At 63.0% G+C, this 56777-nt stretch carries 52 protein-coding genes (2 of these 52 only partly in view); 21 read left to right on the top strand and 31 right to left on the bottom strand.

Annotated elements, in window-relative coordinates:
• The 3 genes from serS to BLU39_RS26085 form a co-directional block, all read right to left on the bottom strand.
• Positions 1 to 61 carry the 5' end (the start) of a serine--tRNA ligase gene (gene serS, locus BLU39_RS26095; protein ID WP_092718823.1) on the bottom strand. The gene continues 1229 nt to the left of window position 1, outside the view, so the window shows 61 of its 1290 coding nt (coding positions 1–61); it begins with the start codon at positions 59 to 61; the stop codon falls past the left edge of the window.
• Between the two features lie 146 nt (positions 62 to 207).
• Positions 208 to 411 (bottom strand): hypothetical protein, encoded by a 204-nt coding sequence (locus BLU39_RS26090; protein ID WP_092718822.1) that lies wholly within the window; start codon positions 409 to 411, stop codon positions 208 to 210.
• 149 nt (positions 412 to 560) lie between these two features.
• Entirely contained in the window at positions 561 to 1982 is a 1422-nt protein-coding gene (locus tag BLU39_RS26085) for an aminotransferase-like domain-containing protein (protein WP_092718820.1), read from the bottom strand.
• Between the two features lie 180 nt (positions 1983 to 2162).
• Here BLU39_RS26085 and BLU39_RS28745 point away from each other — a divergent pair, with 180 nt between their 5' ends.
• Together BLU39_RS28745 and BLU39_RS26075 are read left to right on the top strand one after the other, a co-directional pair.
• On the top strand, positions 2163 to 2453 hold the full coding sequence (locus BLU39_RS28745) for a DUF2917 domain-containing protein (protein WP_175539420.1): 291 nt from the start codon (positions 2163 to 2165) through the stop codon (positions 2451 to 2453).
• Positions 2450 to 3202 carry an NAD-dependent epimerase/dehydratase family protein gene (locus BLU39_RS26075; RefSeq protein WP_092718814.1) on the top strand — a complete coding sequence of 251 codons (753 nt, stop codon included), beginning with the start codon at positions 2450 to 2452 and terminating at the stop codon, positions 3200 to 3202. The genes BLU39_RS28745 and BLU39_RS26075 overlap by 4 nt, the downstream gene beginning before the upstream one ends.
• Positions 3203 to 3204: 2 nt before the next feature.
• On the opposite strand, the gene BLU39_RS26070 is transcribed toward BLU39_RS26075, so the two are convergent.
• The 3 genes from BLU39_RS26070 to BLU39_RS26060 all read right to left on the bottom strand — a co-directional run bounded on the left by BLU39_RS26070 (position 3205) and on the right by BLU39_RS26060 (position 7616).
• Positions 3205 to 4524, bottom strand: a complete 1320-nt coding sequence (locus BLU39_RS26070; protein ID WP_092718810.1) for a replication-associated recombination protein A — start codon at positions 4522 to 4524, stop codon at positions 3205 to 3207.
• A 70-nt stretch (positions 4525 to 4594) separates the two neighbouring features.
• Entirely contained in the window at positions 4595 to 5224 is a 630-nt protein-coding gene (gene lolA / locus BLU39_RS26065; RefSeq protein ID WP_100429313.1) for an outer membrane lipoprotein chaperone LolA, read from the bottom strand.
• A 31-nt stretch (positions 5225 to 5255) separates the two neighbouring features.
• Positions 5256 to 7616: a DNA translocase FtsK gene (locus tag BLU39_RS26060; protein ID WP_092718803.1), complete on the bottom strand. Its 2361-nt coding sequence runs from the start codon at positions 7614 to 7616 to the stop codon at positions 5256 to 5258.
• A 215-nt stretch (positions 7617 to 7831) separates the two neighbouring features.
• Here BLU39_RS26060 and trxB point away from each other — a divergent pair, with 215 nt between their 5' ends.
• The 3 genes from trxB to BLU39_RS26045 all read left to right on the top strand — a co-directional run bounded on the left by trxB (position 7832) and on the right by BLU39_RS26045 (position 10232).
• On the top strand, positions 7832 to 8785 hold the full coding sequence (gene trxB, locus BLU39_RS26055; RefSeq protein WP_034758671.1) for a thioredoxin-disulfide reductase: 954 nt from the start codon (positions 7832 to 7834) through the stop codon (positions 8783 to 8785).
• A gap of 7 nt (positions 8786 to 8792) precedes the next feature.
• Positions 8793 to 9467 (top strand): Smr/MutS family protein, encoded by a 675-nt coding sequence (locus BLU39_RS26050; protein ID WP_092718801.1) that lies wholly within the window; start codon positions 8793 to 8795, stop codon positions 9465 to 9467.
• Between the two features lie 135 nt (positions 9468 to 9602).
• Entirely contained in the window at positions 9603 to 10232 is a 630-nt protein-coding gene (locus BLU39_RS26045) for a trimeric intracellular cation channel family protein (protein WP_034786156.1), read from the top strand.
• 143 nt (positions 10233 to 10375) lie between these two features.
• On the opposite strand, the gene BLU39_RS26040 is transcribed toward BLU39_RS26045, so the two are convergent.
• Entirely contained in the window at positions 10376 to 10714 is a 339-nt protein-coding gene (locus BLU39_RS26040; protein WP_034758685.1) for a P-II family nitrogen regulator, read from the bottom strand.
• Positions 10715 to 10773: 59 nt separating this feature from the next.
• Complete coding sequence (locus tag BLU39_RS26035) at positions 10774 to 12390, bottom strand: NAD+ synthase (protein WP_092718799.1); 1617 nt, start codon at positions 12388 to 12390, stop codon at positions 10774 to 10776.
• A 91-nt stretch (positions 12391 to 12481) separates the two neighbouring features.
• Here BLU39_RS26035 and BLU39_RS26030 point away from each other — a divergent pair, with 91 nt between their 5' ends.
• Positions 12482 to 13639, top strand: coding sequence for a GNAT family N-acetyltransferase (locus BLU39_RS26030; protein WP_092718796.1), 1158 nt, complete (start codon positions 12482 to 12484; stop codon positions 13637 to 13639).
• A gap of 62 nt (positions 13640 to 13701) precedes the next feature.
• Here the strand turns inward: BLU39_RS26030 and BLU39_RS26025 are convergent, their stop codons facing one another.
• Entirely contained in the window at positions 13702 to 14283 is a 582-nt protein-coding gene (locus tag BLU39_RS26025; protein WP_217635114.1) for an HdeD family acid-resistance protein, read from the bottom strand.
• A gap of 194 nt (positions 14284 to 14477) precedes the next feature.
• Positions 14478 to 15026 (bottom strand): inorganic diphosphatase, encoded by a 549-nt coding sequence (gene ppa / locus BLU39_RS26020; protein WP_071324543.1) that lies wholly within the window; start codon positions 15024 to 15026, stop codon positions 14478 to 14480.
• A gap of 612 nt (positions 15027 to 15638) precedes the next feature.
• Between ppa and BLU39_RS26015 the strand changes: the two genes are divergently transcribed.
• Complete coding sequence (locus tag BLU39_RS26015; protein ID WP_254789069.1) at positions 15639 to 18065, top strand: membrane-bound PQQ-dependent dehydrogenase, glucose/quinate/shikimate family; 2427 nt, start codon at positions 15639 to 15641, stop codon at positions 18063 to 18065.
• Between the two features lie 93 nt (positions 18066 to 18158).
• Here the strand turns inward: BLU39_RS26015 and BLU39_RS26010 are convergent, their stop codons facing one another.
• From BLU39_RS26010 to hemC, 4 genes are read right to left on the bottom strand one after another with little or no spacing between them, the layout of a single operon-like run.
• Entirely contained in the window at positions 18159 to 19355 is a 1197-nt protein-coding gene (locus BLU39_RS26010; RefSeq protein ID WP_092718789.1) for a heme biosynthesis protein HemY, read from the bottom strand.
• A gap of 4 nt (positions 19356 to 19359) precedes the next feature.
• Positions 19360 to 20508 carry a uroporphyrinogen-III C-methyltransferase gene (locus BLU39_RS26005; RefSeq protein ID WP_092718787.1) on the bottom strand — a complete coding sequence of 383 codons (1149 nt, stop codon included), beginning with the start codon at positions 20506 to 20508 and terminating at the stop codon, positions 19360 to 19362.
• Positions 20505 to 21287 (bottom strand): uroporphyrinogen-III synthase, encoded by a 783-nt coding sequence (locus tag BLU39_RS26000; protein WP_092718862.1) that lies wholly within the window; start codon positions 21285 to 21287, stop codon positions 20505 to 20507. Before BLU39_RS26000 ends, BLU39_RS26005 begins: the two co-directional genes overlap by 4 nt.
• A complete protein-coding gene (gene hemC / locus BLU39_RS25995; RefSeq protein WP_092718784.1) occupies positions 21280 to 22284 on the bottom strand; it encodes a hydroxymethylbilane synthase in 1005 nt (334 codons plus the stop codon). The genes BLU39_RS26000 and hemC overlap by 8 nt, the downstream gene beginning before the upstream one ends.
• A 243-nt stretch (positions 22285 to 22527) precedes the next feature.
• Here hemC and ppc point away from each other — a divergent pair, with 243 nt between their 5' ends.
• The 5 genes from ppc (at position 22528) to BLU39_RS28425 (ending at position 29881) form a co-directional block, all read left to right on the top strand.
• Positions 22528 to 25377, top strand: a complete 2850-nt coding sequence (gene ppc / locus BLU39_RS25990; RefSeq protein WP_092718782.1) for a phosphoenolpyruvate carboxylase — start codon at positions 22528 to 22530, stop codon at positions 25375 to 25377.
• Between the two features lie 175 nt (positions 25378 to 25552).
• Positions 25553 to 27349 carry a PAS domain-containing sensor histidine kinase gene (locus BLU39_RS25985; protein WP_175539419.1) on the top strand — a complete coding sequence of 599 codons (1797 nt, stop codon included), beginning with the start codon at positions 25553 to 25555 and terminating at the stop codon, positions 27347 to 27349.
• Positions 27350 to 27402: 53 nt separating this feature from the next.
• Positions 27403 to 28542 (top strand): hypothetical protein, encoded by a 1140-nt coding sequence (locus tag BLU39_RS25980; protein ID WP_092718777.1) that lies wholly within the window; start codon positions 27403 to 27405, stop codon positions 28540 to 28542.
• A gap of 244 nt (positions 28543 to 28786) precedes the next feature.
• A complete protein-coding gene (locus tag BLU39_RS25975) occupies positions 28787 to 29386 on the top strand; it encodes a hypothetical protein (RefSeq protein WP_092718774.1) in 600 nt (199 codons plus the stop codon).
• Between the two features lie 189 nt (positions 29387 to 29575).
• Positions 29576 to 29881, top strand: coding sequence for a hypothetical protein (locus BLU39_RS28425; RefSeq protein WP_139178492.1), 306 nt, complete (start codon positions 29576 to 29578; stop codon positions 29879 to 29881).
• A 293-nt stretch (positions 29882 to 30174) separates the two neighbouring features.
• On the opposite strand, the gene rpoD is transcribed toward BLU39_RS28425, so the two are convergent.
• Positions 30175 to 32724, bottom strand: coding sequence for an RNA polymerase sigma factor RpoD (gene rpoD, locus BLU39_RS25970; protein WP_092718772.1), 2550 nt, complete (start codon positions 32722 to 32724; stop codon positions 30175 to 30177).
• Between the two features lie 581 nt (positions 32725 to 33305).
• On the opposite strand from rpoD, the gene BLU39_RS25965 reads away from it, so the two are divergent.
• The 3 genes from BLU39_RS25965 to BLU39_RS25955 are packed head-to-tail and all read left to right on the top strand — an operon-like array spanning position 33306 to position 34918.
• Positions 33306 to 33815 carry a ProQ/FINO family protein gene (locus BLU39_RS25965; protein WP_034758713.1) on the top strand — a complete coding sequence of 170 codons (510 nt, stop codon included), beginning with the start codon at positions 33306 to 33308 and terminating at the stop codon, positions 33813 to 33815.
• 9 nt (positions 33816 to 33824) lie between these two features.
• On the top strand, positions 33825 to 34472 hold the full coding sequence (locus BLU39_RS25960; protein ID WP_092718769.1) for a 3'-5' exonuclease: 648 nt from the start codon (positions 33825 to 33827) through the stop codon (positions 34470 to 34472).
• Between the two features lie 20 nt (positions 34473 to 34492).
• Positions 34493 to 34918, top strand: coding sequence for an SMI1/KNR4 family protein (locus tag BLU39_RS25955; RefSeq protein WP_092718767.1), 426 nt, complete (start codon positions 34493 to 34495; stop codon positions 34916 to 34918).
• Between the two features lie 21 nt (positions 34919 to 34939).
• On the opposite strand, the gene BLU39_RS25950 is transcribed toward BLU39_RS25955, so the two are convergent.
• Together BLU39_RS25950 and BLU39_RS25945 are read right to left on the bottom strand one after the other, a co-directional pair.
• Entirely contained in the window at positions 34940 to 35287 is a 348-nt protein-coding gene (locus tag BLU39_RS25950; RefSeq protein WP_175539418.1) for a DUF4870 domain-containing protein, read from the bottom strand.
• Positions 35288 to 35376: 89 nt separating this feature from the next.
• Positions 35377 to 36798 (bottom strand): aminotransferase-like domain-containing protein, encoded by a 1422-nt coding sequence (locus tag BLU39_RS25945; protein ID WP_092718765.1) that lies wholly within the window; start codon positions 36796 to 36798, stop codon positions 35377 to 35379.
• Positions 36799 to 36953: 155 nt separating this feature from the next.
• On the opposite strand from BLU39_RS25945, the gene BLU39_RS25940 reads away from it, so the two are divergent.
• The gene (locus tag BLU39_RS25940) at positions 36954 to 37676 is read left to right on the top strand and encodes a c-type cytochrome (protein WP_092718762.1); all 723 of its coding nucleotides are present in this window, start codon (positions 36954 to 36956) and stop codon (positions 37674 to 37676) included.
• A complete protein-coding gene (locus tag BLU39_RS25935; RefSeq protein WP_092718758.1) occupies positions 37673 to 38947 on the top strand; it encodes a c-type cytochrome in 1275 nt (424 codons plus the stop codon). Before BLU39_RS25940 ends, BLU39_RS25935 begins: the two co-directional genes overlap by 4 nt.
• 52 nt (positions 38948 to 38999) lie before the next feature.
• Here the strand turns inward: BLU39_RS25935 and BLU39_RS25930 are convergent, their stop codons facing one another.
• The gene (locus BLU39_RS25930) at positions 39000 to 39635 is read right to left on the bottom strand and encodes a class I SAM-dependent rRNA methyltransferase (protein ID WP_034758744.1); all 636 of its coding nucleotides are present in this window, start codon (positions 39633 to 39635) and stop codon (positions 39000 to 39002) included.
• Positions 39636 to 39823: 188 nt separating this feature from the next.
• Here BLU39_RS25930 and BLU39_RS25925 point away from each other — a divergent pair, with 188 nt between their 5' ends.
• Positions 39824 to 40603 carry a head GIN domain-containing protein gene (locus tag BLU39_RS25925; protein WP_092718756.1) on the top strand — a complete coding sequence of 260 codons (780 nt, stop codon included), beginning with the start codon at positions 39824 to 39826 and terminating at the stop codon, positions 40601 to 40603.
• Between the two features lie 61 nt (positions 40604 to 40664).
• Here the strand turns inward: BLU39_RS25925 and BLU39_RS25920 are convergent, their stop codons facing one another.
• On the bottom strand, positions 40665 to 41207 hold the full coding sequence (locus BLU39_RS25920) for a YaeQ family protein (RefSeq protein ID WP_092718754.1): 543 nt from the start codon (positions 41205 to 41207) through the stop codon (positions 40665 to 40667).
• A 39-nt stretch (positions 41208 to 41246) separates the two neighbouring features.
• Positions 41247 to 42128 carry a formyltetrahydrofolate deformylase gene (gene purU / locus BLU39_RS25915; RefSeq protein WP_034786194.1) on the bottom strand — a complete coding sequence of 294 codons (882 nt, stop codon included), beginning with the start codon at positions 42126 to 42128 and terminating at the stop codon, positions 41247 to 41249.
• A 345-nt stretch (positions 42129 to 42473) separates the two neighbouring features.
• Here purU and BLU39_RS25910 point away from each other — a divergent pair, with 345 nt between their 5' ends.
• The 3 genes from BLU39_RS25910 (at position 42474) to BLU39_RS25900 (ending at position 44102) form a co-directional block, all read left to right on the top strand.
• Positions 42474 to 42986: a phasin family protein gene (locus tag BLU39_RS25910; protein WP_092718752.1), complete on the top strand. Its 513-nt coding sequence runs from the start codon at positions 42474 to 42476 to the stop codon at positions 42984 to 42986.
• 47 nt (positions 42987 to 43033) lie between these two features.
• Positions 43034 to 43411 carry a KGG domain-containing protein gene (locus tag BLU39_RS25905; RefSeq protein ID WP_092718749.1) on the top strand — a complete coding sequence of 126 codons (378 nt, stop codon included), beginning with the start codon at positions 43034 to 43036 and terminating at the stop codon, positions 43409 to 43411.
• A 178-nt stretch (positions 43412 to 43589) separates the two neighbouring features.
• Positions 43590 to 44102, top strand: a complete 513-nt coding sequence (locus tag BLU39_RS25900) for a YgjP-like metallopeptidase domain-containing protein (RefSeq protein ID WP_034758768.1) — start codon at positions 43590 to 43592, stop codon at positions 44100 to 44102.
• A 100-nt stretch (positions 44103 to 44202) separates the two neighbouring features.
• Here the strand turns inward: BLU39_RS25900 and BLU39_RS29080 are convergent, their stop codons facing one another.
• From BLU39_RS29080 to BLU39_RS25845, 11 genes are all read right to left on the bottom strand, one after another.
• On the bottom strand, positions 44203 to 44799 hold the full coding sequence (locus BLU39_RS29080; protein WP_232731349.1) for a PEP-CTERM sorting domain-containing protein: 597 nt from the start codon (positions 44797 to 44799) through the stop codon (positions 44203 to 44205).
• Between the two features lie 333 nt (positions 44800 to 45132).
• Positions 45133 to 45678: an LOG family protein gene (locus BLU39_RS25890; RefSeq protein WP_175539421.1), complete on the bottom strand. Its 546-nt coding sequence runs from the start codon at positions 45676 to 45678 to the stop codon at positions 45133 to 45135.
• A gap of 10 nt (positions 45679 to 45688) precedes the next feature.
• Complete coding sequence (locus BLU39_RS25885; RefSeq protein WP_092718740.1) at positions 45689 to 46462, bottom strand: tetratricopeptide repeat protein; 774 nt, start codon at positions 46460 to 46462, stop codon at positions 45689 to 45691.
• Positions 46463 to 46503: 41 nt separating this feature from the next.
• Complete coding sequence (locus tag BLU39_RS25880; RefSeq protein ID WP_071324565.1) at positions 46504 to 47175, bottom strand: TetR/AcrR family transcriptional regulator; 672 nt, start codon at positions 47173 to 47175, stop codon at positions 46504 to 46506.
• 137 nt (positions 47176 to 47312) lie between these two features.
• Positions 47313 to 47882: a phasin family protein gene (locus BLU39_RS25875; RefSeq protein ID WP_092718738.1), complete on the bottom strand. Its 570-nt coding sequence runs from the start codon at positions 47880 to 47882 to the stop codon at positions 47313 to 47315.
• A 153-nt stretch (positions 47883 to 48035) separates the two neighbouring features.
• Positions 48036 to 51674, bottom strand: a complete 3639-nt coding sequence (locus tag BLU39_RS25870) for an EAL domain-containing protein (protein WP_092718735.1) — start codon at positions 51672 to 51674, stop codon at positions 48036 to 48038.
• Between the two features lie 301 nt (positions 51675 to 51975).
• Positions 51976 to 52932, bottom strand: coding sequence for an esterase/lipase family protein (locus tag BLU39_RS25865; RefSeq protein WP_092718732.1), 957 nt, complete (start codon positions 52930 to 52932; stop codon positions 51976 to 51978).
• A complete protein-coding gene (locus tag BLU39_RS25860) occupies positions 52929 to 54563 on the bottom strand; it encodes a GMC family oxidoreductase (RefSeq protein ID WP_092718729.1) in 1635 nt (544 codons plus the stop codon). Before BLU39_RS25860 ends, BLU39_RS25865 begins: the two co-directional genes overlap by 4 nt.
• A 7-nt stretch (positions 54564 to 54570) precedes the next feature.
• Entirely contained in the window at positions 54571 to 55098 is a 528-nt protein-coding gene (locus BLU39_RS25855) for a hypothetical protein (RefSeq protein WP_092718726.1), read from the bottom strand.
• Positions 55099 to 55170: 72 nt separating this feature from the next.
• Positions 55171 to 56367 carry an MFS transporter gene (locus BLU39_RS25850; RefSeq protein ID WP_254789068.1) on the bottom strand — a complete coding sequence of 399 codons (1197 nt, stop codon included), beginning with the start codon at positions 56365 to 56367 and terminating at the stop codon, positions 55171 to 55173.
• Between the two features lie 90 nt (positions 56368 to 56457).
• Positions 56458 to 56777, bottom strand: partial view of a LysR substrate-binding domain-containing protein gene (locus BLU39_RS25845; protein WP_092718723.1) — the final stretch only. 583 nt of this gene lie beyond the right edge of the window; only the last 320 of its 903 coding nucleotides appear in the window; the start codon falls outside the window, past its right edge — the gene reads right to left on this strand; it ends in the stop codon at positions 56458 to 56460.

Here is a 56777-nt window from a genome sequence, read left to right as displayed (position 1 = left end):
GCGTCGCCAGGCGTTCTGCGACGGTGGCGATGTCTTTACGGAGAAGTTGGATATCTATCATGGGTGGATGGCGGTGCCGATGTATCGAAAGCACTCATTGTACCAAGACCCGTTCAGTTCTTTATGAGTTTTGCACATGGCGGCCATCGTCATGGCGGCATGGCTGGGCACCCGCGCCCGCTTTGCGGCGACTGCTTAGTTTAGTGCTTAGATAAAGGCGGCTTTTTCGGCAGCGCTCAGGCGGCGGGCGCTGACGGTCACGACAGGCATCGTGCTGTCTGCGGCCTGGGCGACCACGGTGGAGGTGGCGCTCACTTCCAGGGTATTTGCGCCGGCGGTGGCGAAGCTGGCGCCGATGGCGATGATGGCGGCGGCGACAAAGGTGATTTCCATGTTTTTCAGTGCGTGCATGATGTGACTCCTGGTTGGTTTGCGTCGTTGACTGCTGCTGGTATGGTGCTACTTTAGCCAACGGCCACAAACAACGCCACCGGCTTGCGACCAGCGGCGAAAAACAGGGAGCAAACGGTGAAAAACGGGGATTGAAGCGCACAGAATAGTTACAAGGCGTCCTTGACGATACGCCCTAGCCGGCTGATAGCCTGTTCGATGCGCGGCGTCCACGCATTGCCGCAATTGAGGCGCAGATAATTGCCGAACTTGCCCGAGGCCGAGAACAGCTGGCCCGGCATGTACGCCACGCCGTCCGCGATGGCCTGGCCGTGCAGGGCCAGCGCATCGATTTGCGGCGGCATCTGCACCCACAGCACGAAACCGCCCTGCGGTTCGGACAGCATGCAGTCCGCCGGAAAGCTGGCCGCCACGGCGTCGGACATGCGGGCGATGCGCTGCACCAGGGTGCGTCGCATCTTGCGCAGTTGCTGGTCGTAGCTGCTGCCTTCCAGAAAATCGGCCAGCACGGCCTGGAAGAAATGGCTGGTGGCGCCGCTCGACACGGTTTTCAGCAGAGCCACTTCCTGCGCGAAGCGCCCGGCCAGCACGTAACCGACGCGCGAAGCAGGCGTGATGGCCTTGGAAAACGAGGAGCACAGCAACACGTTGCCGCTCGTATCGTAGGCTTTCACGGGCCAGGGCCGCTGCGGGGCAAAGCACAGGTCGCCATATACATCGTCTTCCACCAGCGGAATATTGAATTCCGACAGCAGCCCCGCCAGCCGCTTCTTGTTTTCTTCCGGCATCACGCAACCGAGCGGGTTATTTGCGTTCGGCACGAACAGACACGCCTGCACGAGGCCGGCGCGCAGGGCCAGCTCGAGCGCGTCGAGCGACGGCCCCGTCTTCGGGTCGGTGGGGATTTCCAGCGCCTTCATGCCCAGGCTTTCTATCATCTGCAACAGCACGAAATACGTGGCCGACTCGATGGCGATCGTGTCGCCGGGCTTGGCGACGGCGCGCAGGCACAGGCTGATCGCTTCCGTGCAGGAATTCGTCACGACGATTTCATGCGGGTCCAGCTTGCCCCAGTCCAGCGCGCGGCGCGTCACCTGACGCAGGAAATTGCTTTCACTGACGTCGTAACAGCTGACCTTGGAGAGCAGGACTGGCTCGCGCCGCGCCACGGCGCTGATGGTGCGCTGCATGCGCTTGATGGGCAGTATCTCGTCGGGCGGCCAGGCCGTGCCCAGCTGCACGATATCGGGCGCCTCGTTTTCCTTCAGCACGCGCATCAACAGGTTGTTGATGCCGACAAAGGCCGGCTCCTTCAAATGCTGGGCGTCCGCGCTGCATGGCCGGCGCGGCGCGCGATGGCGCACGAAATAGCCGGACTGGGGCCGTGCATCGACTTGCCCCCGGTCTTCCATCAGGCGCAAGGCTTGCATCACGGTGCTGACGGAAATGCGCTTTTGCTGCGCCAGGTGGCGGATCGACGGCAGGCGGTCGCCGGGCGCGAACACGCGCGAGTCGATCAGGGCGCCGAGCTCGTTGGCCAGGTGCTCGTACAGATTCAAATGCGCGCTCATGTTCATCCCTTCAGTATGCGGCTGCCGCGCGTGGCCGGCACAGATACAGTTGCCGAGTTTTTTGACAAGCACAGTGTACGACAAGGGAAACTGTATGCATCACAATTTCGTTTTCCTGCATCTGTCATGGTTCGCGGCAAGGGCCTAAGCTGTTCCTGTCAGCACAACAGGAGCGATGCCATGCATACCGACCACGAATTACGCAGCGAACGGCCTCTGCGCCTGGAAAAAGCGCACGCCAGGGTCATCGAATGCCTGTCCGGCACGGCGTGGATCACGGCCTACGCCCAGTTCGACGATTGCGTGCTGCGCAGCGGCGAACGCTATACGATACCGAACGACGGCCTGGTGCTCGTCGAAGCCGTGGGTAGCGGACACATCCGTGTGCATGGGACGGCCGCACCGCGCCCCGCCCTGCTGCGCTGGCTGAACCTGGCACTGCCTCACACACCGATCACAAGGAATACATGAACCAAGCAACACCACATCAAACTCCACTGCGCGTCCTCGTCACGGGCGCCGCCGGCATCATCGGCACCGCTTTCTGGAAGCGCCGGCACGGGGAATTCTCCCTGCGCCTGGCCGACCTGCACACAGGCAAGCTGGCCGAAGCGCCCTGCCCGGCCATTCAGCTCGACGTGGCCGACCATGCGGCCTGCCTGGCCGCCTGCGCCGGCGTCGACGTGGTGCTGCACCTGGCCGGCGTGCCGCACGCCAGCGCCGATTTCGATGCGCAATTGCTGCAGCCAAACATCGTCGGCACGCACAACATCTTCCGCGCGGCACAGGCGCAAGGCGTGAAAAGAGTGGTGTTTGCCAGCAGCGCGCAAGCCATCGAAGGCTACCCGCTCGACGTGCAAGTGCAGGAAAGCATGCCGGCCCGGCCCGCCAACATGTATGGCGCAAGCAAGGCCTTTGGCGAAGGCGTGGCCTCGGCCTTTGCGCACCAGCATGGCATGACGGCGATTGCCGTACGCATCGCCAACGTGGCGCAGTTTGAAAAAGGCCAGCAGCACAGCGCGCGCGACATCGCCGCCTTCATCAGCGAGCGCGACGTGGTGCAACTGCTGGCCCGCTGCGTGACGGCGGACGTGCCGGCCGGCTACCACGTCGTGCATGGGGTGTCGGACAACCGCTACAAGCGGCTGTCGATTGCCGCGACGCGCCAGCTGGTGGGCTACGCGCCGCAGGATGACGGTTTTACCTTGCTGGGTTTGTAAGCTCAGCCCTTGCCTGCTGGTTTTCCTGCTTTGCGGTCCAGCTCGCGCAGCCAGGCCAATTTATCGGCAATCTTGCTTTCCAGGCCGCGCGGCACGGGCTGGTACCAGCCCGGTTCGGCCATGCCGTCCGGGAAGTAGGTTTCACCGGCCGCGTAGGCGTCCGGCTCGTCGTGCGCATAGCGGTAGGCGTGGCCGTAGCCCAGTTCCTTCATCAGTTTCGTCGGTGCATTGCGCAAGTGCACGGGCACTTCCTTCGACTTGTCTTTCTTCACAAACGCCATCGCCGTATTGAAGGCGTTGTAGCCGGCATTGCTTTTCGCGGCGATGGCCAGGTAAATCACGGCCTGTCCCAGCGCCAGCTCGCCTTCCGGGGAACCCAAGCGTTCATACGTTTCGGCCGCATCATTGACCATGGTCAAGGCGCGCGGGTCGGCCAGGCCGATGTCTTCCCAGGCCATGCGCACGATGCGCCGCGACAGATAGCGGGGGTCGGCGCCGCCATCGATCATGCGGCAAAACCAGTACAGGGCTGCGTCCGGGTTCGAGCCGCGCACGGACTTGTGCAGGGCGGAAATCTGGTCATAGAAATTGTCGCCGCCCTTGTCGAAGCGGCGCGAATTTAATGTGAGCGCATTGTCGACGAAGGCCGCGTCGATGGTCGTCGTGCCCGTCGAGCTGGCGGCCGTCTCGGCCTGTTCCAGCAAATTCAAAAAGCGCCGCGCATCGCCATCCGCATAGCCGATCAGGGTGTCGGCGGCCGCCTCGTCAAACGTCAGGTGCGTCAGCGCCGTGCTTTGCGCCTTGGCCAGCAACTGCTTCATCTCGTCTTCGTTGAGCGATTTCAACACGTACACTTGCGCGCGCGACAGCAGCGCCGAGTTCACTTCAAAGCTGGGGTTTTCCGTCGTTGCGCCGATGAAGGTCACCAGGCCCGACTCGACGAAGGGCAGCAAGGCGTCCTGCTGCGACTTGTTAAACCTGTGGATTTCGTCGACGAACAGCAAGGTGTGCTTGCCGAACTGGTCGAGGCTGTTGCGCGCCTGGTCCATGGCCGCGCGGATATCTTTTACGCCGGCAAACACGGCCGACAAAGCGATGAATTCGCTGTCAAAGGCATTCGCCATCAGCCGCGCCAGTGTCGTCTTGCCCACGCCGGGCGGCCCCCACAAGATCATCGAATGGGCCTTGCCCGCCTCGAACGCGAGGCGCAGCGGCTTGCCCACGCCCAGCAGATGCGTCTGGCCGATGACTTCATTCAGGGTGGCTGGCCGCAAGGCTTCGGCCAAGGGCTGGCGCGGTGCGGTGGAAAAGAGATCCGCCATAATATTTACCGGGTAAGAATGCAAAGGCCCCGCATCGCTGCGAGGCCGGTCAAAAACAAAACGTCAACAATCAATTATTGATGACATCGGCGCCCTTGGGCATGACAAATTGAAAGTGATTGGCAGACAAGGCAGGATTCTTCTGGAAGTTCTTGAACGCCAGCACCGACGTCTGTCCGAACGAATCGCGCAATTCCATCGCTTCCGGCACGCCGTTGCGCAGGCCGATGGTGATTTCATCGAACGTCGTGTCCTTGGCTTTCGGCGTCGCTTTCAGCCATTCCAGGCCATCGCGCGTGCCCGCCTCGGCCAAGGTGAAATTCTTTTCCAGGTCGTTGCTGCCGAACAAAATCGCCGCTGGCGAGGAACCGAGCGCGTCGCCCAGTTTCTTGACCGTCACCTGGCTCAGGTCCTTGTCATAGATATACAGCTTGTCGCCATCGGCCTGCAGCAGCTGCTCGTATGGCTTCAAGTACGTCCAGATGAACTTGCCCGGACGGGCGAACTCGAACGTGCCGCTGGCCGGCGTGGACACTTTCGCCTTGCCGGCCGCGTCCGCCTTCTTGACCTGGCGCTGCACGAACTCGCCCTTGGCCGACTTGGTGCCGGCCGCAAAGCTCTTGAACTGCTCCAGCGCGCTGGCCGAGGCGCTGGCCGCGAACAGCAGGCTGCAGGCAACGCTGGCCGCGCCGATCATCATTTTTGCTGCGAAAGTTTGACTCTTCATTCCATTACCCTTGTTCGCTACTGGCCGCCGGCACGAGGATGTCCCGGTTGCCATTGGATTGCATGGTTGATACCACCCCGCTCTGCTCCATCTGCTCGAGCAGACGGGCGGCGCGGTTGTAGCCGATGCGCAAATGACGCTGCACCAGCGAAATCGAGGCGCGGCGGTTTTTCAGCACCACCGCCACCGCCTGGTCGTACAGGGCATCGGCCTCGCCGCCACCCTCGCCCGGCGCGCCGCCTTCAGCGCCATCGCCCTCCAGGGTGCCGCCTTCGAGGATGCCCTCGATGTAATTCGGTTCGCCCTGCAGCTTGAGATGGCTGACAACGCGGTGGACTTCTTCATCGGACACGAACGCGCCGTGCACGCGCATCGGCAAGCCCGTGCCAGGCGGCATGTACAGCATGTCGCCCATGCCCAGCAGGGTTTCCGCGCCCATCTGGTCGAGAATGGTGCGCGAGTCGATCTTCGACGATACCTGGAACGCGATACGCGTGGGAATGTTCGCCTTGATCAAGCCCGTGATCACGTCTACAGATGGGCGCTGCGTGGCCAGAATCAAGTGCAAGCCGGCGGCACGCGCCTTTTGGGCGATACGCGCGATCAATTCCTCGACTTTTTTGCCCACCACCATCATCAAATCGGCCAGCTCATCGATGATGATGACGATGGTCGGCAGTTTTTCCAGCGGCTCGGGCGAATCCGGCGTCAGGCTGAACGGATTCGGGATGTGTTCTTCGCGCTTTTTCGCGTCGGCGATCTTCGCGTTGTAGCCGGCCAGGTTACGCACGCCCATCTTGCTCATCAGCTTGTAGCGGCGTTCCATCTCGTTCACGGCCCAGTTCAGCGCGTGACCGGCCTGGCGCATGTCGGTGACGACGGGCGCCAGCAAGTGCGGAATGCCCTCGTAGACGGACATTTCCAGCATCTTCGGATCGATCAGGATCAGGCGTACGTCGAGCGGGTCGGATTTGTACAGCAGCGACAGAATCGTCGCATTGATGCCGACCGACTTACCGGAACCGGTCGTGCCGGCCACCAGCAAGTGGGGCATCTTGGCCAGGTCGGCGACGACGGGCTTGCCCGCGATATCCTTGCCCAGCGCGATCGTCAGGCTGGACACGCCATCGTTGTAGACCTTGGAGCCGAGGATTTCCGTCAGGCGCACGATCTGGCGCTTGGTGTTCGGCAGCTCCAAGGCCATGTAATTTTTGCCTGGAATGGTTTCCACCACACGAATCGACGTCAGGGACAGCGAACGGGCCAGGTCGCGCGCCAGGCCCACGATCTGGCTGCCCTTGACCCCCGTGGCCGGCTCGATTTCATAGCGCGTAACGACGGGGCCCGGGTAAGCGGCCACTACCTTGGCATCCACGCCAAAGTCGGACAATTTCTTTTCGATCAGGCGGCTCGTGAATTCCAGGGTTTCCACGGACACCGTTTCCACCACGGGCGGCGCTTCATCGAGCAGCGACAGCGGCGGCAGCTTGCCATCGCCCAGGTTCTCGAACAGATGGGCCTGGCGCTCCTTTTCCACGCGCTCCGATTTCACCACCGTCACCACCTGCGGCTCGATCTTCACGGGCGGCGCGGCCACGTGTTTCTCGACATGCTTGGCCCGCTCGATGACCACCACTTCGTCGCGGCGCACGGCGGCCACTTCGCCCTGGCGGCGGTCTTCGCGGTCCTGGTAGCGCAGCACGAACCAGTTGACGGCGTCTTCGATGGCGCCGCCGATGCGCTCGGCCACTTGCAGCCAGGACACATGGAAGAACAGGGAAAAGCCCAGGCCGAACAGCAGCAACAGCAGCAAGGTGGCGCCCGTGAAACCAAAGGCCACGTGGGCCGAGTGCCCGACCAGCTGGCCCAGCACGCCGCCCGGGTCGCGCGGCAGCTGCACGTGCAGGCTTTTCGCCATGCGCAGGTATTCGAGTCCCATGCTGCCGATCAGCATGATGGAGAAGCCGACGATGCGGATCAGCATCTCGACATGGTGCTCGCGCTCCACTTCCTCTTCTTCCAGCAGGAAGCGCTTGCTCAGGCGGCGATAGCCGTGCCAGACCGTGCGCAGCAGCCACACGCACCACCACCAGGCGGAAAAGCCGAAGATATACAGCAACAGATCGGAGAAGGTCGCGCCGAGCTTGCCGCCCAGGTTGGCCACCTTGTCGACGTTGGTGGCGTGCGACCAGCCTGGATCGAGCTTGTTGAAGCTGGCCAGGATGAGCACGAAATACAAGGCAAACGCGGCCAGCGCGAACCAGCGCGCCTCGGACAGCAGCCGCACCAGCCGGTTGGGCAGGGGCCGGCGTTCGACCGGTTTTCGGGTGTAGCTATTTTGATTGGCCTGGGCTGGTTTAGTCATTCTGGGAAGCGCTGCAAGGTGAAAAATGTTTCTGAAAGGGAATTTCCCATAATAAGGAAGTATTCTAAGCCATATATGCCCCGGACGGCCCCACGATTCGTCGCTACAGGCGGCTTGGTCTATAATCGTGGATTGATTGCGCAAGCGCAATACGCCCTTGTTCTTCGCGCGTATGCCCCCAATTCGGATAGACCCCACTCATAGAGAAGCTTCCCATGACCACTACCAAACACGCCCGCGTTTTGATCCTCGGCTCCGGCCCAGCCGGCTACAGCGCCGCCGTCTACGCCGCCCGCGCCAACTTGAACCCGATGCTGGTCACCGGCGTGGAACAAGGCGGCCAGTTGATGACCACCACCGACGTGGAAAACTGGCCCGGCGACCCGATGGGCGTGCAAGGCCCGGACCTGATGCAGCGCCTGCTGCAGCACGCCGAGCGTTTCAATACGGAAATCGTGTTTGACCACATCCACACCACGTTCCTCAATGAAAAGCCGATCCGCCTGAAGGGCGACAGCCACGAATATACGTGCGACACCCTGATCATCGCCACGGGCGCGTCCGCGCAATACCTGGGCCTGCCATCGGAAGCGGAATTCATGGGCAAGGGCGTGTCCGCCTGCGCCACCTGCGATGGTTTCTTCTACCGCAACCAGGAAGTGGCCGTCGTCGGCGGCGGCAACACGGCCGTCGAAGAAGCGCTGTACCTGTCGAACATCGCCAATAAAGTCACGCTGATCCACCGCCGCGACAAGTTCCGCGCGGAAGCGATCTTGATCGACCGCCTGAACGCCAAGGTTGCCGAAGGCAAGATTGTGTTGAAATATAACCACACTCTGGACGAAGTCACGGGCAACGAAGGCGGCGTGACGGGCTTGAACATCAAGTCGACCATCGACGGCAAGGTCGAAGCCTTGAGCGTGCACGGCGTGTTCATCGCCATCGGCCACAAGCCGAACACGGGCATCTTCGAAGGCCAGCTGGACATGCACAACGGCTACATCAAAACCAAGACGGGCCTGGAAGGCATGGCCACGGCCACCAGCGCGCCGGGCGTGTTTGCCGCCGGCGACGTGCAAGACCATATTTACCGCCAGGCCATCACCAGTGCCGGTACGGGTTGCATGGCAGCACTGGACGCCCAGCGCTACCTGGAAGGCCAGGAGTAAGCGTCGCATGGCGTCGATGAAAGACTTTGCCGACCTGAAAGCGGTCAGCAAGCAGCTCAAGGAGCAGGCGGACGCGCGCGCGCAAGCCGCGGCTGAGCGCGCCAAGCAGGTCAAGGTGCAGGCCGTGGAGAGCAATCTGTTCAAGGCCAGCATCGGCGGCGTCAAGCGCCTGCCCGAGTCGGACCGCTACGTGCCCAGCTTGCCCAAGGCGGGCGCGGTCAGCGCCCAGCAGCCGGCGCGCAAATTGTCTCCGGAAGAGGACGATGCGGCCGTGCTGCGCGAATCGCTGTCGGACTTGTTCGAAGTCGACCATTACCTGGAAAACGATCCTGCCCTGAACTACGCCCGCCCCGGCGTGGGACCGGACGTGGTCAAGAAGATGCGCAAGGGCCACTGGCCCATCCAGGATGAGCTGGACTTGCACGGCTTGCGCCGCGACGAGGCGCGCGACGGCATCGGCGCCTTCCTGAACCAGGCGACGCGGCGCAAGCTGCGCTGCGTGCGCGTGATCCACGGCAAGGGTTTCGGCTCGAAAGGCCAGGAACCGGTCTTGAAATCGATGGTGCACAGCTGGCTCGTGCAAAAGGATGAAGTCGTCGCCTTTTGCCAGGCGCGCCGCTCCGAAGGGGGCGATGGCGCCCTCGTCGTATTGCTTTCTTCCGCCCTGCAGCCCATCCGCTGAGCACCGCAGCAAGAAATTACAATTCAGTAACAAGTTAGCTCTCGCACACGGCCCCGTTTGTCACCATTCGGGGCCGTGTCATGTTAACCTGTGACAATTATTTCCTGCTTAGCGTCTCGTGCACGCGCTCCACCCATGATGCCACCCCAATTGCCGCCTGGCTCGCTGATCAAGATCATTGAGGTCATCGCCATCCTGGTGGGCGCGTTTTCCGGCTTCATCGAAGCGCGCCGCAAGCGCATGGACCTGGTCGGCGTGTTCGTCGTGGCCTTCATCACGGCATTCGGCGGGGGGACTTTGCGCGACATCCTGCTCGACAAGCGGCCTTTGTTCTGGGTTTCGCACCAGGAATACGCGATCCTCATCTTCGTGCTGGCCCTGACGGCCGCGCCCCTGATCCAGCATCTGCGGCAAATCGTCTCGGAACGGCTGATCGTCATCGCCGACGCCATCGGCCTGGGCATGTTCGCCATCGCGGGCGTGGCCGAAGCCATGCGCGCCGGCATGCCGATCTTTATCGCCTCGATGATGGGGGTGATTACGGGGATTTTCGGCGGCGTGATGCGCGACATCGTCTGCAACGAAGTGCCGATGGTGTTTCGCGACGGCAAACCGTACGCCATCTGCGCGTTTTTCGGCTGCTGGGCTTATTTATTGCAGATGCACTTCGGCGCCGAGCACGACTTCGCGCTGTGGACCAGCGCCAGCGGCATCACGATTCTGCGCCTGATATGCTGGAAATTCGATATGCGGCTGGGGCGCTGATGCGCCAAGCGGCAACATTCTTGGCGGCGCATGTCGACTTGCGCGCTGGCACGCCAAGCCGACCTACGGCCAGATAAGCGATACATTGCGTAGGTCGGATTAGGTCCGGAGGACCGTAATCCGACACCGTTGTTGGCCCAGACTTACACCGCGTCCGGACCAGTTTCGCCCGTGCGAATACGGATCACCTGCTCCACGTCGCGCACGAAAATCTTGCCATCGCCGATCTTGCCCGTGCGGGCTGCCTTGATGATGGCGTCGACCACCAGTTCCGACACGCTGTCGTCCACCACCACTTCGACTTTGACCTTCGGCAGGAAGTCGACCACGTACTCGGCGCCACGGTACAGCTCGGTATGACCCTTCTGGCGGCCAAAGCCCTTCACTTCCGTCACGGTCAAGCCCGTCACGTTCACGTCGGCCAGAGCCTCGCGCACTTCGTCAAGCTTGAATGGTTTGATGATGGCGGTAATCTGTTTCATGGCTTTCTCCTTATTGGTAATCGTCAGTTCTTCATTAGCTGGCTTAACGGAACGCCGCCTTACTCGTAAAACTTCGAGGTAATCGGATAACGCCAGTCGCGGCCGAAGCCACGGTGCGTGACGCGGATGCCCACCGGCGACTGGCGCCGCTTGTATTCATTGATCTTGATCAGGCGCGTGATTTTCGCCACGTCGGCCGGCGGGTAGCCAGCCTCGATAATGTCGGCGATCGGCCGGTTTTCTTCCATGTACAACTGCATGATGCCGTCGAGTATGTCGTACGGCGGCAGGGAATCCTGGTCCAGCTGGTCGGCCCGCAATTCGGCCGACGGTCCGCGCGTGAGGATGCGCTCGGGGATCACGTCGGACACACTGTTGCGGTACGCGCACAAACGGTAGACGAGGGTCTTGGCGATATCCTTGATCACGGCAAAGCCGCCCGCCATGTCGCCGTACAGGGTGCAGTAACCGACTGCCATCTCGCTCTTGTTGCCCGTCGTTAGCACGATGCTGCCATGCTTGTTCGACAAGGCCATCAGCAAGGTGCCGCGGATGCGCGCCTGGATGTTCTCTTCCGTCGCGTCTTCCGCCAGCCCGGCGAACTCGTCAGCCAAGGTGGCGCGGAAGGCGTCGAAGGTGTGCTTGATCGGAATTTCATCGTAGCGCACATCAAGGCGTTTTACCATGTCGCGTGAATCGATCCACGAAATATCGGCCGTAAATTGCGATGGCATCATGACGGCGCGCACTTTATCGGCGCCCAGCGCATCGACGGCAATGGCCAGGGTCAGGGCGGAATCGACGCCGCCCGACATGCCGATCAGCACGCCCGGGAAACCATTCTTGCCGATATAGTCGCGCACGCCCAGCACCAGCGCCTGGTACACCTGCGCTTCCGTGCTCAACGGCGCGGCCAGCGGTTGCGGCACGGGCGTGGCACCGTCGAAGTCGACCAGCTGCAAGTCTTCCTCGAAGTGGCGCAGCTGGGCGCAGATGGTGCCGGTCGCATCCATGACGAACGAGTCGCCGTCGAAAATCAGTTCATCCTGGCCGCCGACGAGGTTGGCGTAGACCAGGGCCATGCCTTGCGCGCTGACGTTCCTGCGCATGGTGTCATAGCGCAGATGCTGCTTGTTCATGTGATAGGGCGAGCCGTTCGGCACCAGCAGCACTTGCGCGCCGGCCGCGCGGGCACGCGCAGGCGCATGCTCGAACCACGTGTCTTCGCAGATATTGATGCCGAAACGCACGCCCTTCACGCCAAACACGAAAGCCTGGACCGACGACGTGAAGTAACGCTTTTCATCGAACACGGTCGTGTTCGGCAAATCGTGCTTGCGGTAGGTGCCCAGCACTTCGCCATTGAGCAACACGGAGGCGGCGTTGTAGCGCACGCCCTTCTCGTCTTGCAGGGGCAAGCCCACCACCACGTGCAAATCCTTGAACTGGGCCAGGTCGGCAGCCAGTCCCGCAAACGCTTCCTGCGTTTTTGCGTAGAATGCATTGCGCAGCAATAAGTCCTCGGGTGGATAGCCGACCAGCGACAGTTCCGGCGTGAGCACGATATCGGCGCCCGCTTCAAAGGCGCGGCGGGAAAGGTCGAAGATCTTGGCACGGTTGCCGGCCAGATCGCCGACCGTACTATTCATTTGAGCAATTGCGACTTTGACTGTCATGATGATGATGGATATTTTCGTTCTATTAAACAAGACAGGGGCGCGCAGGCCGATGACGGCGCCCCGAGAGTGATGAATGCACACTACAACAATGAATTATCGCACGGCTATCGTCACTACCCTGGCTGAAATTGGCGAAGCGGCTTGGTCTGAACTGCTGGCAAGCCAGGCGGAGGCCAAGGCGGAGGCCAATCCCTTCCTTTCCTACGCCTTCCTGCACGCGCTGCACGAGTCCGGCTGCGCCAGCGCGGACACGGGCTGGCAGCCCAATTACCTGGTGCTGTGGCAAGGCGAGACCCTGGCCGCCGCCCTGCCCCTGTACCTCAAAATGCACTCGTATGGCGAATACGTGTTCGACTGGGCCTGGGCCGACGCCTATCGGCAACACGGCCTTGAATATTACCCGAAACTGCTGTCCGCGATTCCATTCACGCCTGTGAGCGGCACGCGCCTGCTGGCCCGCGATGGCGAGGCGCGCGCCGCCCTGCTGGCCTTCCTGCAGGCGCAGCAGCAAGCGGCCGACGTCTCGTCCTGCCACATCCTGTTCCCGCCGGAAAGCGAAGCGCGCCAGCTGGAGGAAGCCGGCTACCTGATGCGTAGTGGCGTGCAGTTTCACTGGCTCAATCCCGGCTACACGGATTTCGAGCAATTCCTCGCCACCCTCGAACACAAGAAGCGCAAGAATATCCGCGCCGAGCGGCGCAAGGTCCGGGAAGCGGGCGTCATCCTGCGCCAGGTACGCGGGACGGAGGCGACGGACGCGGACTGGCAGCTGTTCCACCGCTGCTACAGCAATACCTATGCGGAACACCGTTCCTCGCCCTATCTGTCGCTGGAGTTCTTCCGGCGCCTGGGCGCCAGCATGCCGCAGAACATTCTCTTGGTGATCGCCGAGCGCGAAGGCCGGGCCATCGCCGCCTCGCTGGTGATCCACACGGCTGACACCCTGTATGGCCGCTACTGGGGTGCGCTCGAGCACGTGCCCTGTCTGCATTTCGAGACGGCGTATTACCAGCCGCTGGAGTTTTGCATCGCCAACGGCATCGCCACCTTCGAAGGCGGCGCCCAGGGCGAGCACAAGATGGCGCGCGGCTTCCTGCCGCAAAAGACCTGGTCCGCCCACTGGCTGGCGCACCCGGCCTTTGCGGACGCCGTGCAGCGCTTCCTCGAGCGCGAACGGGGCGGCATCGACGCCTATCTCGACGAGTTGAACGAGCACAGTCCGTTTCGGTCCGCATCACCTTCATGACGTAGACCCCCTTCCCGGCCAGGCGGCGGGGAGCGTCATTCATCCAACGTCATTGAGCCAGGTCAGGCGGTCGAACGACCGGGGCTGGAAGTGGCGGCGCCATCCTTGTGCAGCTTGTAGGCGCGCCATGCCAGGGTCAGCAGCAAGATGCCCGTCAGCAAGGCATACACGCCTATCATCCACACGAGGGCGAACGTGCCTGCTGCGGGAAACAGCAAGATCAGGATGCCGAAGGCGATGGAGATGACGGCGTTAAGCACCAGCAACCATTCGCCCTGGATCGCCTTGCGCAGGCGGATCGCCAGCACGATGTCGAACACCCCGGAAACAAGGGCATTGACGCCGATCATGACGATCAGGGCAAACGTCGTCAGCAGCGGGTTGATGATGGTCAATATGCCTACGGCCAGGCCGCAGATACCCAGAAGCAGCAAAGCCCACCAGTCGCCGCCATGCTTGCGGTTGCTGAACGCGCCGATCACGGACGCGCCGCCGCCGAGCAATGCGTAAGCGGCAAACACCATCAACAGCGACAGCACGGTGACACCCGGCCACGCCAGGGTGATCGCGCCAAAGATGAGGGCCGCCAGCCCCCGCAAGGCCAGCACCCACCACGAACGCATGAATAAATGCCCGGTATGCATATTACCTCCCTGTGATTTATTGAAAGATTGAACTATTAATAATAAATCAGTCGTGGCGAAGCGACGTCATCCTTCGGAAAGCATGATACTTATGGCAAAAAAAAAGCCTCCTGCCATGATAGCAGGAGGCGCTTTTTACTCGCACACGGCAGGGAAACCGGCTGCAAGCCGCGGTTTGTCGCGCGGGCGGCTAATCAGGAAGCTGCTTTTTCAGCATCTGCCTTGTAGGCGGCGACGCCGCCGAGGATCTCTTCCTTGGCCACTTCAGGACCATACCAGCCGTCGATCTTGACCCATTTGCCTTTTTCCAGATCCTTGTAGTGCTCGAAGAAATGCTGGATCTGGCGCAGACGCAGTTCATTCAAGTCTTCCGGCTTTTGCCAGTGGCTGTAGATCGACAGGACCTTGTCGACTGGCACGGCCAGCACTTTCGCGTCTTCGCCCGACTCGTCGGTCATTTTCAGCACGCCGATAGGACGGCAGCGCACGACCACGCCCGGGATCAGCGGGAACGGGGTGATGACCAGCACGTCGACCGGGTCGCCGTCCGGCGACAGGGTGTTCGGCACGTAGCCGTAGTTGCACGGGTAATGCATGGCGGTACCCATGAAGCGATCGACGAAGATCGCGCCGCTTTCCTTGTCGACTTCGTACTTGATCGGATCGGCATTCATCGGGATTTCGATGACGACGTTGAAATCGTTCGGCAGGTCGCGGCCGGAAGAGACGTTATTCAAACTCATGGGGTTCCTCATTAGCGGGTGGTGTTTTAACCGCGCAATTATAGCGAAGTACAGGCCGCTTGTGCGACGCAGCAGCGGCCCGCCGGCGTTTTGCGCGTCCTGCCAGCAACAGTGGCGCACTCGGTTCACTGAACCCCCTAGCCTGCCAGCGAGAGTATAAACAGGCCAGCAAAAATAATAAGTAGAAACACTTAAGCATTACTACGGTCCGTCACGAGTTAATACCTGGAATATCCGCTCATTTTCAATTCAATATCACCATGCGGCAAACGTGGTTATGGTATTTGATATTGCATTTTATGCAGTCACTTATAACAACGATTTCAATTTCATTCTCTCCGCGATGCGCGCGCATGGCGACGCAGCCGCTTCAATACCTCCCTCCAGCCCGGGAACGCCCTCTTCCAGCATAATATTTGCGCTTATTTGCAGCATTTATTGATTTAAATGGCGGACCTTCCAAAAAGTGACGCGACCAGAAGACAATCATCAATTCTGATAAACTGTCACATTCTGGTGTTTCCAAAACTTCGCATACTCTGCAAACAAAGCCTGCGCTAGATTCAATATGGCGCCTCCGCGCGCCACCGATAAATCCTTGCAAAAAGGAATATGATGATTCCCTCTTTCCGGCCCGGGCCTTTATTAAAGGTCACCGGTTTTATTTTCATTCTGTTTGGCCTCGCCCTGCTGGGCGGCGGCATCTGGCTGGCCTCTCTGGGCGGCTCCTGGCACTACCTGCTGGCCGGCATAGGCATGCTGATCGCAGGCGCGCTCGTCTTCAAAGGCAAGCGCAGCGCGCAGCCCTTCATGGCCTTCCTGCTGCTCGCCACCCTGATCTGGTCCCTCATTGAAGTCAAATTCGACTGGTGGCAATTGCTGCCGCGCCTCGATATCTGGTTTGTCGCCGCCGTCTGGCTGCTGCTGCCCTTCGTCAACCGCCGCCTGGCGCCAGCCGCCGCAGCGAAACACGGGCACGCGGGCAAGACGGCCCTCTCCGCCGCCGTGGCCCTGACCGTCATCGCCGGCGTCATCGCCCTGTTCCAGGACTACCATGACCTGCATGGCGACGTGCCGGCCGAAAACATGGCCGCCACCGCCACGGGCGACCTGGCGCCCGGCGTCGAGCACAACGACTGGTCCGCGTACGGCCGTTCCGGCTATGGCGACCGCTATGCCCCTGCCGCGCAGATCACGCCAGCCAACATTTCCGGCCTGAAAGAAGCCTGGACGTATCATACGGGCGACTTCAAGGGTCCGAACGATCCGGGCGAGATCGCCAACGAAGTCACGCCGCTGAAGGTCAATGACATGCTGTATTTGTGCACGCCGCACAATATCGTCATCGCCCTGAACCCGGACACGGGCAAGGAAATCTGGCGCCACGATCCGAAGATCAACCGCGACGCGGCCAGCTACCAGCACATGATCTGCCGCGGCGTGGCGTACTGGGACGTGAACGCGGGCCGCGCGAAGAACAATCCCGCACCGGAAGCCGCCGGCATGGAATGTCCGCGCCGCATCCTGGCGCCGACCATGGACGGCACCATGATCGCCGTGAACGCCGATACGGGCGAGTCGTGCAAGAGCTTTGGCAACAACGGCGTCGTCAACCTGTATAAAAACATGGCGATGATCAAACGCGGTTTCCTGATGCCGACCTCGCCGCCGGCCGTGTCGCAGAAAATGGCCGTGATCGCCGCCAGCGTGACGGACAACCACTCGACGGAAGAGCCGTCGGGCGTGATCCGCGGCTACGATCCCGTCACCGGCAAGCTGATGTGGAACTGGGACCCGGCCACGCCGGAGGATACGCAACCCTTCCCTGAAGGCAAGAACTACACCAACAACTCGCCCAATTCGTGGGGCGTGGCCAGCATCGATGAAAAGCTGGGCATGGTGTACATTCCGATGGGCAATGAGACGCCCGACACCTGGGGCGGCAACCGCAACAAGAACGGCGAGAAATTCAACAGCGCCATCGTCGCGCTGGACTTGGCAACGGGTAAAGTGCGCTGGGTCTACCAGACCGTGCACCACGATATCTGGGATATGGATATCGGCGGCCAGCCTAGCCTGGTCGACATCGACACGCCGAAAGGCAAAGTGCCGTCCGTCGTGGCCACCACCAAGCGCGGCGACATCTACGTGATCGATCGCCGCGACGGCAGCCTGGTCGTGCCCGCGCCGGAAAAACCCGTACCGACGAGCAATCCTGCCGCCGGCGACACCCTGTCGCCCACGCAGCCGTTCTCGGCCCTCACGTTCCTGCCAGAGCGCAATATCAGCGAAGCGGACATGTGGGGCACGACGCCATTCGACCAGCTCGCCTGCCGCATCATCTTCAAGGAACGCCGCTATGAAGGCCCGTTCACGCCGCAAACGGCCGGCAAGGGCGCCGTCATTTCCCCGGGTCCATTGGGTATCTTCGAATGGGGTGGCGCGGCCATCGACCCCGTGCGCCAGTTGTTAATCGTCAACCCTGACTACATGGGCTTCCTGGAAAAACTCGTGCCGCGCGCGGAAACGACGGCCAAGGGCGGCACCGGTGGCGAAATGGGCTTGCAGCCGCAGACGGGCGTCCCGTTCGCCGTGGAAATCAAGGCCTTCCTGTCGCCGCTGGGCTTCCCATGCCAGGCACCGCCGTGGGGCTATGTGGCCGCCGTCGACCTGCGCACGATGAAGAAAGTGTGGATGCACAAGAACGGCACCACGCGCGACAGCGGCCCCGTGCCGATCCCGCTGCCACTGGGCGTGCCCAGCCTGGGCGGCATGGTCACCACGGGTGGCGGCGTGACCTTCCTCAGCAGCACGCTCGACTACTACATCCGCGGCTACGACGTCAGCAATGGCAAGGTCATCTGGAAAGCCCGCCTGCCAGCCGGCGGCCAGGCTACGCCGATGAGCTATGTGTCGAACAAGTCGGGACGCCAGTTCGTCGTCGTCATGGCCGGCGGCCACGGTTCGCTGGGCACGAAGATGAGCGATACCCTGGTCGCGTATGCCTTGCCGGAAGGCACTGCCGTAGAGAAGAAGTAAAGCGCGAAGAAGTAAAATAGCAAAGTAGCAGCGCAAAAAAAAGCCGTTCAGTCTGCACTGAACGGCTTTTTTACGCCTGAAGAAACAAGTCGCTTACAGGATGGTCGCCAGCGCGCACTGCCGGTAATGGGCTGCGGCCTGTTCCGTCTGCTGCAAGGCATCGTGCATCTGGGCCAGCTTCAGGTGGGCGTCGCGCACCATTTGCGGCTCGTTCGCGTCCGACAAAGCCTGCTCCAGGTGACGCTGGGCCTTGCCCCACAGTTTTTGCTTGAGGCACAAGGTGCCCAAGGTCAGCGCCAGTTCCGCATCCAGCGGACGCTGTTTCATCCATTGCTCGCAGTGCTCAATCTGCAGCAGCAGGGCCGGCGTGCCGCTCGGCGCCGCCGCTTCGCGGTAGGCGCGCACGACGCGCTCGTCCCAGTCGGCGGCCAGCGACTCTTCGCACACGAGGCGCGCTTCGTCGTGCAGGCCGCGCGCATTCAGGGCCGTGGCGGCGCGGCAGGCGATATACGGCTTGACCCGGTCGCTGCTCGGCACGGTGGACCACACGCGCATCAGCGATTCCGCGTCATGCGACGGGTCGGACAGCAAATGGTCGTAGGCCAGTTCGCGCAGGCGCGATGACAGGGCCGGATGCAGGGCGCGGTGCTTGTCGAGCGAACGCACGAGGCGCAGCACTTCCGGCCAGTTCTTCGCCTGCTGCTCGGCCTTGAGCGACCATTGCAGGGCGTGGATGTGGCGCGTGCCGCTGGCATTGAGTTCGCGCACGGCGGCCAGGGCCGCTTCCGGCTGGTGGTCGTCGACCAGCAATTCCGTCACCGTCATCAAACGGGCCGTCTTCAGGCTGGCATCGCCTTCGACGCGGGCCAGCCAGCTGTCGCGGCGTTCGGACTGGCGCATGCGGTGCGCGGCGCGCGCGCCGATCAGCGCGGCCAGGCCGGCGTTTTCGTCCAGCTCGGCGGCGCGCAAGGCGGCCTTCTCGGCATGGCCGAAACGGCCTTCGAACAGGGCTTTCAAGGCTTCGCGCAAGCCCTTGTTGCCGTCGCGCTCACGCTTGCGCTGGCGGTAGGCCGCCACTTGCGCCGGCATGCGCACGGTGGCGCGCACGGCGCGCACCAGCAGGTACAGCAGGACGAACAGCACGACCTCCAGCAGCAGGAAGAAGTTCAGCGACAAATCGATGCGGTATGGCGGATAGAACAGCACCACGTTGCCAGGGTTGAAACGGGCCGTCACGGCGATACCGATCGCCGCGGCCATCAGGGCGAGTAACCAGAGAAATAGACGCATGGGCTCAGGACTTCGCTTTGTAGTTGCGCACAGCCGTCAGGCTGTCGGACAAGGTTGGCATTTCGATGGCCAGGTTGCTGCCCTGCACCTGGCGCAGCAGCGCTTGCGCCGTCTGCGTGCTCTTGGCGCGGGTGTCGAAATACTTGGCCAGCGCATCCTGCGCAGCGATCAAATCGTTACGGAAAGCCGTTTCATTACGCGACAACAAGGCCATGCGGGCATTGAGCAGGCGCAGCTTGACGTTTTCGCGCAAGAAATACGATTGCGTCGGCGACAGCATCAGCGCTTCCGGCGTATCGACGCGGCGGATGCGGATCAACTGGCGCACGTCGGCCCACATGTCGCCGCTCCAGGTATTGAAGCCGTCGCGCACTTTTTGCAGCAGCGGTTCCGGCGCAGGCGGCCCCATCAGCTTGCCGCTGGCATCGCGCACGGGCTTGGCCTTGCCCGGTTTTTCCGGCGCGGCCGGCAAGGCCGGCGTTTCGTCGGACAGCATCGGCAGCGAATCGATCTGGGCGATCACGGCGTCGAGGCGCAGGGCCACGCCCGTCGAATCGACGCTAGGGAGGGCCTTGAGTTTTTCCATGTCGCGCCCGATGGCGCGGCGGATGGTGATGAATTGCGGCTTGTCCGAACGCGACAGGCTGCGGTCGGCGTTTTGCAGGGCGATCAGCGCGCCGGGCACGTTGCCGGCCAGCTGCAGCTGCTGGCTGGCCGTCGACAGCACTTGCTCGATTTCCGTCAGCGCCCACTCGTCGCGGTTCTTCGACAAGTCGTTATACAGTTGTTCCAGCGCCAGCTGCTGGCTTTGCGTTTCGCTCTGGCGGTTTTCCAGCGCGCCCACCTTGATTTGCAGCTCTTTCGTGCCTTCTTGCACGTTGCGCGCCAGCACGCCCGTTTCGGCATTGCTGACATCGCCCTTTTGCAGGCGCTTGGCCACTTCTTCGCGCAGGTTGCGGATCTGCTTGCTGGACGACCAGCTTTGCGCAGCCAGCAGCACGGCCAGCACGATGACGGCGATGCTCATGGGCTTTTGCAGCTGTTCCAGCAAGGTCGGCGCGCGGCCGGCAGGTTGGTCGGCCGCCTGCGGCGCCGTCTTCACGGCGCTGCCAGGCGTTGCATTCGGTTCGGAGAGTGTAGGCATTTCGTTCATGGTCGTGATTGTAACGCGGCGAGCACTCCTGCGTCGCCTGATCCTGTCAGGGTGACGCGGGCAAAACCCAGGGCCGCCGCCGTTTGTGCAATGCGGGCGTGCGGCACGATCAGATGCTGCTGTTGCATTTTCACAACAGCCGTCTTTTCAGCATCCATTTCGCCCAGCAGCGCCAGCAAACCGCGCAGCGCTTCCGAGCTGGTGATGATCCAGTCATTATTATGCTGCAACAGGTTTTCCAGGGTCGCCCGCAAGGCCGGCGTCAGCGTCGGCACCTTGCGGCGGTAGGCAGTGACGAACTCGACTTCGGCGCCGGCCGCGCGCAAGCCGTCGGCCAGGTAATCGCGTCCGCCATCGCCGCGCACGATCAGCACGCGCTTGCCGCGCAGGGCCGGCAAGTCCAGCGCCAGCAATAAATGTTCGGAATCGCTGCGCGCCGTGTCAAACGGGCTGGTGATGGCCGCGTTGGCCTCCGTGACGCCATGCGCGGCCAGGGCCATGCGGCTGCCCTCGCCCACCACGGCCAGCGGCACACCTAGCGGCCAGGCGGGCAAGTGCGCAAAGACGCAGTCGATGGCGTTCGGCGACACGAAGGCCACCAAGTCGAACTCGCGCAGGCGCGCCAGCACGGCCTGCAAGTGCGCGCATTCGTCCTCGCCGTCAAGCGCGTGGATTTCCAGCAGCGGCAAGCGCGTTACGGGCAAGCCCAGCGCCGCGATGCTGGCGGCCAGCGGCCCCGCTTGTTGCGCGGGCCGCGTGATCACCACAGTGTCAGGCATGCGGCGCCAGGCCTTCATGGTTGTCGGGAGTAACAAAGCACGAGGCGAGGATGGCGGCGGCATCCTGCCCGCGCAGCAGTTCGGCCACCTGTTCGCCCAGCTGTTCGGGGGCGTCGGCCGGGCCACCGACGTCGGCGCTGGCCATGCGCGCGCCATCGGGCGTGGCGACCATGGCGCGCAGGCGCATGTTGTCGCCTTCGACAGTGGCGAACGCGGCCAGCGGAATTTGGCAGCTGCCGCCGAAAATCTTCGACACCTTGCGCTCTGCCGTGACGGCTTGCGCCGTGGCCGTGTGGTTCAGCGGCGCCAGCAGGCGCACGAGGTCGGCACCATCCGCGCGCCCGCTGCGGATCTCGATCGCCATGGCGCCCTGGCCCGCCGCCGGCAGGCTGTCTTCCGGCGCCAGCACGGCGCGGATGCGCGAGGCCAGGCCCAGGCGTTTCAGGCCGGCGGCGGCCAGGATGATGGCGGCGTAATCGCCACGGTCGAGCTTGCCCAAACGCGTATCGAGGTTGCCGCGCAGGGGCAAAATCGTCAGGTGCGGATAGCGCGCGGCGATCAGCGACTGGCGGCGCAGGCTGCTGGTGCCGACGACGGCGCCGTGCGGCAGCTCGGCCAGGCTGGCGTAGTCGTTCGACACGAACGCGTCGCGCGGGTCTTCGCGTTCGAGGATGGCGGCCAGGGCAAAGCCTTGCGGCAACTCCATCGGCACGTCCTTGAGCGAATGCACGGCCAGGTCGGCGCGCCCTTCTTCCATCGCCACTTCCAGTTCCTTGACGAACAGGCCCTTGCCGCCTACCTTGGACAGGGCGCGGTCCAGAATCTGGTCGCCGCGTGTGGTCATGCCGAGAATTTCAACGCTACACTGCGGATACAGGGCGGCCAGGCGCGCACGCACGTGTTCAGCCTGCCACATGGCAAGACGGCTCTCGCGCGTGGCGATCACCAGGCGGGCAGGAATATTCAATTCGTTCGGGGTCAATTCGGATGCTTTCAAAACAAGTTCTTTCGCTGTGGCTGTCGTTGTCATTATCGTTGCCAATTCGCCCGTCCGATATCAATTTGTATCGAAATGGTGCCCGGCGTCGCTATAATCGTTATCCCTTGGCCTAGAAGGCCAAGTCAGGCTAGCGTCCATGTTGAAGACCACAAATTTTATCATGCGCCCCCTCCCCTCTGCGGCCAAACGCCCGGTGCGATCCACATTCCCTTGCTTTTACACTTACTTTGGTTCTTTATTATGCTCAATGACGCAGTAGCACCAGAAATAGTTCCAGCGGCCGGCTCCGACAAGGACGCGCCGCTGAAAGAAGACATCCGCCTGCTGGGCCGCCTGCTGGGCGACGTGCTGCGCGAACAGGAAGGCGACGCCGTCTTCAATGTGGTGGAAACCATACGCCAGACTTCCGTGCGCTTCCGCCGCGAAGCGGACGCGGACGCGGCCCTGGAACTGGACGCCATGCTCAAGGAACTGAGCCGCGAACAGACGATTTCCGTCGTGCGCGCCTTTTCCTACTTTTCGCACCTGGCCAACATCGCGGAAGACCAGCACCACATCCGCCGCCGCCGCGCCCACCTGCTGGCTGGTTCCCCTGCGCAAAAGGGCAGCGTCAGCTTCGCGCTGAAAAAACTGCGCGCCGCCGGCGTGCCGCGCAAAACCGTCGACACCTTTTTCCAGGACGCCCTGATCGCGCCCGTGCTGACGGCCCACCCGACGGAAGTGCAGCGCAAGAGCATCCTCGACGCCGAGCACGACATCGCCCGCCTGCTGGCCGAGCGCGACTTGCCGCAGACGCCGAAAGAACGGCAAGCCAACATGCAGCTGCTGCGCTCGCGCGTCGCCACCCTGTGGCAGACGCGCATGCTGCGCTATTCGAAGCTGACGGTGGCCGACGAGATCGAAAATGCCCTGTCCTACTACCGCATCACCTTCCTGCGCGAACTGCCGGGCCTGTATGACGACATCGAGGAAGACATCGCCGCCGAGTACCCGAACGGCAACGGCACGATAGACCCGATCAACGCCGCCTACGTACAGATGGGCAGCTGGATCGGCGGCGACCGCGACGGCAACCCGAACGTCAACGCGGGCACCATGCAGCATGCGCTGGCGCGCCACGCCACCACCATCCTCGACTTTTACCTCGACGAAGTGCACGCGCTGGGCGCGGAATTGTCCGTCTCGACCCTGATGGTGGGCGTGAGCGCCGACCTGCAGGCGCTGGCCGACCAGTCGCCGGACGCTTCGCCGCACCGCAGCGACGAGCCGTACCGCCGCGCCCTGATCGGCATCTATGCGCGCCTGGCCGCCACGGCCCGCGCGCTGGGCGCCACCAACATCCTGCGCAAGGAAGTGGGCGCGGCCGCGGCCTATCCGGACGCGGCCGCCTTTGTGGCCGACCTGCGCACCATCGTCGCCTCGCTCGAGTCGCACCACGGCGCCGCCCTCGTGCGCCCGCGCCTGGCCACCCTGGCGCGCGCGGCCGACATCTTCGGTTTTCATCTTGCCTCGCTCGACATGCGCCAGACCTCGGACGTGCACGAGCGCGTGCTGGCCGACCTGTTCGCGAAAAGCGGCGTGGCCGCCGACTACACGGCCCTGTCCGAGGAAGACAAGCAGGCCCTGCTGCTGAACGAACTGGCGCAGCCGCGTTTGCTGTATTCGCCCTATATCAGCTATGCGGCGGAAACGGATTCCGAGCTGGCGATTTTGCGCGCGGCGCGCGACATCCGCCAGCGCTACGGCGCGCGGGCCATCCGCAACTACATCATTTCGCACACGGAAACCGTGTCCGACCTGCTGGAAGTATTGCTGCTGCAAAAGGAAACAGGCTTGCTGCGCACGGACTGGACAGCGGGAGGCGACGGCGACAGCACGTGCGAGCTGATGGTCATCCCCCTGTTCGAGACGATCCCCGACCTGCAGCGCGCGGCCGGCATCATGAGCCAGGTCATGGCCTTGCCGCTGGTCAAGCAACTGATCGCCAAGCAGGGGCAGTTGCAGGAAGTCATGCTCGGTTATTCCGACTCGAACAAGGATGGCGGTTTCCTCACGTCGAACTGGGAACTGTACAAGGCGGAACTGGCGCTCGTCTCCGACTTCCAGAAGGCCGGCGTCAAGCTGCGCCTGTTCCATGGCCGCGGCGGCACGGTGGGCCGTGGCGGCGGCCCCAGCTACGAAGCCATCCTGGCCCAGCCGCCGGGCACCGTCAACGGCCAGATCCGTCTGACGGAGCAAGGCGAGATCATCGCGTCGAAGTTTTCCAATGCGGAAATCGGCCGGCGCAACCTGGAATTGCTGGTCGCCGCCACCCTGGAAGCGAGCCTGGCGCCGCAGGCAGCCAATCCCGCGCACGCCAGCCAGCTGGCGCAGTTCGAAGCCGTGATGGCGGAATTGTCGGACCTCGCCTATCACGCCTACCGCCACCTCGTGTATGAAACGCCGGGCTTTACGGAGTATTTCTTCTCGGCCACGCCGATTGCGGAAATCGCCGAACTGAACCTCGGCTCGCGCCCCGCCTCGCGCAAGGCCAACCAGCGCATCGAAGACTTGCGCGCCATTCCCTGGGGCTTTTCCTGGGGCCAGTGCCGCTTGCTGCTGCCGGGCTGGTTCGGTTTCGGCAGCGCCATCGAAGCCTGGATCAACCAGGCCGACGGCGCCGCGAAGGATGACAAGATCGCCACCCTGCGCGCCATGTACGCGGAGTGGCCATTCTTTGCCACCCTGCTGTCGAACATGGACATGGTGCTGGCCAAGACGGACCTGGCGATCGCCTCGCGCTATGCGGAACTGGTGGCGGACCAGGAATTGCGCGAACGTATCTACAAGCGCATCACGGACGAGCATGGCAACACCTTGCGCTGCCTGGAACTGATCACCGGCAATACGGAACGGCTGGCGGGCAACCCGCTGCTGGCCCGCTCGATCCAGAACCGCTTCGCCTATCTCGACCCGCTGAACCACTTGCAGGTGGAATTGATCAAGCGCAATCGCGCCCTGTCCAGCGCCAGCAAGGTCGACGAACGGGTCCACCGCGGCATCCAGCTGTCGATCAATGGCGTCGCGGCCGGGCTGCGCAACACGGGCTGATAAGGTCGCACTGCCATCGGCAGGCAGGGGCCGGCACCGCAAGGGCCGGCCTTTTTTTCCCAACGGAAAAATATTCTCAAGAAAACAACATTTGGTATTACACTAGCGGCTGACACTTTTTCCCACTCCGGCGCCAGGCGCACGGCAGCGGCCAACCATGACGCCAGGAACGCGGATGAGCAAATGGTCGATTGAAACGCTGAGTGCGGCATGCGCCGCCCTCATCCTGATCATGCTGGGCTGGCTGGCCGGCGCGGCCTGGCAGGAGCTCGACTTCTGGGAGCACATCTGGCTGTCGCTGCTGCTGGCGGCCTCGGCCGGCACGGCCATGTGGCTGATGCGCAAGCTGCGCACCCACCTGGCCAACACGCGGCTGCAGCTCGACGCCAGCGCCATGCGTTACCGCGACCTGAGCGACGCGGCGCAGGACGGCATGTGGCAAACGGATGCGCAAGGCACGATATTGCACATCAACCAGCGCCTGTGCGACATGCTGGGCATGCCGGCGGAAAAGCTGCTGGGCCACAAGATGAGCGAATACCACGACGAAGCGACCTTGCTGCGCCTGTGCCCGCTGAGGCGCGAACAGGAACGCAGCTGCATGGGCGAACTGCAGTACCGGCACGGCGACGGTTCGGAACGCTGGGCCATGATCAGCGGCCGCTGCCTGTACGACCCGCTAGGCAGGCTGACGGGCGCGCTCGTGATGGCCAGCGACATTACCGAACAAAAACGGGCAGAACACGCGCTGAGCATGGCCCATGCGGAACTGGAAAACCGCGTGGCCCTGCGCACGGCCCAGTTGCTCGACGTAAATCTCCAGCTGTCCGCGGAAATCGCCATGCGCGCGCAAACGGAAGCGGCGCTGGCGCGCAGCGAAGAGCGGCTGCAGGACATCATTTCCATGATGCCCCTGTCGCTGTTCCTCAAGGATGCCGATTCGCGCATCGTGCTGATGAACCAGGCCTGCGAACAGCAATGGGGCGTGCGCCACCAGGACATCGCCGAAGGACGCGACCTGAAGCACTTTCCCAGCGACCAGAACGTGGGCTTCCATGCGGCGGACCGGGAAGCGTTTGCCAGCCGCAAGGTGGTGATACGCGAAGAATTGGTATGGAACGCCCAGTTGCAGGAAAACCGCCTCGTGCAGACGCACAAGAAACCCGTGTTCAACGCCGATGGCCAGCCGCAGATGATCATCGCCATGGCCATCGACATCACCGACAGCAAGCGCAACGAGGAAAGCCTGGAACGCACCCTGGCCCAGCTGCGCGAACTGAGCGACCATCAGCAAACCATCAAGGAAGAGGAGCGGCGCCGCATCGCGCTCGACATCCATGACGACCTGGGCCAGAACCTGATGGTGCTGCGCATCGACGTGTCGCTGCTGCACGCGCGCACCGCCAAGACCCACCCGCGCCTGCACCGCCACGCCCAGCGCGTGCTCGACACCATCGATACCACCATCCGCTCCGTGCGCACCATCATCAATGACTTGCATCCCAGCACCCTGGAGCTGGGACTGGGCCCGGCAGCCGAATGGCTGATCCGCCAGATGGAGGGCCGCGGCGCCATCCGCTACCGGCTCACGCTCGACAGCGAGGCGCCGGACCTGGGCCTGGACCAGCGCCAAACGTCGGCCATCTTCCGCGTACTGCAGGAATCGTTGTCGAACATCGTGCGCCATGCCCAGGCCAGTGAAGTGGAAGTGGCGCTGGCGCAAGATAAGGATGCCATCGTGCTGCGCATCAGCGACAACGGCATCGGCATGCAACCGGACGACCACGGCAAGAAGGCTACCTTCGGCCTGAAAAGCATACGCGAACGCGTCCACGCGCTGGGCGGCGAACTGCGCATCGACAGCCAGGCCGGCCAGGGCACCGTGCTGGCCATCCACGTGCCGCAGCCCAGGAAAAGCGCGCCAGCCGAGCATGACGACATACAAACATTGGCAAAAATAGTAGCAAATTAAGTATGCATCTGCGGCATAAAAAAGTATAGTAAGTTTTTTTTGAGGAAACTATCATGCCGCCACGGTTCTCCCGCTTCCCCGCCCCGCTGCTCGGCCTGTGCCTGCTGGCCGCCGTCTCCACCGCCAGCGCCACCATCTATGCCGAACGGGGCTTTGGCGAAAGGGATGGCAATGGCAGCATCGCGTCCGACCTGAATCCGGCGGGCCTGGTGGCCGGCATCATCATGGAGGAAGCAGGACGGCGCCGCGCCGTGACGTATCAGCATGGCCGCATCCGCGAGCTGGGCACCCTGGGCGGCGATGAAGGTTTCACCAAGGCCATCAATATCCATGGCGTGGTGGTCGGCTCGGCACAGACGGCCAGCGGTGCCTGGCATGCCTTCCGCTACGACGCGGCGGACGGCATGCGCGACCTGGGTACCCTGGGTGGCACCAGCAGCTATGCCACGGCCATCGCGCGCGGCGGCCAGGTGGCCGGCTATGCCGATACGAGCGGCGGCGATTTCCACGCCTTTGTGACGAAAGCCGACCACAGCCTGCAAGACCTGGGCACCTTGGGCGGCGCCAGCAGCTATGCCAGCGGCTTGAACAGCCATGGCGTGGTGGTGGGCACGGCCCAGCGCGACGACGGCTACCGCCGCGCCTTCGTCTACCGCCCCGGTGCGGGCATGCAGGAAATCGGCACCCTGCCCGGCGGACGCATCAGCTCGGCCACCGCCATCAACGACGCGGGTCTGATCGTGGGCGCCTCGGAAACGGAAAAGCGCCGCTGGCACGCGTTTGCCTGGGACGGCAAGCGCATGCTCGATCTGGGCGCCATGATCGGCCAGGGCGACAGCTACGCCACGGCCGTCAACGCGGCCGGACACGTGGTCGGCAGCGTCAACATCAACGGCTATGAACCGATGACCTTTGTCTACAAGGAAGGCGTGATGACGGTGCGCCGCCGCGACGACGGCCTGTACCTGACCAACAAGATCACGGACGCCGGACTCGTGGTGGGCGCCGTCTACACGGGACATAAATTCCAGGCCTTCGCCGTGCCGTCGCAAGCGTCGCCGCTACCGCCGCGCCGCAACCCGCTGGACTGGTTCTTCATGACCGTCATCGCCGCCGCCTGCGGCGCGGCGCTGTACCGCGCGCGGCGCCACTTCCGTGCCGGCCTGCTGGGCCAGCGTCCGCATTCGCTGTAAAATAAGTTTGTACCTCGGAGTGTTCACGGGTCTCGACATTACCATGCGTCCGCAAGGTGGCTTGCCAGGACATGGAGATTGTCATCGAACATAATCCGGAGGGCGAACCGCAGACCTCGGCATTTACAAGCCCCAGATGAAAATGCAGTCCAGTCTTAGCTGAACGGCATCACAACGTGGAGGGTGTTTATTTTCCCATAAGTTGATATACTGACATTTTTTATCACGGTAACTTTGGAAAACAATGAAACTCATATCGCGACTTTCCAATGCCGCCATGTTGGCGACGATGTTGTCTGGCTGTGTCATCGCCCCCATTCCTATTGATAATCTGTCTTATAAGGGTGTCGCCAAGGTCAGAACAGATAAGACAGCGAGCATACTCATCACGTCGAGCGGCATTGGTGGCATCAACAGTACCACCCTGATGCCTGCTGGCGGCATTCTGATTCCGATGGCGCAAAAATCAAATGGCAAGGTTTTCGAGTCTGATTCCCAGCAGGAATTTGCGGCATCACTGAAGAAGGAACTCCTAAGGCTCGGCATCGTCAAGGACATCACAAGCAACACGGCAGAGAAAGCGGATATTATGATCGCCATTAATATCGACCGCGCAAGGTTCAATGGCGACAGAGTTGAATTTCTGCTCGATATCTCCATGCTAGTCAGTGGCGCAACGTCCCCTTCGCTGCACCGCTATAAAGTGGTCTCGACCGAAGGCGATTCCCTCTTGGATCTGTACAATACCAACGGCGCCGAGGCGCGGGTAAAACTTGCCCAGAAAATGCTCGATCGCCTGATTCCCGATATCGAGGCCTATGCATTAACCTTGCCACCTGGCTGACAGGAATCACCTGAGCGCCGGTGTTCGCGCCGGCCCTCCTTCCGTCGTTATCGTCATTACCATGCGCATAGAAATGCAAAACAGTTACCACTCTCATCAGTATTTTTCGACGCAGTCTTCTATTGCGCCACCATCGCGCCAGCATTAGTCTCGGCACTCGCTTCATGGTGGGCGACAGGCTGCTAATCCATGAACGTGTTTGGTCACCAGCGACCGGATTCTATCCGCCTTTCAACATCGCCAATACATCGTCGAATACAAAAACGCCAAGATATTCACCGTCGAGGCCAAAATGAACCGACGAGATTGCCTGCCAGGCTAAAAGCAAAAATCGATAGCATTATCAACAAAGAAACTGTTTGCGCCACAGCCCCAAAGCGGGCTATTGACAGCCTTAATCGAGCGCCGCTGGAAATGGTACCCACCAAGTTACACGTACCTGCCAACGCCGGCACCACCGTTGAGTTTTTTAAAAACCCATTCAGGCAGGCCTGAGCGCCATGCACAAGCATGGCGGCGAACTAAGTCCGATGCTTGCGGCAGGAACTGCAAGCTGGGATAAAGACAGGGCCGTGGTTGCTACGGCGCTTGCCCCATTGTCAGCCATACGTTAGTCGATGTACTCCTCGATCACAAACACAGCATTGAGCGCTATGAAGATGCCTTGTTCGACTTGGCCGCCGTAGCGGACAAAAAATGGTGCGCCACAAAAACAGAAAATCTATACCCTGCAGGCATGGACGAAAAAAAAGGAGGCTTGCGCCTCCTTTTCATTACCTGCCGACCACTTAGTTTTGCGTCAAGAACGTTTTCAGCTTGTCCGAACGCGAAGGCTGGCGCAGCTTGCTCATGGCTTTCGCCTCGATCTGGCGGATGCGCTCGCGCGTCACGTCGAACTGCTTGCCCACCTCTTCCAGGGTGTGGTCGTTCGACATTTCCACGCCGTAACGCATGCGCAGCACCTTCGCTTCGCGCGGCGTCAGGGAATCGAGCACTTCCTTGATCACGTTGCGCATCGATGCGTGCAGCGCGGCGTCCAGCGGCGCCAGGGTGGTGTTGTCTTCGATGAAGTCGCCCAATTGTGAATCGCCATCTTCGCCCATCGGCGTTTCCATGGAAATCGGCTCTTTCGCGATCTTCATGATTTCGCGCACCTTGTTTTCCGGCATTTCCATCTTGACGGCCAGGGTCGCCAGGTCCGGCTCGCTACCCGTTTCCTGCATGATCTGGCGCGAGATGCGGTTCATCTTGTTGATCGTTTCGATCATGTGCACCGGCACGCGGATGGTGCGGGCCATGTCGGCGATCGAACGCGTGATGGCCTGGCGTATCCACCAGGTGGCGTAGGTCGAGAACTTGTAGCCGCGGCGGTATTCGAATTTGTCGACGGCCTTCAGCAAGCCGATGTTGCCTTCCTGGATCAGATCGAGGAATTGCAAGCCGCGGTTGATGTATTTCTTGGCGATCGAAATGACCAGGCGCAAGTTGGCGACCGTCATTTCGCGTTTCGCGTGACGCGCACGCTTTTCGCCGGCAGCCATCTGCTTGTTGATCTTGCGCAAGTCAGCCAGCGGCAGGGCCACGCGCGCTTGCAGGTCGATCATCTTCTTTTGCAGTTCCTTGACGGCAGGCACGTTGCGGCTGAGGATGGCGCTGTACGGATACTTGCAATCGACTTCGCGGTCGACCCATTCCAGGTCGCATTCATTGCCCGGGAACACCTTGATGAAGTGGGCGCGCGGCATGCCGCATTTGTTCACGCACAGTTCCAGTACGGCGCGCTCGATGTGGCGCACTTCTTCCATCTGGCCGCGCAAGGTGTCGCACAGCTTTTCCACGACCTTGGCCGTGAAGCGGATGCCCAGCAATTCCTGCGAAATGGCTTCCTGCGCCTTGATGTAGGCTTTCGAGTTGTAGCCCTCTGGCGCCTTGCGCATCTTGTCGTACTGCGTGGAAATGACGTTGAATTTCTCCAACGCATTCTTTTTCAGTTGCGCCAATTGCTCGCTCGAGAAACCGGCCGCGCCGCCATTGGCGTCGCCGTCTTCTTCCTCGGCTTCTTCTTCCTCTTCCTCGTCGTCAGCGCTGGCGGCGGCAGGCGCGGCGGCAGCGGCCGGTGCCGGGGCATTGCTTTCGTTCAAATCGACGAAGCCGTCGACTACTTCATCGACCTTGATTTCGTCGCGCGCGATTTTCTGCGACAGCGCGACGATTTCGCCGATCGTGGTCGGGCAGGCGGAAATGGCCTGGATCATGTCTTTCAGGCCGCCTTCGATGCGCTTGGCGATCTCGATCTCGCCTTCGCGCGTCAGCAGCGCCACGGCGCCCATTTCACGCATGTACATGCGCACGGGGTCGGTGGTGCGGCCGAAGTCGGAGTCGACGGTCGACAAGGCGGTCGCGGCAGCCGCTTCCACTTCATCGTCGCTGGTGACGGTGGCGACGTTGTCAGTCAACAACAGGCTTTCCGCGTCAGGGGCGCGCTCGTAGACGGCGATGCCCATGTCGTTGAAGGTGGCGATGATGCCTTCGATCGCTTCCGGATCGATGATGTTTTCCGGCAATTGGTCATTGATCTCGGCATAGGTCAGGAAACCGCGTTCCTTGCCCATGTTGATCAAGCCCGTGATCTGCTTGCGGCGGCGTTCCAGGTCCGCTGCCGATGCTTCCGGATCGCCCAGCGCATCGGCCAGGCCGCCCTTGGCCTTGCGGTCGCGCGCTTTCGACACGGCCTTCAGTTCGGCGCGTTCGACGGCGTTCAGCGCCGCCACTTCATCGTTTTCCGGCGTGAATTCGCTCGGCTTGCGGCCACGGCGGCCTGGCACCTTGACGGTTGGCAGGAAGTAATTCGATGTGTCGATGGCGGCCAGGGCATCGGCGTCCGTGGTCTTGCTGACCACTTGCGCGCCGGTGATGATGGTCACGGGCGCCGCTTCCGGCTTGGCACGCACGACTTTCGAACGGGCAGCCGTCACCACTTTGTTCGTGGCGGCGCTTTCGCTGACCTTGCGCGGCGTGGCCGGGGCCTTGGCGCCCGGGGCGATCTTCACGCTCGGCGTCTTGGCCGGTGCAGCCTCGACTACCTCGGCAACGGCCTCGACGGCCGGCGCGGCGACGGGCGCTTCCGCTGCCGTCTCGGCCGGTGGCACGGCGGCCAGGCGCGAGCGGCTTTTCTTCACCACGGTGACGACGGTCGGCGCCGTCGTGACGGTGGCTTCCGGATTCGCTTGCGCATTATCGATGAAGTAAGATAAAGTCGTTTTGGGTACGGCAAGCGGCGCCGCGGCTGGGCGTGGCGCCTTGGCGGACAACGTTAAAGTTTTTGGCGTATTCTTCATGAGATATCTCTTAATGCGAGACCAGATGGTGTCGGCGCGAAGTGAATGATTCCACCTAAGCCTGCGAAACCGGACTCGATGGAGCGTATTGTTGCGGCTGCCGTGTTAACGGCAGCGGCGCCTGTCTATCGGGACGTTCAAAGCCCGCGCATCCGTCATGCGGAGCGGCGGACCGTACGGCGAGGCCGGAGCCGGGTCAGATAAATAAGCGATGTACATTGCGGAATGAAAAAAAGCCCGTACCAGAACGGGCTTGAATCTATTGTTGTTCAGTGAAGACACAGCGGAGAGCAAGATTATGCACGAAGGCCAGTTATCTGGATAATTGATAAGCAAAATATCTGATATCAAAAATAACAATAATGATGGCCCTGCACCGCACTGCTCCTATCCCCTGCACACCTGAGCCAGACCGTCGAAAACGGGGTCCAGTCATCAGCGCAAGCCGACATTATACACATTTCCCGCATTTCGCGCTGCGTCGGCTGTAGCGCGAAGCCGCTTATCGCAGGTCAAGTTGCCAAAAAAGACAATGCACTTGCCTGTGGCGCGTGCTATGCTCCCCTTTTATAGCCCAACCAATGATGTCGATGACCAGCTCCACGCCAGACCAGCAAGCCACCACTCCTGACACGCCAGTCGATGCAGCCCCAGCGGCGGCACCGGCCGCAGCGACCACACCGGCGCCTGCCGGCCTGACCGCGCGCGCCCTGCTGAAACAGTTCCAGGAGCAATTCCCGCCATTCCGCGATTGCCTGCCCTTGTCCATCGGTATCGACAAGCAGATCCTGGCGCGCCTGCCGGACCTGGACCGCAAGCTGATGCGCACGGCGCTGGGCATCCACACGGGTTCGCTGCGCTACCTGCGCGTGATGGAAAAAGCCAAGGTACGCTACGACCTCGACGGCACTGCCGGCGCGGAAGTGACGCAAACCCACCGCGATCACGCCACGCAGGTATTGCAGCAGCGCTTCAAGAAGGAAGCCGAGCGCAAGAAAGCCGAGCGCGACGCGGCCGCCGCCGAAGAAGCGAACCGCTTGCGCCTGGAAAAACTGAATCAGCTGACCGCGAAATTCTCGCGCAAGGGCTGATCCGGTTTCATGGACACAGTTGCCGCACCGCCACTGCCCCCCTATCAAGGCATCACCCTCGACCACGTCAAGCTGGTACGCACCAGCGACGATGCGCAGGCGGCCATGACCGCCCTGCTGGCGGCCGACGCCATCGGCTTCGATACAGAATCGAAGCCGACGTTCGTCAAGGGCGAGTCTTCCACGGGTCCGCATTTGATCCAGCTGGCCACCGACGACATCGCCTACCTGTTCCAGGTGGGCAGCACGCCGGCGCCGGCTCTGGCCGAACTCAAAGCCATCCTCGAATCGACGACCACCCTGAAAGTGGGTTTCGGCCTGTCCGACGACGTCAAGCGCCTGCGCAACAAGCTCGGCATCGCCCCGGCCCAGGTGCTCGACCTGTCCGTCGCCCTGCGCGGCGGCCAGCGCAACGACCTGGGTGCGAAGACGGCCGTGGCCAAGTTCTTCGGCTTGCACCTGCAGAAATCGAAAAAGATCTCGACCACCAATTGGGCCACGTCGCGCCTGACGGAAAAGCAGATACTGTACGCGGCCGACGACGCGCAAGTGGCCCTGCGCGTGTACCGCCGCTGGATCGCCGAAGGCGGCAAGGTCACGCCGCAAAAAGCCCCGCGTGCCAGCACGCCGCCTGCCGCGCCGCCCGCCCCCGCCTGAAACTGGCGCCTTCCCGCAACATGAACAAGAGCAAGTCCATCGGCACCACGCTTGAGGCGATCGCCGACGCCGAACAGGCGCTGGGGCGAGCGCTGCCCGCGTCCTACGTGCAATGGTTGTTGGTGAACAATGGCCGCGCGCTGGGCGCCTTGAGCGTATTTCCCGTCTACGACGCGGCCAATGCGCGCAAGACGTGGGAATCGATCGAGCGCTACTACAACACGGGCTGGCAGGAATGGCTGGAGAATGTGGATGGCGGCAACGAGGCCAGCGCCCTGCTGCCCTTCGCCCAGTTCGGCACGGGCGATTACTATTGTTTTGACTATGCGCAAACGGGACCATCGGGCGAGCCGGTGGTCGTGCTGTGGTCGCACGAAACAGGCGCCACCAGCGCGGTGGCGCCCGACTTTGCGTCATTGCTGATACTGCCCGGCCGCCCGGGCTGAAACCCGGCGGCCGGCGCAGCCTTATTTGACCAGACGCAAGGTCAGGGGATAGCGGTAAGTGACTCCATTGCTGGCCTTGACTGCCGCCACGATCGAGCACACCAGGTTGGCCAGCGCCACGATCCAGAACAGGAACAGGCCGATCAGCACGAACGACAGGACGAAGCAGGCGAAATACCAGATGATCAGGGTGATCTGGAAATTGAGCGCTTCGCGGGCGTTCTCGGCCGAGAATTTATCCGCATCATCCTTCTTGATCAAATAAATGATCAGCGGCGCCACCCAGCTGGTGAACAGGCCGCCAACGTGGGACAGGATGGCGATCGTCGTATCTTGCGTACGACCCACTTCCGGCTGCGTGTTGTCCATTATCATTCCCATCATTAGTTATAGATACATCAATATAACAGTAATATTTCTTTTTGAAATGAAACACTTGCTGCTGCAAGGGACTTTTTTCAGGTACCGCTTGTCGCCGCCTGCGCCAGCCGCCCCAGGGTGGCGATGGCCGCTTCCAGCTGCGGACTCCACGGGTGGCCGTAATTGAGGCGGATGCAGTGGCGAAACGCGCGCGTGGCGGAAAAAATGGGGCCGGGCGCGATGCTGATGCCGGCCGCCAGCGCGCTGCGGTGCAAGGCCAGCGCATCGATACCCACTGGCATCTCCACCCACACGAAATAGCCGCCCTGCGGCCGCGTCACCCTTGTACCGGGCGGAAAATGCACGGCGATGGCTTGCAGCATGGTGTGTTGCTGCGCCGCCAGGGTCAGCCGCAGCTGACGCAAATGGCGGTCGTAGCCGCCTTGCGCCAGGTAATCGGCCAGCGCCATCTGCAGGGGGATGGGCGCCGACAGGCTGGTCGTCAGCTTCAAGCGCTGGACCTGGCGCGCGTAGCGGCCGGCCACGGCCCAGCCCAAACGAAAACCCGGTGCCAGGGTCTTGGAAAACGAGCTGCAATGCATGACGAGGCCCGCGCTGTCGTGGCTTTTCGTCAGGCCCGGGCGCTGCTTGCCAAAGTACAGCTCGCCATACACGTCATCCTCGATCAGCGGCACGCCGTGGCGCGCCAGCAATTCGGCCAGCGCGCGCTTTTTTTCCGGCGGCATCAGGCTGCCCAGGGGATTCTGGAAACTCGTCATCAGCCAGCACGCCTTGGGCTGCTGGCGTTGCAGCAACTCTTCCAGCGCGGCCAGGTCGACGCCGTCGCGCGGACTGGTGGCGATCTCGACCGCCTTGAGTTCCAGCCGCTCCAGCGCCTGCAGGCATGCATAGAAACTGGGCGACTCGATCAGCACCGTGTCGCCGGGCCGCGTGACGGCTTGCAGGCACAGGTTCAGCGCTTCCAGCGCGCCATTCGTGATGACGATGTCGTCGCTGGACACGGGCACGCCGTCGAGCTGGTAGCGCAAGGCGATCTGGCGGCGCAGTTCCGCATTGCCCAGGGACAAATCCGTGACGGTGCTCCACGGGTCGAGGCGGCGCATGCTGGCCGACACGGCCCGCGCCAGCCGTTCCATCGGGAACAGCTGCGGACTGGGAAACGCCGAGCCGAACGGCACGATATCGCGCGCGCCCACGGCGCCCAGCACGTCGAACACGAGGTCGCTGACGTCGACGGTGGTGCTGGCGGCCAGCGGGTGCGAACTGTCCGGCTCGGGGGCCAGCGCGGCGCGCTGCGGCGCCACGTAATAGCCGGAGCGGGGACGCGAGACGATCATGCCGCGTGCTTCGAGCAAATAATAGGCCTGGAATACCGTCGACGGGCTCACGCCCCTGCGCGCATGCTGCTGGCGCACGGACGGCAATTTTTCACCGGGCAACAGCAGCTGCGTGCTGATCATGGCGGCGACTTCTTCCGCCAATTCCTCATATCGTTTCAACCCTGCTCCTCAAACTGATCCGTGGTTTTATTGCACAACTGATCCTGTTACAGTGACAGCACCCGGTATATGCTAGGCTCATAAAAATTAGCCGGGCAGCAACACCGGTACACCATATCGACCGACGAGACAGGCTATTGTCCATGCAACTCTCCATGCTACCGCATTCCCTCTCCATGCTGGCACTGGCCCTCGTGCTGCCCGGCATGGCGCTGGCCGCGCCCGCTGCCATCTCCGCCAGCCACGACAGCCTGGAGCAGCGCATCAAGGCGTGCACGTCCTGTCATGCGCAACAGGAAAAGCACGACGCCTTCTTTCCCCGCATCGCCGGCAAGCCTGCCGGCTACCTGTACAACCAGCTGCTGAATTTTCGCGAGGGACGGCGTCAGTATCCGATGATGAACTACATGGTCGAACACTTGCCGGACGATTATCTGCGCGAAATCGCCGAATATTTTGCGGCACAACACCCTGCCCCGCCGCCGGCCCAGCCCAGCGGCGCCGGCGCATCGGCCCTGGCGCGGGGACAGCAACTGGTGCTGCGCGGTGACGCCGGCAACAAGATTCCCGCCTGTATCGCCTGCCACGGCCAGCAGCTGGCCGGCGTGGCGCCCGCCATCCCCGGCTTGCTGGGCTTGCCGCGTGACTATATCAACGCCCAGCTGGGCGCGTGGAAGAACGGCATCCGCCGCGCCCACGCGCCCGACTGCATGGCGCAAGTGGCGCAGCGCCTGTCCGACGCGGACGTGGGCGCCGTCTCGGCCTGGCTGGGCACGCAGGTGGCCAGCGCCGACGCGCGCCCCGCCAGCAGCATCGCCCTGCCCTTGCCGCTGCATTGCGGCGGCGTGCCCGGTTCCAGCGCGCAGGTGGCGCCATGAAAAAATGGATGATCGCGGCCGCCATCGTGGCCATCGGCGCGGCCGGCGCCAGGTTCGTGCTGTACCCGGGCGACGACGCGGGTCCACCCGCCGTGGCCAGCCCCCTGAGCCAGGAACAGCTGGTCGCGCGCGGCGCCTACCTGGCCAAGGCGGGCGACTGCATGGCCTGCCACACGACGCGCGGCGGCGTACCGTACGCGGGCGGACGGGCCTTGCAGACGCCGTTCGGCAAGGTGCTCTCGCCCAACATCACGGCCGACAAGGAAACGGGCATCGGCAACTGGACGGCTGACGATTTCTGGCGCGCCATCCACAACGGCAAGTCCAAGGATGGCCGCTTGCTGTATCCGGCCTTTCCTTACACCAGCTACACCAAGGTGCAGCGCGAGGACAGCGACGCCCTGTACGCGTATTTCCAGAGCGTGCCGCCGCACAAACAGGCGAACGCACCGCATGCGCTGCGCTTTCCCTACAATCAGCAGATCGCGCTGGCCGCCTGGCGCGCCCTGTATTTCAAGCCGGGCGTGTACCAGCCGCTCACAAACAAAAGCATGGAATGGAACCGCGGCGCCTACCTGGTGCAGGGCCTGGGCCACTGCAGCGCCTGCCATAGCAGCCGCACTACCCTGGGCGGCAGCGACGACGGCCTGTCGGGCGGCCTGATCCCCGTGCTGGGCTGGTACGCGCCGTCGCTGACGTCGGATGCGGAAGCGGGCCTGGGCGACTGGGATACGGCGCATATCGTGGAATTGCTGCAAACGGGCGTGTCGCCGCGCGCCACCGTCTTCGGCCCCATGGCGGAAGTCGTGCGGCAAAGCTTGCAGCACATGAGCACGGCCGACGTGCAGGCGATGGCCGTCTATCTGAAAAGCATGCCCGGCCCCGCGCAGCCTGCGCAACGGGCGCCGCGCGACACGTCAGAGCAAGCCAGGCAGCAACTGGCGCTGGGCGCGAAACTGTATGAGGCGCAATGCGCAAGCTGCCACCAGGCCGACGGCAAGGGCGTGCCACCGGGCTACCCGCCACTGGCCGGCAACCGCGCGCTGACGACGCAGTCAGCCGTCAACGCCATCCGCCTCGTGCTCAACGGCGGCTTCGCGCCCGGGACAAAAGGCAACCCGCGCCCCTACGGCATGCCGCCGTTCGGCCCCGTCATGGATGACGCGGAAGTGGCGGCCGTGGTGACCTTTCTGCGCGCGTCGTGGGGCAATGATGCGCCGGCCGTGTCGGCCCTGGAGGTGAACAGATACCGCAGCGTGCCGCTGGAATAGGAGACATGAAAAAGCCGGCTCGCGCCGGCTTTTTCATGAACCACAGCAGTCCTCAGCGGAACTTGCTCTTGTGCCCCGTCTTGAGGTCCAGCGCATAGCGTACGCCGTTATCCGTCAGCATGACTTCATCGGGCGGCTCCTCGCCGGCCAGGGCGCCGTCGATCAGGGGCAAGCCTTCGCCCTTGCGCATCAGGTCGTCGCAGCGCTCGTACACGTTGGCGCAACCGGTGGACGCCATCAGCGATTGCACGATGGCCACTTTCCACGCGTCGACGCCGCCGGCGTTGAATTCGCAGATCAGATAGCCTTGCACGCCGCCAAACAGCTGCACCACCAGGCCGGGCAAGCCCTCGTCTTCGCCCTTGATCAGGGTCAGCAGCTGGTTTTCGCCCGCCTTTTTGATGGCTGGCAGTTTTTTCTCGATGGCGGCCTTGACCCGGCGCTTGATCAGCGCGTGGTCGACCGGTTCGTCTTCCTTGAAGCTCCAGATGCGCGCGCGGATCTGCGACTTCGAATTGTAGGCGGCGCGGGCAATGAACTGCTTCGAGGAGCTTTGCACGATGGCCGTCGAGCCGGGCTTCATTTTTTCCTGCGGCTTGCCTTCGACTTTTTCGATCGCGGACGCGTATATCCACGATTGGCCCAGCAAGCTCTTTTCCTTGCCCTGTTTGATGGTGATGATCAGCATGTAATTCCAGTAGTGTGGCCAGCGCGTGCCGGCCGTCGTAAGTCCAATACCGGCATGATACCTCATGCCATCCTGTCGCAGCCTTCTGCATTCCATGCCGCCGCTGGCGCAGTCTGTCGCAGGGCGATACGCGGGCGCGGCCGGCTGGCATACCATGCGTGCAGATCAATTCAAAACAGGGAGCAAGAATGACACAGCCACTTTTCCACCGCCGCCATGCCGGCGCCGCCATGCTGCTGGCCGCCTGCGCGCTGGCCATCCCGGCCGCGCCGGCCCTGGCCTCGCCGCTCGACTGGATTTCCGGCAACAGCATCCAGGGCAGCGGCAAGCTGCAAAAGCAGACGCGCGACGTAGGCAGTTTCCATGCCGTGGCGCTGAACGTGCCGGGCAATGTCGAACTGCGCATCGGCAACACGGACAGCATCACCATCGAAGCGGACGACAATATCCTGCCGCTGATCGACACGGCCGTGGAAAACGGCACCCTGCGCATCCGCCCCGCCAAGCGCAACGCCAACTTCCGCCAGAGCAGCCTGACCATCGTCATCCAGGCGCGCCAGGTGGAACGCGTCAGCGTGGGCGGCTCGGGCAACATCACGGCAACGGGCTTGCGCGCCGAGAACCTGCGCTTCGACGTGGGCGGCTCCGGCTCCATCAACGCGCGCGACCTCGACAGCCGCCAGGTTTCAGTCGCCATCGGCGGCAGCGGCGGCTTCAAGGCCAGCGGCAAGACGGAGCAACTGACGGCATCGATCGGCGGCTCGGGCAATATCCAGGCAGGCCGCCTTGCCGCGCGCGAAGTGCAGGTGAGCATCGGCGGCTCGGGCGAAGCCACCGTGTGGGCCAAGGAGGACCTGACCATCAGCATCGGCGGTTCGGGCGAAGTGAACTACTACGGAGATCCGCGCATCAGCCGCAGCATGCAGCGTTCGAGCAGCATCAAGCGCCTGGGCGCAGCACCGAATTGATCAATCACAATGAGAAAAGCCCGGATCGCTCCGGGCTTTTTTGCGTTTCAGACAGCAGGCATCAGCGGGCCGGCTTTACCGGTTCGCGGTCGATCAGCACCGTGTTGACGCTGTCCGTCAGCCAGATCTGGCCATCCTGGATCGTGCATTGCAGCTGCATCGTGCGCTGCGCCAGCTTGCTCATCTCTTGCGCCGCCTCGGATGGCAGGTTGATCACGGTCAGGTTTTTCGCCCGCTCCAGCTTGTTGGCGATCTGCTTCCACCAGATGTGGCTCGTTGCGCCATAACTGTAGACGATGACCTGCTCCGAACGGCCGCAAGCCTTCAGGATGCGCTTTTCGTCGGGCTGGCCTACTTCGATCCACAGCTGGATGGCGCCCGTCAGGTCTTTCTGCCACAGGTCGGGCTCTTCCGTGTCGAACAGGCCCTTGGTAAACGTCAGCGCCTCGTCGGCGTGGATGGCGAACGCCAGCAGGCGCACCATCATGCGCTCGTCCGTCTCGGACGGGTGGCGCGCCAGGGTCAGCGCGTGATCCTGGTAGTAATTGCGGTCCATGTCGGCGATCTGCAGATCGCATTTGAAAATTGTTGCTTTGAGGGCCATCGTGTTTCTGTCTCGGTAAAGTAAATAGTGAAGTCGGTATCAGCGGAAAACCACCGTCTTGTCGCCATTTTTCAAGATGCGGTGCTCGACGAACCATTTTACGGCGCGTGCCAGCACGACGCATTCCACGTCGCGGCCGATGGCCGTCAGGGTTTCCGCATCCATCGCATGGTCGACGCGCTCGACGTCCTGCTCGATGATCGGGCCTTCGTCCAGGTCGCCCGTGACGAAATGGGCCGTCGCGCCGATCAGCTTGACGCCGCGGTGATGCGCCTGCGCATACGGCTTGGCGCCCTTGAAGCTGGGCAGGAAGGAATGGTGGATATTGATGGCGCGGCCGTCGAGTGCCTGGCACAGGCCCGGCGACAGGATTTGCATGTAGCGCGCCAGCACCACCAGGTCGATCTTGTGCGTGTCCATCAAGTCGATGATCTTCGCTTCCTGCGCCAGCTTGGCCGCTTCCGGCGCGCCGGCCGCCAGCGGCAGGTGGTGGAAGGGAATATTGTAGCTGGCCGCCAGCTGGTAGAACTCCATGTGGTTCGACACGATGGCGGGAATTTCCACGTTCAGCAAACCGCTCTTGTAGCGGAACAGCAAATCGTTCAGGCAATGGCCGATCTTCGACACCATCAGCATCACGCGCGGCTTGACGCGCGCATCGTGCAGCTGGCCGTGGAAGGGGCCATTCAACTGCATGGCTTGCGACAGGTCGGCAAAATCGCTGCGCAGCTGGGCGTCGCTGACGGCGCCGTCTTCCAGCGCGAAATGCACGCGCATGAAGAACAGCTGCGATTCCTGGTCGCCGAACTGGGCGGAATCGAGGATGTTGCAGCCGCGCTCGGCCAGGAAGCCGGAGACGCGGTGCACGATGCCGCGCTGGTCCAGGCAGGACAGGGTCAGGATGTATTCGGGATGCGTCATGGTCGCGGAAATAGGTCAAAAAGTAAGGCGATGCTCGGCTCAGCCACGCGCGCCGGCCATCGGCTGCGCTGCCGCGAGCCGGCTATTGTCGCACGCCCGGGCCAGTAAACATGCATTTTCCACACAAGCGGCATGGCTGCCGACTGCGGCAGGCTGATTGACGTTCATTTGATCTGGCACAAAGTCACCGCGTTTTTTCATCTGCCAGACCCCATTCTCACGCCAAACCGGCATCGGCCATGGAACCTGGCGCGCCGTTGGGCGTCTATCCCTTTGCTTGTTTCACCATCCGCCGCACCCGGTGCACCGGGTGTTTTCTGGATCCGCTTTTCATTGAGGTAGAACATGTTCACAAACAGTATGTCCCCCAGTTTCAGCCCCGCCCTGAAGTCCCATCTCGAGGCCCAGTGCAATTTCGCCACGGAACTATCGCGCAAGATGTTCGATACAGTGCAGCAACTGAGCGAGCTGCATCTGCGGCTGGCGCAAGACTTGCTGCAGGAATGGAGCAGCGCCAGCCAGCAACTGCTGTGTGCGCGCGACACGGGCGAGTTCATGTCGCTGGCCGCCGCCCAGGTGCAGCCGGGCGGCGACAAGCTGCGCCAGTACCAGCAGCAACTCGGCAATCTCGTCGCCAACGCCAATGTCGAGATGAACCGCACGGCAGAGAACCACCTGCCCGAAGCGAGCCGCACGGCCGTGGCTTTCGCCGACGAAGTGGTACGCAAGACGGCGGAAGAGACGGAAAAAGCCACGCAGCGCCAGCGTGAAATGATCGAAAAAATGCATGCCACGGGCCACCGCGATGGCGCGGGCCGCAACCACGAAACCAGCAGGCAATCCGAGCAGGCGCATTGAACACCTGCATTGACCACTTGACCCCACTCGACAGCAAGGAGAGCGACATGGCTAGCAATCAAGGTAATGAACAGGGCAAAGGCGCTGGCAGCAGCCAGAAAGCCGGCGAATCGGGCAGCGGCAAAGGCACGAGCAAGCGCGGTTTCGCCGCCATGAACGAGGAACAGCAACGCGAAATTGCCAGCAAGGGCGGCCAGGCAGCCCATCAAAAAGGCACGGCGCATGAATTCGACTCGGAAGAAGCACGCCGTGCCGGGCAGAAAGGCGGCGAAGCCGTCAGCCGTAACCGCGAACACATGGCGGAAATCGGCCGCAAGGGCGGCGAAAGCCGGCAATCGGCCCAGCGCGCCAATGAAAGCCGCGGCACGACGGCGCGCAGCAGCACTGGCCGGCAGGGCGGCAAGGACGAAGACGACAAGGGCTGACGAGGGCTGGCGGGACTGGCCGGGCTGAGCGGCTCGGCACGGTAGCGCGCAGCTTGACGCAGGAAGGCACGGGGCGGCCCTGGCGGCCCCGTGCAAGGGTTGGCGCAGCGCCGGGCGCGGCGGTATGGTACATTCTCGCCTTACCGACACCTCCGCGCCACGCCCCGCCCTTCCCCGCATGCAGCCATCCCTGAAATACCTGAGCGCCTATTCCGAACAAACGCAAGCGCAAGTGCAGCAACTGATCGCACAGGACAAGCTGGGCGACGTTTTGTTGAAACGCTATCCGAACGCGCACGATGTGCGCAACGACAAGGCTTTATACCAGTATGTGCAGGACTTGAAGAATGAATTCCTGCGCAATGCGGAACCCATCAACAAGGTGGCGTTCGACAGCAAGATCCATGTGATCCAGCATGCGCTGGGCTTGCACACCTCGATTTCGCGCGTGCAGGGCGGCAAGCTCAAGGCCAAGCATGAAATCCGCGTGGCCACCATGTTCAAGGAAGTGCCGCTGGAATTCCTGCGCATGATCGCCGTGCACGAGCTGGCGCACGTCAAGGAAAAGCAGCACGACAAGGCGTTCTACAAGCTGTGCACGTATATGGAACCGCAATACCACCAGTACGAATTCGACGTGCGCCTGTACCTGACCCAGCTCGACCTGTCGGGCCAGCGCCTGTGGTCATGACGTCCGGCGCATGAAGCCCACATGACAATGCCGCCCGGGGCATCCACTGGGCGGCATTGTCATTGTTACTGATGCCGGCAGGCCGGCCTCATGCTCAGGTTCAGGCGGCGTTCTTGCGGCGGCGCAGGAAGGCCAGCAGGCCCAGTCCGCCCAGCATCATGCCGTAGGTGGCCGGTTCCGGCACGGCGCTGACGGTGGCCGCGATATTGTCGACCTGGAAGGTATGCAAGGCGCCTTCCTTCCACGTTGCCGACAGCAGATTGCTGAAACCCGTAAACGTGTAATCGGCAAAGGTGTGGCCGCCACCGAGGGTAAAGGTCTGGCTCACCGTGCCGCCGCCCACCTGGTGGCCGACGAACGTCACGTCAAAGGAACCGGGCAAGCTCACGAAGTCGGCCAGGCTGATCGAGCCCAGCGAGAAAGCGGCGCCATCGGCACGGCTCAGGGTGGTCGTCGACAGGGGCGTCGCGCCGAGACCGGCCGAACCGGCATAGGCGAAGCTATCCTGATGTGCCGAGCTCAGCAGTCCGAGGAAGCTGCTGTCGAAGTTGTAGCCGCCTTCGGAGTAGGATTTGAACACGGAACCGAAGTAGCCCGGTTGTTCCAGCGAATCGAAGCCGATGATGGTGGTTTGGGCTTGGGCGCCGCCAGCGGCGGCGAGAATGGCGGCGACCGCGGTCGCTCGCAAGAAGGTCATAGGTTTCAAAATAGCATCCTTTCGAGATGATGAAGTAGCGTGGTTGGGGCAACTTGAAACGGGTCGGCACCTTTTTTGGGAGTCTGTACAACGCTCGTCGGTGTCCGATATTCCTAACTTTGAACCCTGCCAGTAAACCACACCCATGCCTAAAAAGCATCTTCATTTTCAAAAAAACATGCTGCAGATACAATTTTTTTGCCATATTTTTATTAATTGAGTCGCCAAGCCCGATCAATTTTCCCGTGCAGAAATAAAAAAGCCATGCGGTGCGCACCGCATGGCCCTTGCAAGCGACAGGAAACAGCTGACCGGCGGCCAGGCAGACATGATTTACGGCACGCACTCCTTCAGGCGCTGCACCAGCGCGGCAGGATCGGCGTCGGCATTGAGGAAGGCCGCGTGCTGCGGGCGGATAAAACCTTGTTCCTTGCCGTTTTGCACAAAAGCGATCAAACCATCATAGAAACGGTCGACATTGAGCAAGCCGATGGGCTTGGCGTGCAAGCCCAGCTGGGCCCACGTGAGCATCTCGAACAGTTCTTCCAGGGTGCCATAGCCGCCGGGCATGGCGATGAAGGCGTCGGACAGGCTGGCCATCATCGCCTTGCGCTCATGCATGTCCTTCACGATGAACTGGCGCGTCAAGCCCGTATGGCCCACTTCGCGTTCGACCAGCTGGGTGGGAATCACGCCCGTCACCTCGCCGCCCAGGCGCAGCACTTCATCGGCGATCACGCCCATCAGGCCCACCTTGCCGCCGCCATACACGAGCGAAATATTTTCCGCCACCAGCACGCGCGCCAGTTCGCGCGCCGCCACGGCATAGTCCGGCGAGACGCCCGCATTGGCGCCACAGTACACACATAAAGCCTTGATCACAGTATTCCTACCCTTTCAATTCATCGATCGCCGCCTCGACCTCGAGGCGTTCCTTGGCGTCCAGTGCCACGCACTCGGCCGCCTTTTCATACAGGGCCAGCGCTTCCGCCAGTTTTTTCTTTCCGTCGAGCATGTTCAAGGCGCGCGCATATTCGCTGTGCGCCAGCGCCGAATGGGGCGTCAGGGCCAGCGCCGTCTTGAAGTGCTGGTAGCCGTCTTCCTTGTTGGCGCCGTACGTCAGGCCGCCTATCATGGCGCCGACCTTGTCGATAATTTCCGTATGATAAATCCCAAATGCGATATGCGCTTCCGCATGCATGGGCGCTATCGTCATCGTGCGGTCCAGGCTGTTGCGCACGCGCGCGCCCATGCCTTGCGCCAGGGCCTTGACGACGGACGTGCCCAGCGCATAGCGGCCCAGGCTGTAGGCATGCCAGTAATAGCCGGCCGGATTGTCCGGCTGCTCGCTCTGCTGGCGCTCGCAGCGCTCGGCCACTTCCTCGTACATGTCGAGTTTCTGGCTGTCATCGACTTCCAAGTGCGTGGCGTAGATACACGTGGCCTTGTGCGCCACCGCATAGCCGGGCACGCCGACGGCCAGGCCCAGCTTCACGGCGCGCTCGAAGTCGCCCGCATGGAAGGCCAGCCAGGCTTGCACCAGTGACGGGTGCGTGGGAAACGGTTCCACGTCGCCCGCATGCAGGCGCGTCCAGGCCGCTTCCAGGGTTTGCGGCGTGTAGACATATGCGTCGTCCGGATAGGGAAATTGTTTCCAAGCCATATATCTCTCCTGTAATTGACGACGTGGCGCCAGCAGCAGCGTCAGTCGTTCTTCAGTTTGGTCACATACTCTTCCGACAGTTTGCGAAACAGCAAATGCGTTTCATTGCGCAAATACGGCCCGATCAGCGACAGCACCTGGTAGCAGCCGCGCGCCAGCGCATCGGACATCGATTGCTGCTCGCTGTACTTGCGCGGGTTGCGCACATACTCGTACGACAGCCAGTAGGTGGCAACGACCACCATATTCGTCGCCATCGCACCGATTTCCATGTCCGACGCTTCCAGCGACTGTTCGCTGCGCAAATCCTCGCACAGCTGCGTGGCCACCTTGATCTTGTGCGCCAGGATCAGCTTGAAGTGCAGTTCCAGCTTGCGGTTACGCGACAGCAAATCGTTGAGGTCGCGATAGAAAAAGCGGTAGCGCCAGATCAGCTCGAACATCAGGTGCAGGTACAGCCAGACATCCTCGATATTCGAACGGCGTCCGTCGGGCACGGTCAGGATACGTTCGATTTCCGCCTCGAACTGGACGAAGATCGAATTGACGATGTCGTCCTTGTTGCGGAAGTGGTAGTACAGGTTTCCCGGCGAAATATTCATCTCTTCCGCAATCACGGTCGTCGTGATATTCGGCTCACCAAACTCATTGAACAGGCGCAGCGACAACTCCAGGATGCGTTCGCGGGTACGGCGTGGTGCTTTTTGTAGCATGGCGGGCAATCTCTCTGTGTTCTGCGTCAAGCATACCACCTAAGATAGCTGTAATGAAACACTACGCCCCACGGCGGCGGCGAAAGCCGGGGCAAAAAAAAGCCTGCGCGAGCAGGCCGGAGGGATGCGGCGCCGGCTCAGGCGGCCGGTGCTTTTTTCTTCGCCGCCGGTCTCGCGGCAGGTTTGCTCGCCGCCTTGCCCGCAAGCTTGGCCGGGGCCTTGGCGGCGGCCGCCTTCGATGCGGATGTCGGTGCGGTTTTGGGCGCCGCCTTCACGGCGGGCTTGGCCACCGCCTTCGGCTTGGGCGCTGGCGCGGGCTTGGCCGACAGCGCCGCCACTTGCCGGCTCAAGGCATCGATCTGCGCGTGCAGCGCGGCGATATCCTGCTGCGTGGGCACGCCGATGGTGGCCAAGGCGCGCGCCACGCGCTCTTCGAACACCTGTTCCAGCTTGTCCCAGGAACCGCTGGCCTGCTTGCCCACGCCATCGGCCAGCTTGCTGACGCTGCCGCTGACGTCGGCCACCTTGTCTTCGGCCCGTTTCTGGAATTCCGTGCCTTCCTTCACCAGCCGGGAAAACACGCGCCCGCCCTCTTCCTGCGCCTTGGCGAAGGCACCGAGGCCCGCTTGCCAGATCTGCTGCGCGGACGAGCGCACGGCGCTTGCCAATTCCGTGTCTTCCGTCAGCTCCTTCAGTTTCTTCACCATCGCCAGCTCCCGTCATGTGAAAGGCCATGCCACTACATGGATACTTTTATTCTAGAGAGCAAAACTAGAGACGGGAGTCTAATTCGATGGAAAGCTACCGCTCAAGGTGCGCCAGCGCACACGGCCGGCCGGTTGCCAGCGCCTAGCAAGCCCCTAGGCCGCCGCTTTCACGGGGCCATGCAGCAGCTTGTGCAGGCGGAAGCCTTCGCGGATATTCTCGCGCAGCACGGCGCCTTTCCACGGCTTGGTATAGAAGCGGTCGACGGCGCCGCGGTTGATGGCCGCCATGATGGGCGTCAGGTCGGCAAAGGCGGACAGCATGATGCGGAAGGTGTCGGGGCACAGATGCTTGACCCGCTCCATGAATTCGGTGCCGCTCATGAGCGGCATGCACTGGTCGCACAGGATCACCTGCACCTTGTGGCGCGCCAGGATGTCGAAGCCCTCGGCGGCCGTCTGCGCCGTCAGGATGCGGTAGCCGTCCTGCGCCAGGAAGTCGCTGAGCACGTCGAGCATGAAGACGTCGTCGTCGACGATGAGCAAGGTTTGCTGCTCTTCGCTGCCCGCATCCTCGGGCGCTTGCAGCAGCTTGCCGCCCATCAGCATCTGCTCGAATTCTTCCTGCGGCACGGGGCGGCTGAAATAATAGCCCTGCATCTCGTCGCAGCCGTGGCGCCGCAGGTAGGCCAGCTGCGCATCGTTTTCCACGCCTTCGGCGATCACTTCCAGCTTCATGCTGTGCGCCATGCTGATGATGGCCAGCACGATGGCCGCGTCGTCCGGATTGCTCGTCACTTCGCGCACGAAGGCGATGTCGATCTTCAGCTTGTCGATGGGGAAGCGCTTCAGATAGGCCAGGCTGGAATAGCCGGTGCCGAAATCGTCGATGGAAATCTGGATGCCCAGCGCCTTCAGGTTGCGCAGCACGGCGATGGTTTCCTCGGCATTCGACATCAGCGAGCTTTCCGTCAGCTCCAGCTCCAGCAGGTCGGGCGCGATATCGTACTTGCGGATCGCCTTGAGCACCTCTTCTTCCAGGCCGCCGACAAAAAACTGGATGCCCGAGACATTCACCGACAGGTGCACGGGGCCGATGCTGCTGGCGCCCCACTCGCTGATCTTCTTGCACGCCTCGTCGAGCACCCAGTTACCGACGCGCACGATGAGACCCGTTTCTTCCAGCAGGGGGATGAACAGGGCTGGCGAGACCATGCCGTGGCCGGGCCGGCGCCAGCGTATCAGCGCCTCGGCGCCGCTGATGCGCCCCGAGATGATATTCACCTTGGGCTGGAAGAACAGCACGAATTCCTCGTTGTCGATGGCGCGCCGCAGGGCATTTTCCATGTCCAGCCGCGCCATCGATTGCGCGTTCATTTCCGCCGTGAAGAAGCGGAAGGCGTCGCGGCCCGCCTCCTTGGCGCGGTACATGGCCGTGTCGGCATATTGAATCAGGGTGTCCGCATCGGCCGCGTCATCGGGGAACACGGAAATGCCGATGCTGACCGTCACCGTCACCTCGTGGCCCTGCAAGTCGAACGGTTTGCGCATCGCCTCGCGGATCTTGTCGACCACGCCGACGGCATGCTGGGCGCCTTCCGGCAGCAGCAGGATGGTGGCGAATTCGTCGCCGCCAAAGCGGCCGATGGTGTCGCGCACGCGCAGGCAATCGACGAGGCGGCTGGAAAACTGGCGCAGCAAATCGTCGCCGATGGTGTGGCCCAGCGTGTCGTTGATATTCTTGAAGCGGTCGATGTCCATGAACAGCACGGCCACGGCCCACTGGTGTTCAGCCGCCTGGGCCAGCGAATGGGTCAGCGAGGCATAGAACTGGCTGCGGTTCGGCAAGCCCGTCAGGGTATCGAAATGGGCCAGCTTCATCAGGCGCTGCTCGGCATCCTTGCGCTCGGTGATGTCGCGCGCCACGGCCACCAGTATCCAGCTCTGCCCCGAGCGCAGGGTGCGCCGCTGCACTTCCACGGACAGGGGCGAGCCGTCCTTGCGCTGCAGCTGCAATTCCGTCATCGGGCCGCCCTGGTCGCCGGCCAGCAGCTTGTTGTACAGCTCTTCCAGCTGGGACTCTCCCTCGTGCGCGCGGCCCGGCCCCACGCGCAGGAAATCCTCGCGCTCGAAACCGAGCATGCGGCACGCCGTCTGGTTGACGTCGACGAAGCACATGCCGGCGCGGTCGACGAGGAAAATCGCGTCGGCCGTGGCGTCCATCGCCAGGCGGAAGCGGCGCAGGTCTTCATCGAGGCGGATGCGCGCCGCCATGTCCAGGGTCAGCTGCTCGTGGTGGCGCTTGATTTCGTCGTACAGCAGCAGGTTGTCGTAGGCGACGGCGATCTGCGCCGCCACCGTGGCGGCGACCCGCTCGTCGACTTCGGAAAATTCATTCGCCCCCAGCTTGTCGACCAGGTACAGCCAGCCGTGGCTGCGCTCGCGCGAGGCGATGGCCACGCCCAGGAAGGAGTGCACGGGCGGGTGCGTGTCGGGCAGGCCCAGCGCAGCGGGGTCGCCCTTCAAGCCATTGACCCGGTAGGGCTGGCGCTGTTCCAGCAAGCGGTTCAAAATGCCCATGCGCGGCGTGCTGGCGATGCGCTCGAGGTTTTTCTCGGCGCCGCACGAGGAAAAATAACTGAGCTTTTCGGCGCCCTCTTCCAGCACGCCGATGCAGGCATACTTCGAGACGCAGATATTCTGCGCCACCTTGCAACCCGCCTCGATCAGGGCGCGCGGATCGCGTTCGGCGCCCAGCTCGATGCCCAGTTCGATCAGGGCCGTCAGGCGCAGGCTCACCGCCTGCAGGCTCGACAGTGAGCGCGACAAGCGCTCCGTCATGATGCCCAGGTCTTCGGGAATGGCGGCCTGGCCCTCGCGCTGGCTGGCCAGCTGCGAAATCTGCTGGCTGCTCGATTCGAGTTCGTCGAGGTAGCCGCTGACCTGGTGCTCGATGCCGGCCAGCTTGCCCGTGGCGGAAGGGGGCGCACCGCTGCCCACGCCCGGCGCCGCCGGCACCTGGGCCGCCGCCGGCATCAGTCCCAGCGCCTCGTTGACGGTGCGCACGATGACTTCCGGGTCCGATGGCTTGGGCAGGACCCAGCGCACGCCGCACGCCTGCGCCAGCAGGATCGCTTCCTGCTCGCGGTAGGTGGCCGTATAAAAGATGATGGGCACGTCGGTCAGCGCGGCATCGGCATGCACGCGCGTGACGAATTCGTAGCCATCCATGTTCGGCATGAGGATATCGGAAATGATCAGGTCCGGCCGCTCGGTGCGCAGTATTTCCAGCGCGTCGGCGCCGTTGGCCGCCTCCAGCAGGCGGTGCCCGCCGTAGCCCAGCAGTGCGGTCAGGAACTCGCGGTTCAGCACATGATCATCGACGATCAGGATGGTGGCTATGTCGTTTTTAACTGGCGTCGACGGCGCCCCGGGTAAAAAAGACTCCAGCTCCGCGACGAACAGGTCGGGTTCGATCGGCTTGCCGATGTAGCCATTGAAGCCCGCTTCGAGCAGGCGCTCGCGGTCGCCCACCATGGCCAGCGCCGTCACGGCCAGCGCCGGGATCTTGCGCAGTTGCGGGTCTTTTTTCAGCTCCGCCACCACGCCATAGCCATCGAGCTTGGGCAAATGCACGTCGCAAATGATCAAGTCCGGCAATTCGCTGCGCGCCATGCGCACACCCTCTTCGCCATCATAGGCGGCCAGCGGCGTGTACCCGAAGGCACGCAGCAAATACACCATCAATTCCATATTGGTGGCGTTATCTTCGATAATCAGGATACGTGCGGACAATTAGCGCCCCCAATAAAAACGGCATGGACTCATCTTCTGCCTGCGTTCGGCTTCCGCCTGTGCGGCGTACATAACAATCCTACAACATCTTGCCATACATTCAGAGAAATATCTGGCTACCGTGCGCCTGCGGAACGGCGCAAGCGGCCTCATGAACAAATTTTCTCCGGCTGTCTTCCGACGTTAGCTTAATACAGTACGCCAGTGGAAAACAGCATTATCTGCCCCTTGCGTTGTTAAACATGGGCAACAGCAGAGTCAAAAGAGACAGTCTTGCCATGCAGACAAAACACAACAGGATTCAGGCGAAACGGGGGGCAGATGGGGGCCGGGCGACTTCGTCTTCGATAGTGATTTCCGCCAGCACCTGGCGCAGCACGCGCGCATCGCTGGCCAGCGCCACGTGGCCGATGCCGCCGAAAGCGAGATTGCGCGCGCCGGGCAGCTGCGCGGACGATTGCGGCGCGACGATATTGTCGTGATGCGAATAGATCGAGGTGATCAGGGCGCGCGTCTCCGGTGTCTCGCTGGCGGCCAGCTGTGCCAGCCAGCCGCTCGGCGTGCCATCGACACGGCTCATCTGGCGCGCATTTGTCCCCGCCGCCAGGTTGGCCAGCGCCGTGCCGTGGTGCGGCGTGCCGATGGTGACGATGCGGGCCACGCGGGCCGCGCCGAAACGGCGCAGCCAGGCGCGCGCCACCAGGCCGCCCATGCTGTGGGCGACGATGATGACGCGCTCGCTGCCCGTGCGGGCGCACAGCTGGCCAATGGCTTGCTCGATCTGCGGCACGAAGTCCTCGATGTCGGCGTTGATCGGTTCCAGGTCGACGGCGTCATGCGCGATACCCGCCTGCGCGAGTTGCAGGCTCAGCTTTGTCCAGTAGCCGCGGTTGCACACATAGCCGTGCACCAGCAGCACGGGCAGGCCCTGGCCGGGGATGCCGCCGGCCGCCTGCAGGCGCGGACGCAACATGCCCCACGACGACGTCCACAGGGTGGCGCGCAACTCGCCCCCAAACAGGCGCGCGGCGGCCATGGCGCCCAATTGATATTCCCGTGGCACGGGGCTGCCCAGGCGCCGGCTTTCCCAAAAATTGCGCGCGACGATCAGCGCACGCATGGCCAGCAACATGGCCAGCGCCAGCAGCACGGCCAGCAGCGGCGACGCGACGCTCCAGGCATGCATGGCCAGGTACGCCAAGCCCAGCACGGCCAGTACTTGCAGCAGCATCAGCCACTTGAGGATGCGCGCGATCATGCGGTCGTCGCAACGGGAACGGGGGCCGGCTTGCCCGTCAGCGCTTGCGCCAGGCCGCTGGCCAGGCGCGCTGCCAGCGCATAGATCGTCAGTTGCGGATTGGCGCCGATCGAGGTGGGGAACAGCGAGCCATCGTGCACGGACAGGTTGCGCACGCCATGGTAGCGGCCATCGGCGCCCGTCACGCCAAGGCGCGCATCGTCCGACATGGCGCAGCCGCCCATCACGTGGGCCGACACCACGCGCGCCAGCAGCGCCTTCATCTGCAAATCGCCGATGGCCTGCTTCGCCTGCGCCCAGCTCGTGTAGTGGCTGGCCAGCTCATGCACGGGATACACGCTCCGCGCGCCGGCCGCGAACTGGATTTCCGCCATCGACAGCAGCGCGCGCCGCACGCCATCCCAGATGAACGGCGTGAGCGGATAGTCGAGCACGGGCGCGCCGAAACCGTCGATGGCTACCGTGCCGCCGGCCGCATCGTGGTGAAAGCCGTCGCGCAGCAGCGCCAGCAAGGCGTGCGCATGGGGAAATTCGCGCATGGTGCGCGCATGCTCGTCGCCGAAGCCGCCCATGGTGGTGGCCATCAGCAGCGGGTGCAGCGGTGGCGCTTCAAGCTTGTAGCCGATGGGGCCATCGATGGGCGCCACGTGCAGGAAATGGTCGGAATAAATCGTCTGCGGTGCGCCCGCATAGGCGTCGACTCGCTGCGGGAACAGGCCCGCCGAGACCACGGTCGGATGCAAGAAGGTGCGCCGGCCCAGCAAGCCGTGCGGGTCGGGCGCCTGCGAGCGCAGCAGCAGCGCGGGCGAATTGATGGCGCCGCCGGCCAGCACAAAATGTTTGGCGCGCAGCGTCAGGCGCACGCCCGTCGGCACTTGTCCGGCCGCGTCCAGCGCGGTGACTTGCAGGCTGTCGACGCGCTCGCCCTTGAAGATGAAGTGCTCGGCGCGCGCATGCACGAGCAGGCCCGCGCCCAGCGCCAGCGCGGCGGGGATCGTCGTCACCAGCATCGACTGCTTGGCGTTGGTCGGGCAGCCCATGCCGCAGTAGCCGAGGTTCCAGCAGCCGTTCACGTTGCGCCGGATGGCGGCCGTGGGGATGCCCAGCGCCGCGGCGCCACGGCGCAACAGATCGTTGTTCTCATTGGGCGGCGCGGCCCAGTCGCTCACGTGCAGGCGCTTTTCCATCATGGCAAACCAGGGCGCCATGGCATCGACGCCATAGCCGGACAAGCCGAAATGCTTGCGCCAGTATTCGAGCGTGCCGGGCGGCGTGCGAAAGCTCGAGGTCCAGTTGACGGTGGTCGAGCCGCCCACGGTGCGTCCCTGCAAAATATTGATCGCCTTGTCGCGCGTCTTGCGCGCGGCCGATTCCTGGTACAGTGCGGGATAGGCTTGCGCTTCGCGCATCTTGAAGTCTTGCGAGGACTTCAGGCCGCCCTCCTCGACGATCAAGACCTTCAAGCCGGCCAGCGCGAGGATTTCCGCCGTCACGCCGCCGCCGGCGCCGCTGCCGATGACGACGACGTCCGCCTCGAAAGTGCGGTCGGCGCCCAGGGTGCTGGCGTCGGTGACGTTCCAGCCGCTGGCTACGCCGAGGGCGATGGGATCGGGTATGGGAGATGTGCTCATGGATGCCTTATGCGCTCAGTTCGGGCAGCGGTCCCGGATAGCCGATGGCGGCCCAGTGGGCGGCATCGGCATACCAGGCGCCGAGGATCAGGTCGTGCAGGGCCAGGTAAGCCGTCTGCAAGGTGGCCAGGCGGTGCGTGCGCCACGACTGCAGAAAAGCACTCACCTGGGCCGGGTCGGCATCAAACCAGCCGCCATGCACGCCGGCGACGAAGCGCCGCGCGGGCGCCAGCGCCAGCAAGCCAAACAAATCCTGCACTTCCTGCTGCGCCGCCAGGGGCAAGCCGCGGATGGCCGTGTCCACGCCGGCGATGGCACCGTCCAACGCCGCAGCCCGCGCGGTGGCGTCCTGCGGCAAGGCGCTGCCCAGCATGGCCGGCACGATGGCCGTCAGCGCCGTGCGCGCCCCGCCATCGAGCACGAAGCGGCCAGGCGCCGCCGGTCCGCGCACGAGGCGGTACGCGGCGCCGCCGGCCGCCAGCGCAGCCGCGCCGAGCACGCCCAGTTTCAGAAACGATCTGCGTCGCATCCCCATGTCTCCCCTTGTTTTGTACGGCCTTTTGCAGGCCAGTGTACGCCAAAGGCAGCGGGCGTTTGAACGCAAAAACTAGAGCGACCCGTCTAGTTTGCGCGACGGGAACCACAGCGGCAGCATGGCCAGCAGCGCCGCCAGCGCCCCGCCGATGGCGATGCTGGGCAAGCCAAAGGCGACGATCAGCACGCCGCCCAACGCGCCACCGGCAGCCGTGCCCGCATTGAAGGCGGCGATATTGAGGCCCGCCGCCACGGCGTCGCTGCCCGGGCAATGCCATTGCGCCAGGCGCAGCAGCCGCATGGTGGACAGGGTGACGAGGGCAAAGAACAGCAAGCCCAAGGTGCCGCACAGGGCCAGCAAGGCCAGTGGCCAGGCCTGCAGCATATAAAACGCCAGCAAATTGAGCGCCAGCGCGGCCAGGGCCAGCACGGTGGCGCGCAGCGCGTGGGGCCTATCGGCGCACCAGCCGCCCAGCAGGTTGCCGCCGATGGCGCACGCGCCAAAGCACAGCATGGCGGCACTGAGCCAGGCCGCACCGAGCCCGCCCAGCTGCAGCAGGAAAGGCGAGACATACGTGAAAAAGCTGAAGGTGGCCACGCTGACCAGCGCCGCCACGCCTGCCGCCAGCAGCAGGGGCGGCTGCACGATGGCGCGCAGGCTGGCCAGCGCCGATACGGCGGCAAGCTGCTGGCGCGCGGTGGGCATGGCAAAGCGCAAGCCGGCGCCGCCGCACAGTGCCAGCACGCCGATGGCCGCAAATACCCAGCGCCACGACGAGACGGCGCCCAGCCACGTCCCCAGCGGCACGCCGCCCGCCAGCGCCAGGGTCAGGCCCAGCCAGACGATGGATAACGCCCGTCCCGCGCGGGACGGCTCGACCAGGCTGGTGGCCGCATGCGAAGCGACGGCCATGAACACGCCATGCGCGAGTCCCACGGCAAAGCGCACACCGAGCAGCGCGCCCAGCGCCGGCGCGGCCGCCATGGCCACGCTGCCGGCCGCCAGCACCAGCATGGTGGCCACCAGCACCTGGCGCGTGGGCCGGCGCGCCAGCATCGCCGTCAGGATCGGTGCGCCGATGGCCGCCCCCAGGGCATACGCGGCAATGGCGCCGCCTGCCGCGGCCACGCTGGCGTGCAAGTCGCGCGCCATGGGAGACAGCAGGCCGGCGGCGATAAATTCGCACAAGCCGAAGGCGAAGCTGCACAGGGAGAGCAGATAAATGGCGGGCGGCAGGGGTGCCGCGGCGCGGATAGAAACAGGAGACATGGCGCTTCCAGCAAATCAAAACGCCATGCTGGCCCCTGGGCCATCATCTGTAAAATATCTTATTTGTATTGAAACGAGACCCTGAATGTCTCAATGTGCGGCAGACCGCCGCAGCTGCTCCAGCAGCCGCTCGCGCACGGGAGAGTCGCGCTGCGGGTCCCACGCCATGTACAGGTCGAGCTGGCGCAGCGCTTCGGGCGCGCGGCTTGCCAGCGGCAGCATGACCACGCCCGCTGGCGCGCAGGCGGCGAGGCTGGCCGGCAGCAGGGCCACGCCAAAACCGGCCGCCACCAGTCCCAGCACCGTTTGCAGGCGGCGCGCCTGCTGCGCCACGTGCGGCACGAAGCCCGCGTGCAGGCACAGGCTGGCCAGCTGGTCGTGGAAGCCCTGGCCCAGCTCGCGCGGCGAAG

The organism is Janthinobacterium sp. OK676, from assembly GCF_900103595.1.
Lineage (GTDB): Bacteria > Pseudomonadota > Gammaproteobacteria > Burkholderiales > Burkholderiaceae_D > Janthinobacterium.
Note: the sequence above shows the minus strand (reverse complement) of the source record. Positions and strands in the feature narration are given on the sequence as shown.

Coding starts and splice junctions, on each gene's coding strand:
- BLU39_RS26045 (WP_034786156.1), top strand. CDS start 9,603: ATGATGCCACCCCAATTGCCGCCTGGCTCGCTGATCAAGATCATTGAG.
- BLU39_RS25850 (WP_254789068.1), bottom strand. CDS start 56,367: ATGTCTCCTGTTTCTATCCGCGCCGCGGCACCCCTGCCGCCCGCCATT.
- BLU39_RS25955 (WP_092718767.1), top strand. CDS start 34,493: ATGAACAAGAGCAAGTCCATCGGCACCACGCTTGAGGCGATCGCCGAC.
- ppa (WP_071324543.1), bottom strand. CDS start 15,026: ATGAGTTTGAATAACGTCTCTTCCGGCCGCGACCTGCCGAACGATTTC.
- BLU39_RS26075 (WP_092718814.1), top strand. CDS start 2,450: ATGAACCAAGCAACACCACATCAAACTCCACTGCGCGTCCTCGTCACG.
- BLU39_RS28745 (WP_175539420.1), top strand. CDS start 2,163: ATGCATACCGACCACGAATTACGCAGCGAACGGCCTCTGCGCCTGGAA.
- BLU39_RS25855 (WP_092718726.1), bottom strand. CDS start 55,098: ATGGGGATGCGACGCAGATCGTTTCTGAAACTGGGCGTGCTCGGCGCG.
- BLU39_RS25875 (WP_092718738.1), bottom strand. CDS start 47,882: ATGGTGAAGAAACTGAAGGAGCTGACGGAAGACACGGAATTGGCAAGC.
- BLU39_RS26005 (WP_092718787.1), bottom strand. CDS start 20,508: ATGAACGAAATGCCTACACTCTCCGAACCGAATGCAACGCCTGGCAGC.
- BLU39_RS25910 (WP_092718752.1), top strand. CDS start 42,474: ATGTTCACAAACAGTATGTCCCCCAGTTTCAGCCCCGCCCTGAAGTCC.
- BLU39_RS26040 (WP_034758685.1), bottom strand. CDS start 10,714: ATGAAACAGATTACCGCCATCATCAAACCATTCAAGCTTGACGAAGTG.
- BLU39_RS25960 (WP_092718769.1), top strand. CDS start 33,825: ATGGACACAGTTGCCGCACCGCCACTGCCCCCCTATCAAGGCATCACC.
- BLU39_RS25925 (WP_092718756.1), top strand. CDS start 39,824: ATGACACAGCCACTTTTCCACCGCCGCCATGCCGGCGCCGCCATGCTG.
- trxB (WP_034758671.1), top strand. CDS start 7,832: ATGACCACTACCAAACACGCCCGCGTTTTGATCCTCGGCTCCGGCCCA.
- BLU39_RS26030 (WP_092718796.1), top strand. CDS start 12,482: ATGAATTATCGCACGGCTATCGTCACTACCCTGGCTGAAATTGGCGAA.
- BLU39_RS25935 (WP_092718758.1), top strand. CDS start 37,673: ATGAAAAAATGGATGATCGCGGCCGCCATCGTGGCCATCGGCGCGGCC.
- BLU39_RS26060 (WP_092718803.1), bottom strand. CDS start 7,616: ATGACTAAACCAGCCCAGGCCAATCAAAATAGCTACACCCGAAAACCG.
- BLU39_RS25985 (WP_175539419.1), top strand. CDS start 25,553: ATGAGCAAATGGTCGATTGAAACGCTGAGTGCGGCATGCGCCGCCCTC.
- BLU39_RS26015 (WP_254789069.1), top strand. CDS start 15,639: ATGATGATTCCCTCTTTCCGGCCCGGGCCTTTATTAAAGGTCACCGGT.
- BLU39_RS25950 (WP_175539418.1), bottom strand. CDS start 35,287: ATGGACAACACGCAGCCGGAAGTGGGTCGTACGCAAGATACGACGATC.
- BLU39_RS26000 (WP_092718862.1), bottom strand. CDS start 21,287: ATGCCTGACACTGTGGTGATCACGCGGCCCGCGCAACAAGCGGGGCCG.
- BLU39_RS25930 (WP_034758744.1), bottom strand. CDS start 39,635: ATGCTGATCATCACCATCAAACAGGGCAAGGAAAAGAGCTTGCTGGGC.
- BLU39_RS25980 (WP_092718777.1), top strand. CDS start 27,403: ATGCCGCCACGGTTCTCCCGCTTCCCCGCCCCGCTGCTCGGCCTGTGC.
- purU (WP_034786194.1), bottom strand. CDS start 42,128: ATGACGCATCCCGAATACATCCTGACCCTGTCCTGCCTGGACCAGCGC.
- BLU39_RS26035 (WP_092718799.1), bottom strand. CDS start 12,390: ATGACAGTCAAAGTCGCAATTGCTCAAATGAATAGTACGGTCGGCGAT.
- BLU39_RS25920 (WP_092718754.1), bottom strand. CDS start 41,207: ATGGCCCTCAAAGCAACAATTTTCAAATGCGATCTGCAGATCGCCGAC.
- BLU39_RS26090 (WP_092718822.1), bottom strand. CDS start 411: ATGCACGCACTGAAAAACATGGAAATCACCTTTGTCGCCGCCGCCATC.
- BLU39_RS28425 (WP_139178492.1), top strand. CDS start 29,576: ATGAACGTGTTTGGTCACCAGCGACCGGATTCTATCCGCCTTTCAACA.
- BLU39_RS25940 (WP_092718762.1), top strand. CDS start 36,954: ATGCTACCGCATTCCCTCTCCATGCTGGCACTGGCCCTCGTGCTGCCC.
- BLU39_RS25885 (WP_092718740.1), bottom strand. CDS start 46,462: ATGGCTTGGAAACAATTTCCCTATCCGGACGACGCATATGTCTACACG.
- BLU39_RS25965 (WP_034758713.1), top strand. CDS start 33,306: ATGATGTCGATGACCAGCTCCACGCCAGACCAGCAAGCCACCACTCCT.
- BLU39_RS26050 (WP_092718801.1), top strand. CDS start 8,793: ATGGCGTCGATGAAAGACTTTGCCGACCTGAAAGCGGTCAGCAAGCAG.
- BLU39_RS25860 (WP_092718729.1), bottom strand. CDS start 54,563: ATGAGCACATCTCCCATACCCGATCCCATCGCCCTCGGCGTAGCCAGC.
- rpoD (WP_092718772.1), bottom strand. CDS start 32,724: ATGAAGAATACGCCAAAAACTTTAACGTTGTCCGCCAAGGCGCCACGC.
- BLU39_RS25905 (WP_092718749.1), top strand. CDS start 43,034: ATGGCTAGCAATCAAGGTAATGAACAGGGCAAAGGCGCTGGCAGCAGC.
- BLU39_RS25865 (WP_092718732.1), bottom strand. CDS start 52,932: ATGATCGCGCGCATCCTCAAGTGGCTGATGCTGCTGCAAGTACTGGCC.
- ppc (WP_092718782.1), top strand. CDS start 22,528: ATGCTCAATGACGCAGTAGCACCAGAAATAGTTCCAGCGGCCGGCTCC.
- BLU39_RS25880 (WP_071324565.1), bottom strand. CDS start 47,175: ATGCTACAAAAAGCACCACGCCGTACCCGCGAACGCATCCTGGAGTTG.
- BLU39_RS26085 (WP_092718820.1), bottom strand. CDS start 1,982: ATGAGCGCGCATTTGAATCTGTACGAGCACCTGGCCAACGAGCTCGGC.
- BLU39_RS29080 (WP_232731349.1), bottom strand. CDS start 44,799: ATGACCTTCTTGCGAGCGACCGCGGTCGCCGCCATTCTCGCCGCCGCT.
- BLU39_RS26070 (WP_092718810.1), bottom strand. CDS start 4,524: ATGGCGGATCTCTTTTCCACCGCACCGCGCCAGCCCTTGGCCGAAGCC.
- BLU39_RS26025 (WP_217635114.1), bottom strand. CDS start 14,283: ATGCATACCGGGCATTTATTCATGCGTTCGTGGTGGGTGCTGGCCTTG.
- BLU39_RS25900 (WP_034758768.1), top strand. CDS start 43,590: ATGCAGCCATCCCTGAAATACCTGAGCGCCTATTCCGAACAAACGCAA.
- BLU39_RS25975 (WP_092718774.1), top strand. CDS start 28,787: ATGAAACTCATATCGCGACTTTCCAATGCCGCCATGTTGGCGACGATG.
- lolA (WP_100429313.1), bottom strand. CDS start 5,224: ATGATGATCGGCGCGGCCAGCGTTGCCTGCAGCCTGCTGTTCGCGGCC.
- BLU39_RS26010 (WP_092718789.1), bottom strand. CDS start 19,355: ATGCGTCTATTTCTCTGGTTACTCGCCCTGATGGCCGCGGCGATCGGT.